The 56,719-nt window shown below is 65.3% G+C and carries 53 protein-coding genes and 2 pseudogenes; 21 read left to right on the top strand and 34 right to left on the bottom strand.

The window, feature by feature from the left end:
- Positions 1–496: 496 nt before the first annotated feature.
- Positions 497–961, top strand: a complete 465-nt coding sequence (locus RMCB_RS17870) for a hypothetical protein (protein WP_084388533.1) — start codon at positions 497–499, stop codon at positions 959–961.
- 25 nt (positions 962–986) lie between these two features.
- On the opposite strand, the gene RMCB_RS17865 is transcribed toward RMCB_RS17870, so the two are convergent.
- The 11 genes and pseudogenes from RMCB_RS17865 to RMCB_RS17810 form a co-directional block, all read right to left on the bottom strand.
- The gene (locus tag RMCB_RS17865) at positions 987–2,699 is read right to left on the bottom strand and encodes a sensor histidine kinase (RefSeq protein ID WP_234792162.1); all 1,713 of its coding nucleotides are present in this window, start codon (positions 2,697–2,699) and stop codon (positions 987–989) included.
- A gap of 121 nt (positions 2,700–2,820) precedes the next feature.
- Positions 2,821–3,117, bottom strand: a complete 297-nt coding sequence (locus tag RMCB_RS17860; protein ID WP_062829856.1) for a hypothetical protein — start codon at positions 3,115–3,117, stop codon at positions 2,821–2,823.
- A 535-nt stretch (positions 3,118–3,652) separates the two neighbouring features.
- Positions 3,653–4,282: pseudogene (locus RMCB_RS17850) on the bottom strand (dienelactone hydrolase family protein); the annotation flags it as partial.
- Between the two features lie 112 nt (positions 4,283–4,394).
- Positions 4,395–5,783: a wax ester/triacylglycerol synthase family O-acyltransferase gene (locus RMCB_RS17845; protein WP_062829854.1), complete on the bottom strand. Its 1,389-nt coding sequence runs from the start codon at positions 5,781–5,783 to the stop codon at positions 4,395–4,397.
- Between the two features lie 12 nt (positions 5,784–5,795).
- Positions 5,796–6,989 (bottom strand): alpha/beta hydrolase family protein, encoded by a 1,194-nt coding sequence (locus tag RMCB_RS17840; protein WP_062829864.1) that lies wholly within the window; start codon positions 6,987–6,989, stop codon positions 5,796–5,798.
- 85 nt (positions 6,990–7,074) lie between these two features.
- On the bottom strand, positions 7,075–7,323 hold the full coding sequence (locus RMCB_RS17835) for an acyl carrier protein (RefSeq protein ID WP_062829853.1): 249 nt from the start codon (positions 7,321–7,323) through the stop codon (positions 7,075–7,077).
- A gap of 7 nt (positions 7,324–7,330) precedes the next feature.
- Positions 7,331–8,467 carry a dihydrolipoamide acetyltransferase family protein gene (locus tag RMCB_RS17830; RefSeq protein WP_062829863.1) on the bottom strand — a complete coding sequence of 379 codons (1,137 nt, stop codon included), beginning with the start codon at positions 8,465–8,467 and terminating at the stop codon, positions 7,331–7,333.
- The gene (locus tag RMCB_RS17825) at positions 8,467–9,441 is read right to left on the bottom strand and encodes an alpha-ketoacid dehydrogenase subunit beta (protein WP_062829852.1); all 975 of its coding nucleotides are present in this window, start codon (positions 9,439–9,441) and stop codon (positions 8,467–8,469) included. Before RMCB_RS17825 ends, RMCB_RS17830 begins: the two co-directional genes overlap by 1 nt.
- Entirely contained in the window at positions 9,438–10,409 is a 972-nt protein-coding gene (pdhA, locus tag RMCB_RS17820) for a pyruvate dehydrogenase (acetyl-transferring) E1 component subunit alpha (RefSeq protein WP_062829851.1), read from the bottom strand. The genes RMCB_RS17825 and pdhA overlap by 4 nt, the downstream gene beginning before the upstream one ends.
- Positions 10,406–12,199 (bottom strand): acetate--CoA ligase, encoded by a 1,794-nt coding sequence (acsA, locus tag RMCB_RS17815; RefSeq protein ID WP_062829850.1) that lies wholly within the window; start codon positions 12,197–12,199, stop codon positions 10,406–10,408. The genes pdhA and acsA overlap by 4 nt, the downstream gene beginning before the upstream one ends.
- Positions 12,196–12,456, bottom strand: a complete 261-nt coding sequence (locus RMCB_RS17810; protein ID WP_063979639.1) for a hypothetical protein — start codon at positions 12,454–12,456, stop codon at positions 12,196–12,198. Before RMCB_RS17810 ends, acsA begins: the two co-directional genes overlap by 4 nt.
- 192 nt (positions 12,457–12,648) lie before the next feature.
- On the opposite strand from RMCB_RS17810, the gene RMCB_RS17805 reads away from it, so the two are divergent.
- The gene (locus tag RMCB_RS17805) at positions 12,649–13,065 is read left to right on the top strand and encodes a PNPOx family protein (protein WP_062829848.1); all 417 of its coding nucleotides are present in this window, start codon (positions 12,649–12,651) and stop codon (positions 13,063–13,065) included.
- Positions 13,066–13,075: 10 nt separating this feature from the next.
- Entirely contained in the window at positions 13,076–14,179 is a 1,104-nt protein-coding gene (locus RMCB_RS17800; RefSeq protein WP_062829847.1) for an Rv2629 family ribosome hibernation factor, read from the top strand.
- On the opposite strand, the gene RMCB_RS17795 is transcribed toward RMCB_RS17800, so the two are convergent.
- The gene (locus tag RMCB_RS17795) at positions 14,159–16,543 is read right to left on the bottom strand and encodes a heavy metal translocating P-type ATPase (protein WP_062829846.1); all 2,385 of its coding nucleotides are present in this window, start codon (positions 16,541–16,543) and stop codon (positions 14,159–14,161) included. The two genes, RMCB_RS17800 and RMCB_RS17795, sit on opposite strands and share 21 nt — an antisense overlap.
- A gap of 29 nt (positions 16,544–16,572) precedes the next feature.
- Here RMCB_RS17795 and RMCB_RS36845 point away from each other — a divergent pair, with 29 nt between their 5' ends.
- The 4 genes from RMCB_RS36845 to RMCB_RS17780 all read left to right on the top strand — a co-directional run bounded on the left by RMCB_RS36845 (position 16,573) and on the right by RMCB_RS17780 (position 19,352).
- The gene (locus RMCB_RS36845; RefSeq protein WP_264028578.1) at positions 16,573–16,704 is read left to right on the top strand and encodes a hypothetical protein; all 132 of its coding nucleotides are present in this window, start codon (positions 16,573–16,575) and stop codon (positions 16,702–16,704) included.
- Between the two features lie 309 nt (positions 16,705–17,013).
- Entirely contained in the window at positions 17,014–17,277 is a 264-nt protein-coding gene (locus RMCB_RS17790; protein WP_062829862.1) for an Rv2628 protein family, read from the top strand.
- Positions 17,278–17,296: 19 nt separating this feature from the next.
- On the top strand, positions 17,297–18,568 hold the full coding sequence (locus RMCB_RS17785; protein ID WP_062829845.1) for a wax ester/triacylglycerol synthase domain-containing protein: 1,272 nt from the start codon (positions 17,297–17,299) through the stop codon (positions 18,566–18,568).
- Positions 18,569–18,677: 109 nt separating this feature from the next.
- Positions 18,678–19,352, top strand: coding sequence for a hypothetical protein (locus RMCB_RS17780; RefSeq protein ID WP_062829844.1), 675 nt, complete (start codon positions 18,678–18,680; stop codon positions 19,350–19,352).
- On the opposite strand, the gene RMCB_RS17775 is transcribed toward RMCB_RS17780, so the two are convergent.
- From RMCB_RS17775 to RMCB_RS17755, 5 genes are read right to left on the bottom strand one after another with little or no spacing between them, the layout of a single operon-like run.
- Positions 19,336–19,791, bottom strand: a complete 456-nt coding sequence (locus RMCB_RS17775) for a hydrogenase maturation protease (RefSeq protein ID WP_062829843.1) — start codon at positions 19,789–19,791, stop codon at positions 19,336–19,338. The genes RMCB_RS17780 and RMCB_RS17775 overlap by 17 nt on opposite strands.
- Complete coding sequence (locus RMCB_RS17770; RefSeq protein WP_062829842.1) at positions 19,788–21,080, bottom strand: Ni/Fe hydrogenase subunit alpha; 1,293 nt, start codon at positions 21,078–21,080, stop codon at positions 19,788–19,790. The genes RMCB_RS17775 and RMCB_RS17770 overlap by 4 nt, the downstream gene beginning before the upstream one ends.
- Entirely contained in the window at positions 21,077–21,835 is a 759-nt protein-coding gene (locus tag RMCB_RS17765; RefSeq protein WP_062829841.1) for an NADH-quinone oxidoreductase subunit B family protein, read from the bottom strand. Before RMCB_RS17765 ends, RMCB_RS17770 begins: the two co-directional genes overlap by 4 nt.
- The gene (locus RMCB_RS17760) at positions 21,836–22,687 is read right to left on the bottom strand and encodes an FAD/NAD(P)-binding protein (protein WP_062829840.1); all 852 of its coding nucleotides are present in this window, start codon (positions 22,685–22,687) and stop codon (positions 21,836–21,838) included.
- Positions 22,668–23,765: a 4Fe-4S dicluster domain-containing protein gene (locus RMCB_RS17755; protein WP_062829839.1), complete on the bottom strand. Its 1,098-nt coding sequence runs from the start codon at positions 23,763–23,765 to the stop codon at positions 22,668–22,670. Before RMCB_RS17755 ends, RMCB_RS17760 begins: the two co-directional genes overlap by 20 nt.
- Positions 23,766–23,967: 202 nt before the next feature.
- Between RMCB_RS17755 and mgtA the strand changes: the two genes are divergently transcribed.
- Positions 23,968–26,574 carry a magnesium-translocating P-type ATPase gene (mgtA, locus tag RMCB_RS17750; protein ID WP_407662129.1) on the top strand — a complete coding sequence of 869 codons (2,607 nt, stop codon included), beginning with the start codon at positions 23,968–23,970 and terminating at the stop codon, positions 26,572–26,574.
- 4 nt (positions 26,575–26,578) lie between these two features.
- Here mgtA and RMCB_RS17745 read toward each other — a convergent pair.
- The 4 genes and pseudogenes from RMCB_RS17745 to RMCB_RS17730 form a co-directional block, all read right to left on the bottom strand.
- A pseudogene (locus RMCB_RS17745) lies at positions 26,579–26,986 on the bottom strand (arsenate reductase ArsC); the annotation flags it as partial.
- Between the two features lie 7 nt (positions 26,987–26,993).
- Positions 26,994–28,073, bottom strand: a complete 1,080-nt coding sequence (gene arsB / locus RMCB_RS17740) for an ACR3 family arsenite efflux transporter (protein ID WP_062829836.1) — start codon at positions 28,071–28,073, stop codon at positions 26,994–26,996.
- Complete coding sequence (locus tag RMCB_RS17735) at positions 28,070–28,432, bottom strand: ArsR/SmtB family transcription factor (RefSeq protein WP_062829835.1); 363 nt, start codon at positions 28,430–28,432, stop codon at positions 28,070–28,072. The genes arsB and RMCB_RS17735 overlap by 4 nt, the downstream gene beginning before the upstream one ends.
- Positions 28,433–28,478: 46 nt before the next feature.
- Complete coding sequence (locus RMCB_RS17730; RefSeq protein ID WP_062829834.1) at positions 28,479–28,949, bottom strand: ArsI/CadI family heavy metal resistance metalloenzyme; 471 nt, start codon at positions 28,947–28,949, stop codon at positions 28,479–28,481.
- A gap of 316 nt (positions 28,950–29,265) precedes the next feature.
- Between RMCB_RS17730 and RMCB_RS17725 the strand changes: the two genes are divergently transcribed.
- A complete protein-coding gene (locus tag RMCB_RS17725; protein ID WP_062829833.1) occupies positions 29,266–30,351 on the top strand; it encodes a cupin domain-containing protein in 1,086 nt (361 codons plus the stop codon).
- Positions 30,352–30,400: 49 nt separating this feature from the next.
- Here the strand turns inward: RMCB_RS17725 and RMCB_RS17720 are convergent, their stop codons facing one another.
- From RMCB_RS17720 to RMCB_RS17695, 6 genes are all read right to left on the bottom strand, one after another.
- Positions 30,401–30,766, bottom strand: coding sequence for a VOC family protein (locus tag RMCB_RS17720; RefSeq protein WP_234792159.1), 366 nt, complete (start codon positions 30,764–30,766; stop codon positions 30,401–30,403).
- Positions 30,767–30,936: 170 nt separating this feature from the next.
- Positions 30,937–31,140, bottom strand: coding sequence for a YbdD/YjiX family protein (locus tag RMCB_RS17715; RefSeq protein WP_072278496.1), 204 nt, complete (start codon positions 31,138–31,140; stop codon positions 30,937–30,939).
- On the bottom strand, positions 31,074–33,374 hold the full coding sequence (locus RMCB_RS17710) for a carbon starvation CstA family protein (RefSeq protein ID WP_062829832.1): 2,301 nt from the start codon (positions 33,372–33,374) through the stop codon (positions 31,074–31,076). Before RMCB_RS17710 ends, RMCB_RS17715 begins: the two co-directional genes overlap by 67 nt.
- A 46-nt stretch (positions 33,375–33,420) precedes the next feature.
- Positions 33,421–34,944 (bottom strand): ATP-dependent DNA ligase, encoded by a 1,524-nt coding sequence (locus tag RMCB_RS17705; RefSeq protein WP_062829831.1) that lies wholly within the window; start codon positions 34,942–34,944, stop codon positions 33,421–33,423.
- 21 nt (positions 34,945–34,965) lie between these two features.
- Positions 34,966–35,334 carry a hypothetical protein gene (locus tag RMCB_RS17700; RefSeq protein ID WP_062829830.1) on the bottom strand — a complete coding sequence of 123 codons (369 nt, stop codon included), beginning with the start codon at positions 35,332–35,334 and terminating at the stop codon, positions 34,966–34,968.
- Between the two features lie 143 nt (positions 35,335–35,477).
- On the bottom strand, positions 35,478–37,019 hold the full coding sequence (locus RMCB_RS17695) for a molybdopterin-dependent oxidoreductase (protein WP_062829829.1): 1,542 nt from the start codon (positions 37,017–37,019) through the stop codon (positions 35,478–35,480).
- Between the two features lie 149 nt (positions 37,020–37,168).
- On the opposite strand from RMCB_RS17695, the gene RMCB_RS17690 reads away from it, so the two are divergent.
- A complete protein-coding gene (locus RMCB_RS17690; RefSeq protein ID WP_062829828.1) occupies positions 37,169–37,936 on the top strand; it encodes an SDR family NAD(P)-dependent oxidoreductase in 768 nt (255 codons plus the stop codon).
- A gap of 71 nt (positions 37,937–38,007) precedes the next feature.
- Positions 38,008–39,744, top strand: coding sequence for a ubiquinone-dependent pyruvate dehydrogenase (gene poxB, locus RMCB_RS17685; protein ID WP_029367369.1), 1,737 nt, complete (start codon positions 38,008–38,010; stop codon positions 39,742–39,744).
- Positions 39,745–39,765: 21 nt separating this feature from the next.
- Here the strand turns inward: poxB and RMCB_RS17680 are convergent, their stop codons facing one another.
- Positions 39,766–40,440: a winged helix-turn-helix transcriptional regulator gene (locus tag RMCB_RS17680; protein WP_029367368.1), complete on the bottom strand. Its 675-nt coding sequence runs from the start codon at positions 40,438–40,440 to the stop codon at positions 39,766–39,768.
- A gap of 151 nt (positions 40,441–40,591) precedes the next feature.
- On the opposite strand from RMCB_RS17680, the gene RMCB_RS17675 reads away from it, so the two are divergent.
- On the top strand, positions 40,592–41,401 hold the full coding sequence (locus tag RMCB_RS17675; protein ID WP_062829827.1) for a class I SAM-dependent methyltransferase: 810 nt from the start codon (positions 40,592–40,594) through the stop codon (positions 41,399–41,401).
- Positions 41,402–41,423: 22 nt separating this feature from the next.
- Positions 41,424–42,488 (top strand): phosphotransferase family protein, encoded by a 1,065-nt coding sequence (locus tag RMCB_RS17670; RefSeq protein ID WP_062829826.1) that lies wholly within the window; start codon positions 41,424–41,426, stop codon positions 42,486–42,488.
- A gap of 70 nt (positions 42,489–42,558) precedes the next feature.
- On the opposite strand, the gene RMCB_RS17665 is transcribed toward RMCB_RS17670, so the two are convergent.
- Positions 42,559–43,320 carry a sulfite exporter TauE/SafE family protein gene (locus RMCB_RS17665; protein ID WP_062829825.1) on the bottom strand — a complete coding sequence of 254 codons (762 nt, stop codon included), beginning with the start codon at positions 43,318–43,320 and terminating at the stop codon, positions 42,559–42,561.
- Positions 43,321–43,511: 191 nt separating this feature from the next.
- Here RMCB_RS17665 and RMCB_RS17660 point away from each other — a divergent pair, with 191 nt between their 5' ends.
- Positions 43,512–43,997, top strand: coding sequence for a 2-isopropylmalate synthase (locus tag RMCB_RS17660; protein ID WP_029367364.1), 486 nt, complete (start codon positions 43,512–43,514; stop codon positions 43,995–43,997).
- 7 nt (positions 43,998–44,004) lie between these two features.
- Here the strand turns inward: RMCB_RS17660 and RMCB_RS17655 are convergent, their stop codons facing one another.
- Entirely contained in the window at positions 44,005–45,486 is a 1,482-nt protein-coding gene (locus RMCB_RS17655; RefSeq protein WP_062829824.1) for a cytochrome P450, read from the bottom strand.
- Between the two features lie 128 nt (positions 45,487–45,614).
- Here RMCB_RS17655 and RMCB_RS17650 point away from each other — a divergent pair, with 128 nt between their 5' ends.
- Positions 45,615–46,256, top strand: coding sequence for a TetR/AcrR family transcriptional regulator (locus RMCB_RS17650; protein WP_029367361.1), 642 nt, complete (start codon positions 45,615–45,617; stop codon positions 46,254–46,256).
- Between the two features lie 22 nt (positions 46,257–46,278).
- A complete protein-coding gene (locus tag RMCB_RS17645; RefSeq protein ID WP_029367360.1) occupies positions 46,279–47,133 on the top strand; it encodes an SDR family oxidoreductase in 855 nt (284 codons plus the stop codon).
- Here the strand turns inward: RMCB_RS17645 and phoA are convergent, their stop codons facing one another.
- The 4 genes from phoA to RMCB_RS17625 form a co-directional block, all read right to left on the bottom strand.
- Positions 47,134–48,663: an alkaline phosphatase gene (phoA, locus tag RMCB_RS17640; RefSeq protein WP_062829860.1), complete on the bottom strand. Its 1,530-nt coding sequence runs from the start codon at positions 48,661–48,663 to the stop codon at positions 47,134–47,136.
- A gap of 91 nt (positions 48,664–48,754) precedes the next feature.
- Positions 48,755–49,927: an AAA family ATPase gene (locus RMCB_RS17635; protein ID WP_062829823.1), complete on the bottom strand. Its 1,173-nt coding sequence runs from the start codon at positions 49,925–49,927 to the stop codon at positions 48,755–48,757.
- Between the two features lie 9 nt (positions 49,928–49,936).
- Positions 49,937–51,016 (bottom strand): DNA polymerase IV, encoded by a 1,080-nt coding sequence (locus tag RMCB_RS17630; protein WP_062829822.1) that lies wholly within the window; start codon positions 51,014–51,016, stop codon positions 49,937–49,939.
- 4 nt (positions 51,017–51,020) lie between these two features.
- Positions 51,021–51,629: a TetR/AcrR family transcriptional regulator gene (locus RMCB_RS17625; protein ID WP_062829821.1), complete on the bottom strand. Its 609-nt coding sequence runs from the start codon at positions 51,627–51,629 to the stop codon at positions 51,021–51,023.
- A 90-nt stretch (positions 51,630–51,719) separates the two neighbouring features.
- On the opposite strand from RMCB_RS17625, the gene RMCB_RS17620 reads away from it, so the two are divergent.
- The 5 genes from RMCB_RS17620 (at position 51,720) to RMCB_RS17600 (ending at position 56,284) form a co-directional block, all read left to right on the top strand.
- A complete protein-coding gene (locus RMCB_RS17620) occupies positions 51,720–52,262 on the top strand; it encodes an NAD(P)H-dependent oxidoreductase (RefSeq protein ID WP_029367355.1) in 543 nt (180 codons plus the stop codon).
- 604 nt (positions 52,263–52,866) lie between these two features.
- Positions 52,867–53,106, top strand: coding sequence for a redoxin NrdH (locus RMCB_RS17615; RefSeq protein ID WP_029367354.1), 240 nt, complete (start codon positions 52,867–52,869; stop codon positions 53,104–53,106).
- A 41-nt stretch (positions 53,107–53,147) separates the two neighbouring features.
- Positions 53,148–53,600 (top strand): class Ib ribonucleoside-diphosphate reductase assembly flavoprotein NrdI, encoded by a 453-nt coding sequence (gene nrdI, locus RMCB_RS17610; protein ID WP_029367353.1) that lies wholly within the window; start codon positions 53,148–53,150, stop codon positions 53,598–53,600.
- A complete protein-coding gene (nrdE, locus tag RMCB_RS17605; protein ID WP_062829820.1) occupies positions 53,567–55,735 on the top strand; it encodes a class 1b ribonucleoside-diphosphate reductase subunit alpha in 2,169 nt (722 codons plus the stop codon). Before nrdI ends, nrdE begins: the two co-directional genes overlap by 34 nt.
- Positions 55,736–55,879: 144 nt before the next feature.
- Positions 55,880–56,284 (top strand): hypothetical protein, encoded by a 405-nt coding sequence (locus tag RMCB_RS17600; protein ID WP_062829819.1) that lies wholly within the window; start codon positions 55,880–55,882, stop codon positions 56,282–56,284.
- Positions 56,285–56,719 lie beyond the last annotated feature (435 nt).

Here is a 56,719-nt window from a genome sequence, read left to right as displayed (position 1 = left end):
CAGGACCGCGACGCCAGATAGTGGGTCACAGGCCAAAACGCGCGTCAGTGGCCGAGTGCCACCTCACAGTAAAGTTTGCGATGCTGCGGATTGAAGAGGCTTTGGTCCCGACATGAGTGACCATTCGTCACAGTCGCAAATCCCGGCGTCGACAGGCCCGAATGTCTGGCGCCGTATGGATTTGGGCAAATGCAGAGTCGTCCAGAGCAAGGGGCCGCAGCTGAATGTACCAACTGACGACGGGGACAACGGGTTTCGAAGCCAAACGGTCAACGTAGCTTCGGTACCGCTGGGCCTTTGGCCGGATTTGCAGATCGCTGTGTGATGGTTCCACAGCACACCAAATCTGGCCAAAAGCCCCACCTTTCAAAGCCCCTTGGCCTCTGGGCGATGAGCGATGCCGGTGCTGAGATAGACCATGGGGTCTTAACGATCCCGCGACATGTTGACGTCACGCCGGCCGCAATACGGTTTGGCCCCGAACTGGAGGTAGATGATGAGCACAGTGACTCAATCGACCGCGACCCGCGCATTCGCCCGGGTACTCGGTCCGTTCTTCGCCATCGTGTCGGCAACGGTGGTTGCGCGCGCGGCCAACATGCGCGTGCTCTTGACGGAGTTTGGCGCGAGCGCTGTATGGCCCTGGGTAACAGGTGCTTTCGTGTTGATGGCGGGAATCACCGTCGTCGCGCTGCATCCGTACTGGCGAGGGCTCACTGCAATTATCGTGTCCATGCTGGGATGGATCATGGTGATACGGGGCATCCTGCTCATGGCATTTCCCGACTTCTTCATAGCCATCGCCAACCGGACCATCGGTGCAGAAAATCTTTGGCGCGTAGTATTCGCCGTCTTCATTGCGATAGGCGTCTACCTGACCTACGCCGGCTGGATCGCCCGCCCGAAGCCTACGATTTCACCGGCTGTCAGCTCAACACCTGATCTCCCGCGAGCAGCCTGACGCGAGTTAGTCGAAGGCCGATCGATTACGGGAGCGGGGCCGTCCACCGGAGCCGGGTGCCGCCGCCGGGCACAGCCTCCACGATGAATGATCCGCCGGCCTCCTCGGCACGGCGACGCAAATTCACCAACCCGCTGCCTGTGATGTTGTCACCGATTCCGCAACCGTTGTCCACCACTTCGATGCTCAGCTCGTCGGCTACCCCAACGTTGACTGACAGGGTGCTGGCCTGAGCGTGCCGTACAGCATTGCTCACCGCCTCCCGGACAACGGCTTCGGCATGGTCGGCCAAAACCGTATCGACCACGGACAATGGACCCGAATACTGGATGGTGGTGCGGATTCCCGAACCCGCGAACCCTCCGATGGCTTCGTCCAGCCGCTGACGCAGCCGGGTGATCCCGGAGTCAATTCCGTGCAAGTCGAAGATGGCGGTGCGAATCTCCTGGATCACGTCCTGGAGATCGTCGACGCACTCGGTGAGTCGTTGGCGTACTTCGGGAGCACGCGCTCGCGGGATCGTGCCTTGTAGCGCCATCCCGACCGCGAACAACCGCTGGATCACGTGGTCATGCAGGTCGCGTGCGATCCGGTCCCGGTCGGTCAAGATGTCCAGCTCCCGCATTTGTCGCTGCGTCGTCGCGAGTTGCCAGGCGAGGGCAGCCTGATCGGCAAAAGCTCCCATCATGTCGAGTTGCTCCGCGCTGAACGGTTCGGCACCCACCTGACGCAACGCCACCAGCACCCCTGCGATTGTCTCGGGTGCGTGCAACGGCAACACGAGTGCCGGACCGGTCGCCGGCTTGTCTCCGGGCAAGATGTCAATGCTGTCGAAGCGCCCCGCTTGTCGTCGAACGAAGGCGTCGCCGATGACCGATCCGGCGACCGGAATGACCGATGCCACGGATGCCGGACCAGCCCCCGAAGTGGCCGCCAAAACAAGTTCGTCCGCTTCATCGGGCGGCGCATCGGGATCGTCAGGGACGGCAACCAGTGTTAGTTCCGCACCGCTGAGCTTTCTGGCTTCGTCAGCCACGAGCCGGAAGACCGTCGCTGGATCAATGCCGGACAACAGCTCGGTCCCGATGTCGCGCGTTGCTTCGATCCAAGATTGCCGGGCCTTGGACTGCTCATAGAGGCGTGCGTTGTCGATGGCGATGCCGGCAGCGGCCGCCAACGCTTGGACGAGGACCTCGTCGTCCTCACTGAATGGTTGGCCACCGGCCTTCTCGGTCAGGTAGAGGTTGCCGAACACCTCGTCGCGGATACGGACCGGGACCCCCAAGAATGTCCGCATCGGCGGGTGGTTCGGTGGGAAGCCCACGGATGCAACGTGATCGGCGATATTGTCCAACCGGATGGGTTTGGGTTCGTCGATCAGCACCCCGAGCACACCACGTCCCTCCGGCAGATGCCCGATCCGTTCGCGCATTGCTTCGTCGATGCCCTCATAGATGAACTCGACCAGTTCATGATCCCGTCCGCGCACACCCAGAGCGCCGTAGCGAGCATCGACCAATTCGATCGCGGTGTGCACGATGGTGCGCAGAGTCGCGTCGAGCTCCAGACCCGACGTGACCACCAGCATGGCATCGAGTAGGCCGTCGAGGCGGTCACGGCCTTCGACGATCTGCTCGACGCGGTCCTGCACCTCCACGAGCAGTTCCCGCAATCTCAGTTGAGACAGCGTGTTCCTGAGCGGATGCACGGCGCTGTCGGCGCCCGACTCATCGGCCACTACATGATGGTCCCACTCAGTGATCGTGAAGGCGAGCAAAACTAGTTTTGATCGTTTCCAGTTAAACCGCACCCGTCGCCCGGAGTTCGCTGCGGCGACGGTTCTACTGGATCCAGGTGGGCTACTTCCCGCCATCTCCGTCATGGCCGGGGCGCGCCAGGGCCCGATCGGCGGTCTGGATCAGATTGCGGTGAAACTGGTACTGCGCGGCCGCCAGGGTGCTTGCCAGATCGATTGCCGCGTCGACGATCTTGGCCCGCAGCGGATGGACGGCTTCAGGGATCGCCTCATCCAGCGCATGGTTGAACTTGCGCAATGCATCCGTCGCTGCGTGCTGGCCCACCCGGGCTGATTCGCGAAGTTCTTCGAGCAGTTCGGTCCGCTGCGACGGCGACGTGGACTCGGTTGTCTGGGACATCTGCAACTCTCCTTGCCGGTTGTGAATGCGTGCGGTTTGACGGTATCGAGATTGGAACTGCCCCTTACAGCGGCGAAAGTCCCGACCTGGCATGGCCGATAGTCCCTGCGCAGGAGGATTGGGCGGTCGAGCCGGTCATGACTCTTCGTCTACGCGTTGAGGCGTGATCGACTCGACGGACTGCTCGACGCGATGCTGACGGTTACCTCGGGACTGGATCCGGAACGCAACCTTGAGCGCGAAAGGATCAGGTCTCTGCGCGAGGGGCGTGGGGTGTTGGGCAGGTGTGCGTTGGTGAGTCACATCGGGCCAAGTCTGCAGCGGATGTTGCTCACAACGGGTCTTGCGTGGCTTTCCGCGGTTGTGTGGGCGACGTGGTGGGTTCGGTTGTGCGCGGATCATCGCTGTCGCCAGCTCCTTGGCGTCTTCAAGCGGTTGCAAATCGTTGAGTGAGGTGGCCAGAGCGCGGCTGCCCTCGGATGCGAAAACCGCCACGCTGAGACCCCTTGGCGGGGCACGCGTCGACCGCGGGCGCTCACAAATATTCGGCGAACCACTCGCAAGCCAGTTTGGCTACCTGCTCCAAGGTGCCGGGCTCCTCGAAGACGTGGCCGGCCCCAGGGACAATCGCAAGTTCACATCGACCTGGAATCAATGCTCGCGCGCGCTGATTCAGCTCGATGACGGCATGGTCGCGCCCTCCGACGATCAGAAGTGTCGGCGCGAGGACTCTTGCCAGCGCGCGCCCGGCGAGATCGGCGCGACCACCACGCGACACGATCGCCTTGACGCGCACCCGGGGATCGGCTGCGGCTGTCAGCGCTGCTCCTGCCCCTGTGCTGGCACCGAAATAGCCGATAGGAAGAGCCGCGGTGTCGGGTTGGTCGGCAAGCCATCTGGTGACACCGACCAGGCGCGAGGCCAACAGCCCGATGTCGAAGACGTTAGCGCGGTTGCGTTCTTCGTCGACCGTGAGCAGGTCGAACAGGAGCGTGCCGAAACCGGCAGCGTTGAGGATCTCTGCGACGTAACGATTGCGCGGGCTGTGCCTGCTGCTCCCGCTGCCGTGAGCGAAGACCACAACACCCCTGGCATTCTCGGGGATCGTGAGGTGCCCGGCTACCGAAGCCTGCCCAGCGAGCACCTGTACTTCCTCGTCGTGCAGGTAACGGTGTCCTGACTGGTCCGCAGTATCGAGGTATTCCATATTTGAATGTTCGGCAGACACGTGGAGGATCGATATGGGATTTGGTCACCGGTCGTGCGGACAAGGGGCCTCACGTCACGCCGACGGCCGTCTCGAGTTCGGCGAGCGAGTGCTCGGTCAGGAGGCCCAGTTCGGTGATATCGGGCATGACGTCGCGGCCAGCGACAAAGCCGAACCCGACGCGATCGGCGTACGAGCAGGTCGTGACATTGAGCGCCTGTCCGTCATATACGGCGGAGATCGGATAGATCTCCTCGACATGTGCACCGTTCCAGTACATTTCGTCCCGTGGACCCGGAACGTGCGAGATCGGCAGGTTGTAACCTGCTCGGAGCCTCGGTGCGAACGGCAACATCGGCATCAGCACCGTCGGAGCGATGCTCGCCGCCAGCAGTAGCAAGGAAGCTGCTGCGCCGCGCGCAGCCACTTCGTGCTTGCCTTGCGACATGGACCGATGGATGCGATCCAGTCGCTCTGCGGGATCGACCAGATCGGTACCCAGCGGGCACAGCCACGCGCCGAACATGTTGCCCGGCTGGTCGGCTCGTCGGTGATCGTGAGGATGCACCGCGATCGGACAGATGGCGACCAACGACCGGTCGGGTAACTCGTCGTGATCTGTCAGCCAGCGGCGAAGCGCACCGGCGATCACGGCGGTGATCACGTCGTTGGCCGTCGCCCCTGCTTTTCGTGCTACTGCCTGGAAACGGCTGCTGGGCAGGCTGGCGGCGCTGACTGCGCGTTCGCGTCCGAGGCGGCCGTTGAAGCGAACATAGGGCGCGGTCAACGGTTGCAGCGCGGTATCGCCGGTCCTGCTTGCCGCAATCCTCGCTGCTTCGCCCGTGACCACCTGCGCAGCCAGCGTGACTGCTGATGATGCGGCTTTGGTTACGGCGCCGAGCAGCGCCAGTGGATGGGGTAACCGAGATCCGCGGTGTACCGCGGGGGCCTGTCGCTCGGCGTAGAACCCACTCGACGAACGACATCGCGGATCGGGACTCAGCACATCGGCGAGCGTCTGCAAACCGGTCACACCGTCCATCACGGTGTGATGCATCTTGATGTAGAAGGCGAAGCGGCCGTTGTCAAGGCCGTCGATCAGGTAGGACATCCACATCGGTCGCGATCGGGCGAGAGGCTGTGAGTGCAGTTGGCTGATCAACTTCCACAGGTTTTCATCTGGTGTCAGCGTGACTCTTTGGCAGTGCCTGCCGGCATCTACGACGTCGAGCTCCCGCCACACCCAGGCGCCCGCGGTGTCAATGCCGCGGTGGGGATACCTGCGTAGTCGCGGATCCCCGACTTTTCGACCGATCACACTGTGCGCGTAGACCTGGTCGACATAATCAGCCCCCGACGCGCCTGGCGGCGACAGGACCAGTACCGCACCGATGTTGAGGGGATTGGAAATCACGTCGGCGGTGATCATTGCCGCGTCCAGCGGGCCCATCCAGTTCACCGTGCGCCTCGCTCAGGCCGACCGGTGTGACTCGGGCTCGGTGGACGGCCCATTGACGAGCCCCGATTGCAGCAGGGCGCAGTCGACAAACTGCTGTACGGGCCGCGAAGCGAAGAACCCCGTGTGACCTCCGCGATACCAGACTATCTGTGGCTCACCCCAGTGTTCCCACAATCGAAGGACCTGCTCGCGCGGATGTACGAGCTGATCAGCGATGCCGGCGTAGATGAAGCGACCAGACATCGGTACACGCGGCTGCAGGGACAGTGGTGACAACATGTGTCCGATGGGCGCGGCCAATGAGACGATCCGGCGACGCGGATCTTCGTCACTCAGGCCGGCGTGCCGACCGAGCAGTACGACCAGATCGGCCACCGGTACCCCGAGAATCGCACAAGTCAGGCCGTCTTCGAGACTGGCGACCAGCGACGAGACGTATCCGCCGAGGGAGATGCTATACAAGCCGATCGACGAGTTGGGTTGCTGAATCCGGATCCAGGTCAGCAGCCGCCTGATGTCCCAAACCGCCTGAGCTGTCGCGTGTACGTTGTCCATCACGTCCTCGCCCGGAAATACGGCCCCTTTGGGTAGCCCGCGTGACCGGGGACCATGCATCGGAAGGACCGGCATGATCACATTCAAGCCGAGATCGTCGTGCAGGTGCCAGGCCCGAAACAGCGCGAGATCGAGTGCGGCGCGGCCCATCTCGGCGCCGTGTACACAGACCAGCCAGGGACGGTCATCGGCATGCCGCAGCAGCAAGGCGTATTCGCGGTTGTTGGCCGTATAGCTCAGCCATCGATTCCTGCCGGGTTCACCCACGCGAGGCCTGTAGCCGCTGTCAAAGGCGATTCGCTCGTAGTGTCGACCCGCCGCGTGCACCGATCGGATTGTGACCTCAGTCAACGCGGGCGGCCTCGCAAAGAACCGCGGCGGTTGCGCCAACCAGCCTTTTCGTGCGTAGAGACGCAGCGCCGCAGTGATTTCAGCCTCGATGCGGTCGAATTCACGCAGGTCGCCCACCGGCCGTCTCGCCCGCAATCCCAACAGCACGATCTCATCGCGGAGCGCGTGTGCGGCCAGTGCGATCGTGGGCCGCGCAACGGGCAGCTCGCGCGGTCCGCGGTCGAGGTATTCGCGCCAAGCTCTCACGTAGTAGTCGAAAGCCTGGGCGATCGGGCGAACCGCGGAGCTGGCCGCGCCCAGGCCGAACGCCTGAATGTGCGAAAGGCCGGTACGAGATGTACTCGTACTGTTACGGATTGCCGATATCTCCGCCGAGGTCGGGATGTCAGACTGCGTGGGTCTCGACATAACGAACCACATCCGCAAGCGTCCGCAAACCGGCGTAGTCTTTTTCGGGTATTGCAACGTGGAGCCGTCGATGTACGCCGACCAGGAAATTGAGCCAGTCCATCGAGTCCAGGTCCACCTGGTTGCGCAACAGGAGGTCGTCGGACAAATCGACCGGATCCACCTCTGGGGCGATGGTCGTCAAAACTGACAGTACTTCTTCACGGATGCGTTGAGCAGTCATCATTCTCGTGTCATTTCTCGAGTTCGTCGGGCAGCTGCAAGTGCTCGCTGATCGCGGCGAGAAACAGCGCGCCGCGGTGGCCGTCACTGGCGCGATGATCGGCGGATAGTGTTGCGTTCACCGTGGTCATGACTCGGATGCCACCGTCGACGACCCGGACCCTCTGTGCCGGCCGCCCGAACCCCACCAACGCAACCTGCGGCGGATAGATCACCCCGAAGACAGAATCGACTCCCTGATCGCCGAGGTTGGTCATTGTGATTGTCGGATCTGACACCTCCGAGCTGCGTAGACTTCCGGCGCGTGCACGAGCCACCAGATCGGTGAGATCGCGCATCAACTCATCGATCTTCTTGTCCGCCACATCATGTATGGCGGGCGCCACCAATCCGCCGCCGCGTAGGGAGATCGCGATGCCGACGTGGGTTCCTGAACCCGCCTGGAACTCGTCGTTCTGCCAGAAGCCGCTGAATTCGCCGTACCGCCGGGCCGCCAGGCCGACGGATTTCACGAGTAGGACGGCAGGCAATACGCGTTCTGTGATCGGCCGCCGACTGTTGTAGTCGGCAAGCCACGTCAGCGCGGTGTCCATCGGAATTTCTTCTGACAAATAATAGTGGGGGATCTCGTGCTTGGATCGGCTCATCGCGGCGGCGATCGATCTGCGCATCTGCGCTGTTCGATCGGTGGTGGCGGTGTGCGGGGGAGCCGTCGTAGCCGCTGCTGCCGCATGCTCGACGTCGGCAATGGTGACGGCTCCCTGCGGTCCGGTCCCGCTGACGGCACCGAGGTCGATGCCCAGCGATGCTGCAACGCGCCGAGCGGCCGGCGAAACCCACCGGCGCCGTGCCGACTGCGGGGTGGCAGTGATTTCGGCGGGCGCCCCAGACAGTTCGGTCGGGGCGGACTCGCCCGCAGCCAGCAGTGTGGCCAATGGCCTACCGGCATGGATGGTTTCGCCGACGGGAACCAGTAGTTCGTGCACCGTCCCGCTCTGCCAGCACTCCACCTCCACGGCTGCCTTGGTGGTTTCCACCACCGCCACGACTTGGCCTCGGGCAACGACATCACCGGGCTTGACGAGCCACTCGGTAAGCGTTCCTTCGTCCATATCCGACCCGAGCGCGGGCATCTTGAACTCGATCATCATGGCTTCCCGAGAGTGCGCTTCACCGCGTCGACAATCGCATCAACCTGGGGGAGGGCAGCCTCCTCAAGGTGCCTGGCATAGGGAATCGGAACCTCTGCGCTGCATACCCTGGCGATGGGCGCATCCAGGTCGTAGAACGCGTTCTCTACCAGCCGGGCGCTTATCTCCGCGGCCAGGCTGCCTGTGCGCCAGGCTTCGTCGACGATGACAGCCCGATGCGTCTTGCGCACGGACTCGGTGATGGTCGCGTCATCCAACGGGCGCAGCACGCGAAGATCGATTACCTCGCAAGCGATTCCGTCAACAGCAAGTCTATTCGCCGCGTCGATGGCTTTCGGCACGCACCCGCCGTATGCGATCACGGTGATGTCGGATCCCGGTCGCCGTACCGCGGCTCGGGAGATGTCGGTCGCAGCGAGAGCATCGACGTCCGTCGTCGCGTTGTACAGCTGCACGTGTTCGAAGATCACCACCGGATCGGGGTCTGCGAGAGCCGTCCGCAGCATCCCGTAGGCGTCCTCGACGGTGGCCGGGGCAAGCACCTTGATGCCGGGGATGTGGGCATACCAGCATTCCAGACTGTGGGAATGCTGCGCGGCGAGTTGTCTACCCGCTCCGGTCGCCATCCTCACCACGAGCGGTACGGAGAACTGTCCGCCGGACATGTGCCTCAGTGCAGCGGCGGTATTGACGATCTGGTCGAGCGCCAACAGACTGAAGTTCACGGTCATGACTTCGACGATCGGGCGTAATCCGCCCAACGCCGCGCCGATGCCTACCCCGACGAAACCCAGCTCGGACAACGGGGTATCGCGGATCCGGTCGGGGCCAAACTCATCGAGTAGCCCTTTGGACACCGCGTACGTTCCGCCGTATCGGCCGATGTCTTCGCCCATCAGGACGACCCGGGAGTCGTTCTGCAGTGCATCGCGGAGTGCGTCGTGCGCGGCGGTTCGATAGCTGATCTTCATGCGACACCCTCCGATGTGAGAACGTCACGTCCCAACTGCTCGACAGGCTCGAAGGTCCCGGCCTCGGCGAACGCGACAGCTTCGGCCACCTCGCGGTCGGCGGCGGCCTCGATACCAATTGCGTCGTCGGAGGTGAGCACCCCGTCACGGAGGCACTGCGTGCGGAACAGCTCGATCGGATCCCGTTCGCGCCACTGGGCAACCTCGGTCTTGTCGCGATAGAGCTCCGGATCGAACATCGAATGGGCGCGGAAGCGGTAGGTACGGAACTCGAGGAAGAACGGTCCGCTCTTTGTCCGGATGTGCGCGGCAGCCTGTTCGGTTGCGTGCAGGCAAGCCAACACGTCCATCCCGTCAACGGCGAGCGTGGGTACCCGGTAGGACGCTGCTTTGGCTGTCAGGTCGGTCTGGGACTGTGCCCGGTCCAGTCTGGTGCCCATCGCGTAGAGGTTGTTCTCACAGCAGAACAACACGGGAAGCTGCCACAGGGCAGCCATGTTCAGTGACTCGTGGAATGCCCCCTCGGCAACGGCTCCATCGCCGAAATAACAGACGGTGACGCGGTTGCGACCGAGAGTCTTGTCAGCGAGGGCCAGTCCCACGGCGATCGGCAGACCGCCCGCCACGATGGCGTTACCACCGTAGAAACGGGTGGCGGCGTCGAACAGATGCATCGATCCGCCTCTGCCGCCAGAACATCCTTCCTGCTTACCGAACATCTCGGCCATGATCGAGTTCATCGCGACACCCCACAGCAATGCATGTGCGTGTTCGCGGTACGTTGCGACGACGGCATCCCCTGTGGTCAGTGCCCGCAGCGATCCGGCAGCGACCGCCTCCTCGCCGACGTATAGGTGCAGGAACCCGCGAATCTTGGCTTCCCCGTACAGTTCCGCGCACTTCTCTTCCATCCGGCGTACGCGGATCATGTCCGACAACAGCGTGCGGGCGAGTTCTTCTCCGCTCATGGGGCCGACTCCTGTAGGTCGGCACCGGTTTCTACGGTCGACACGTCGCCCTGCGGTAAGCCAAGCTCTCGGGCCTTGAGCAGGCGGCGCATGACCTTGCCGCTCCGGGTGTGGGGCAACGTGTCGACGAACTGGATTTCCTTCGGCGCCACTGCGGCACCAAGCCGCTTGCGTGCGTGGCCGAGGATCTCCAGCTCCAGGTCATCGGTTGCGGCGAACCCGTCTTTGAGGGTCACAAACGCCTTGACCACTTCGCCCACGGTCGGATCGGGCTTGCCGATCACTCCGGCTTCGGCGACCGCGGGATGTTCCGTCAGCGCGTTCTCCACCTCGAATGGCCCGATCAGATGGCCGGCCGATTTGATGACGTCGTCGGTGCGTGCGACGAACCAGAAGTAGCCGTCGGAATCCCGCTTGACGAGATCGCCCGTCAGATAAAGGTCATCGCGGAAGCACTTCCGATAGCGGTCGTCTTCGTGCAAGTACCCGCGGAACATCGATGGCCACCCTGGTTTGAGGGCCAGCTCACCTTCTACATCGGGCTTGTCGATGACGGTCACGTGGCCGTCTGTCTCGGTGTGCACCACGTATGCGGCCACGCCGGGCAACGGCCGTCCCATCGAGCCCGGCTTGATGTCGAACGCCGGTGTGTTGGCGATCATGATGCCGCCGGTCTCGGTCTGCCACCAGTTGTCATGTACCGGGAGTCCGAGTACGCGCTCGCCCCACAACACTGCCTCGGGGTTGAGGGGTTCTCCGACGCTGGCGATGAATCGCAATCGCGGGTACCGGAAACTGTGTGCGACTTCAGGGCCTGCCTTTATCAGCATGCGAATCGCCGTCGGCGCGGTGTACCACACGCTGACGTCCAGCGATTGCAGGATCCGGTACCACCGTTCGGCGTCGAAGTCACCCTCGTCCACGACCGATGTGATTCCGTGCAGGAGTGGCGCGATGACGCCGTAGGACGTTCCGGTGACCCAACCCGGGTCCGCCGTGCACCAGTAGACGTCGTCGGGATGCAAATCCAGTGCGTACAGCCCGGTGGCGTAGTGCATCGCCACAGCGCCGTGAACATGGATGGCGCCTTTGGGCGTGCCCGTCGTGCCGCTGGTGAAATGCAGCAGCGCCTCGTCGTCGGCGGTCGTGGGGTGGACCGGAGCATCCGGCTCCGCTGCCGCCATCCAGTGCCAGAAGTTCAGTGTCCCTGGCAGCTCGCCGCTTTCGCCGCCGTCGTCGACCACCAGTACGTGCTCAACAGACCTAAGCCGTGCGCGGATCGGGGCGATCTTGCGTCGGTAAATGCTCTTCGTTGTGACCAGTACGACGGGCTCACCGATCGCAACCCGGGTGGCTATGGGCTCTGGCCCGAATGCCGAAAAGAGCGGCGACACGACGCTTCCGTTACGCAGCGCCCCGAGAATCGCGATATAGAGCTCGGGGATGCGGCCCATGACTGTGAATACGCGATCGCCATTTTCGACGCCCAGTGACCGAAGAACGTTGGTGAAACGGCAGGTAAGCCGGCTGAGCTCGGCGTAGGTCAGGTCGCGCGTCGCGACGGCGCCGTCCCACCCCGCGGCGGTAACAAAGCGTAACGCGGTAGCGTTCGCACTCGGCCCACCCAAGTGACGGTCCACTGCGGCATACCCGATGTTGCACAGGCCTTTACCCATGCCCTCACATAAGTTCGGCACGTCGGCCCAATCGAACGACGCGCAAGTCTCGTCGTAGTCGCTCAGGTTCGGCCGAACCGCCATCGCGGCAGGTGCTTTGTGGATGACGGTCACGACTGATCCTTCGGCAATCCCAAGAGGCCACTGCGCAGCGCACGGCCCAGGTTCGCCATCACCCGTTCGGTCAACCGGTCGAAGGCCGAGCCGTCGTCGATGATCTGATCGAGGCCCTGGTGGTGCAGATATGCACTGATTCGTCGGTCCATCGGCCAGCCGGCGTAGATCTGCTGGGTGAATTCCGACCGCAGAAAACCCCAGGCAACGGCTTCCATCTGCGATCCGGTCAACTTGGCGCACTCGGCTGTGGTCATCACGATTCCCTTCTCGGGAGCACCTACCGGACACATCGTGTCCGCACTGCCGTCGTGGCGATAGAGACCAAAGTCCCCGCGAAAGCCCCCGGTGGTACCGGGCTCCTGAGATGCCGTCCGAGTGCCCTAAGTCCTCTGCTCTGGATCCGGACGGCCCTGTCGCACGGCCGGCCCGGGAGCGAGCATCGTGGAATGTCCACCGACATGCAGGCACCGTTCCGAGATGCGGTGCGTCGCTTCAACAAACACGTACTCAATCCCGCGATGTTGCATCTGGCCGGCCGAAAACACTGGTATGCGTCGGTGATCAGACACACCGGCCGTGTCTCGGGCAGGCAGTACGCCACACCCGTGGTCGCCGAAAAAGCGGTCGACGGGTACATCATCCCGCTGCCGTACGGCACCAGGGTCGACTGGTTGCGCAATGTGCTCGCAGCGGGTCGGGCGACGATCACGTCCGGCGGTGAGACGCGCGAGGTTACCGAACCGAGCATCGTCGACCTGGCACAGGTAGCGCCACAGCTGTCACGGCGACGGCGCCGCACGTTCGAGCGACTCGGCATCGCCAAGGCCGTAAAAGTCAAGACCCCACAAAAGATTTCGAGCTAGGACACAAGAGATGAACACTGAAGAGTTCCGTCGCCTCGTCGACATTCCGGGGCCGTTCGTGTCCGCTTATCTCGACGATTCGCGGTCTGATGCAGCGAAGCGGCCGAACGTGGAATGGCGCAGTCTCAGCAGCAAACTGGAGCACATGGGAGCCGATCCTTCGGCGCTCGATCACATGGAGCACGCCATATTGCACAGCCGACCGGCGGTCGGTAGGCAGGGCCGGGCCGTTGTGGTGACGCGTGAACGGGTACTGATCAACGAACATGTGTCCCGTCCGCCGGCGGCGCCGGTGCTCCGCGTATCGGACTACCCGTTCCTGGTGCCGTTGGTGGAGTTTGGCTACGCGCACCCACCGTATGTGTTTGTCGCCGTCGACCGTTCGGGTGCCGAGATCACCGTGCACAGTGACGGTGACCTGCGCACAGAGGTCGTTGAAGGCGAAGGCTATCCGGTGCACAAGGCGGCAACTTCAGGATTCAGCGGATACGTGGACTTCCGGTCGACGACAGACGAGGCCATTCGCGTGAATGTGCGCGCGGTCGCCGAACGGATCACCGAGATCGTCGATCAAATGAGTCCAGACGTCGTGTTCGTCAGCGGGGAGGTTCGCTCCCGGAACGATGTCATTTCCGAACTGCCACCCCGTGTCGCGCAAAAGGTTTCGCAGCTGCACGCGGGATCTCGTGGACAGCGAGCCAATGAAACCGAACTCGGTGAGCTAGTCAAGGGCGTTCTGCAGCGCCTGGGATGTGTCGAGATCGCCGAGACCGTCCGGAAGTACCTCGCTGAGATGGAATCGAAGTCGGGGATGGCGGTGGAGGGTATCTCGGCTGTGTGCACCGCATTGCGCGCGCGCAATGTAGCGGCATTGATCATCGGACTGGTAGGCGACGCCACGGTGGTCACCGGAGCTGATCGCGCTGTGGTGGCTCCCGACGCGGACACGCTGTCATTGATGGGAGAGCCCGTCAGCCGTGTCGCCCGGGCCGACGAGGCGTTGCCGTTCGCCGCGATTGCCGTGGACGCGGCCCTTGTGGCAGTGGATGATTCGTTGACCCTGACCGACGGAATCGGTGCACTGCTGCGTTTCTCAGCGGGCGATGGGATGTGATTCGTCCCCGGCATTGCTTTCGGGCGCATCGTCGGCCAGCGTGAAGTAGCTTTCTTCTTCCTGAACGAAGTGCAGGCGAAGCAGCGCGTAGAGGCCGTAGAGGGACGCGAGCAGGTCGTCGATCTGGTCAGGCTGGATTGCTCCGGCCGCTTCGGCAAGGCCCGCATGTGCACCGATACGATCGGCGAGCCGCTGAATCTCGGCGTGGGTGCGGCTCATGGTGGCGGTTGCCTCACCGCCACCGAGCGGGCGTGCCAGCGCGGGGTACAAGAGGGTTTCCTCCGCCTGTTCGTGGGGCAGAATCCGATCGACGAGCAGACGGTGCGCAGTGAGCAGCGATTGGAGCGCCGTGCTGTCGGGGGCGGCGGCCAGCAAGTCGGCGCTGTCCCGCAGGACCCCGAGCGTGTCCCGCAACTCGTCGTGTTCGGCGGAGAAGCGGCGCAGCATCTTCTCGGTATCGGCGGGCACCTCGACGTCGGTGGTATTCGCACGCAAGGCACGCAGCGCGTTGAGAATCACAGTGACATCGATACCTTCTTGCAGTAGCGCACCAGCCGCGGGAGGTAACCAGCCCAACGCGGCAACCACCATCGCCAGCAGCGACAAGCTCATGCCCGCGACGGCGCTTTGTACGGCGATGTGCCGCGACCAGCGGGCGATATCCATGGCGTCGGCGAGCCGGTCGAGGCGGTCGGTGGTCAATACGATATCGGCGGCTTCGGACGACGCTGTGGCGCCGCGTGCCCCCATCGCCACGCCGACGGTCGCGGCTGCCAGTGCAGGCGCGTCGTTGATTCCGTCACCGACCATCACCGTCACCGCACGTTCGCGTTCGCAACGCACGGCAGCGACTTTGTCCGCCGGAGTCTGCTCGGCGTACACCTCGTCCAGTCCTAACACGGTGGCGACTTCGCGCGCTGGTTCGGCGCGATCACCGGTCAACATGACCAGGCGGTTCATGCCGGCGTCGCGCAACCGCCGCATGGTGCGAGGCGCATGGCGACGCAACGGATCCCGCAGCAGCACGGCACCGCTTGGCGTGTCGTCGAGGCATACCCACGCGACGGCTGCGCCGTCGAGGCGCGCCCGGTTGATGACGGCGCGAGCCCAGTCACCAGACACTGCGCCGACAGGTATTTTCCCGACAAAAATCCGCCGGCCCTCGATCGTGGCGGTGACCCCTCGGCCGGACTCTTCTACGACGTCCTCGGGCAGCGACAGATCAATTCCGCGGGTCACGGCCTCGGTGACTATCGCCTCAGCCAGCACGTGAGGGGAGTACTGATCCACGGACGCGGCCAACCGCAACAATTCGGTCGTGGTATGGCCTGGCGCGCCGACGACGTCAATGACCGCCGGACGTCCCATCGTCAATGTGCCGGTCTTGTCCATCACCAAAGTCGTTGCCTGTCCCAGATTCTCCAACGCGCCGCCGCCCCGCACGATCACGCCGGCCCGGGATGCCCGTGACAAGCCCGACACGATCGCCACCGGCGCCGCCAACAACAGCGGACACGGGGTCGCCACCACCAGCACCGCCACCGCCCGCACCGGCGAGCCGCTGGCCAGCCACGCAATGCCCGCGAGCAACAACGCCAGAGGCAGGAACCACGTCGCGTACCTGTCGGCCAACCGCACCAGAGGGGCACTCTCCGCGCCGGCCTGCTGTGCCAGCCGCACAATTCCGGCATAGGTGCTGTCCTCGGCTGTGGCAGTGGCACGCAATTCGAATGCGCCGCCGGCGTTGACGACACCGCTACGGACCGGGTCGCCGACACCGCGTTCCACCTGAACCGATTCGCCCGTCAGTGCCGACTCGTCAAGAACCGCAACCACGTCGGCCACTCGACCGTCGACCGGGACCACTTCGCCTGACCCCACGACCAGCAGGTCATCGACGACCACTTCGGCCAGCGGGATCGTCTCGACCGTCGTGCCGGCCCGGCGCCGGGCAAACTTTGGCGCCCGCTCCATCAACGCCCGCAGATCGTGAGATGCCCGCCGCGCTGCCGCGGAGTCGAGGGCACGTCCACCGGCTAGCATCACCGCGACCAGGGCGCCGGCCAGATACTCACCCACCAGCAGCGTGCCAACCAACGACAGCACGGCTATCACGTCCACGCCGAACTGGCCCCGACGTAGTCCCGCGACCACCCACGCCACGGCAGGTATCACCGCCAGTACAGTGCCGGCAATCCAGAAGCTGTCGGCCAGCTCTCGGGATGCCGTCAGCCATGCTATTGCGCCACCGCCCAGGGCGGCGACGGTTGTGACGACGAGCGCGGGTTCGATCAGCGGACGGATCCGACGGAGCTGCAGGGCGACCCAGGAATCGCGCCGGTTGGGATGCGAGCGCACGGCCATCGGTTCAGCGGTGCTCGTGCAACAGTGTCATGCGCCGGGGCAAATCGCCCTCGTCGGTGAGCGGGCTCATCACGATCCAGCCGCGCCGGCCTCCGCCGTACCACATCATGTTCGTCGACCTTCCCTTCGAGCAGATTCCCGCGTTCTGGGTACTGCGGTGACAATGCGTGCAACCAGGATCGACAAGGTAGGGCCGAAAGACTCCTTTCACGTCATCTCGGGATAGCGGGTCACGTCATCTCGGGATAGCGGGCCGCCTGTAGGTGAACGACGCGCCGCCGCAGGGGTCGGAAAGTGCCCGAAGGTCACGGCCGGGCAGGGCCGTAGGTCCCGGGGACCGACGGCATAACGACCGGCCGATGGCGTATCGGGCTTGGGACTCAAGGTGCTGCAGCATCATGGCTTTCGGCTCTGGGGCCCAGCCGGCGGCAGCAGTGTGATGGGTAGGCAGGAGCTGACGAGGAGTAATGATGAAAACGTTGGATAGCCTGGTGTGGCACCACCACAAATCAGCACCCGTCGTCTGTTATCTGCTGACCGATCGACTGCACGAAGGTCGCAAAGTCCAGGTGCGTGCCGACCAACTTCCTCGTACCGTTGCGGCGTGGCTCGCTGAACTCGGAGCGCACAGCCCCCTTGTCGACGAACTCGCGAGAGCGGTGTGCGCGGGCGACTGGCCGGCAGTGCACGCGGTTGCCGACCGGCTGTCCGTCGACGTCGCAGTCGCGGCGTGATCGCGCGGTGCGCTCTCCGATGTGCGAATACCTCAGTGGCGCTGATGCATTCATGTGGTCACTCGGCGATGATCCGGTGTTGCGCTCGACGATCGTCACGCTCATCGTGTTGGAGCGGCCTCCTGATTGGCAACTGGTTGCCGATCGTTTCGATCAGATCAGCCGGTGCGTGCCCCGCTTCCGGCAACGGGTCGTTCGCTCGATTCCGCCCCTGCCTCCGCGCTGGGAGCATGATCCTGACTTCGATCTCGAATTCCACCTGCACAGATTGACCCGGCCGGGACTCCGTCAGAGCGACCTCCTCGCTCTCGCCGGCACGGCGCTCATGACCGGCTATGACCATCGCCGGCCTCTTTGGCAGGCAACGTTTGTGGACGGACTGTCCGACGGAAGCGGCGCGCTGCTGTGCAAGTTCGATCATGCGCTGACCGACGGTGTCGGTGCGGTACAGATCGCGTCGATCCTGTTTGACAACCTGGGAAAGCCGCCCGAAGGCGGTCAGGTGCCGTCGCGTTCACTCGGCCTCGCGTCGCGTGCGCTAACGGCCCTGCGGCACCCTGTCGACGCCGCGTTGGCGACAATACCGACTGCGCTGTCGATCTTTCGGGCCGCGCGTCCGATCGCCGGCCCTCGATCGCCCATCATGCGTAACCGCACCGCAACTCGCCATCTCGACATCCTGGAGGTGAGCAAGTCGGCCTTGCAGTTCGCCGGGCGAGCAGCCGGGGGTTCGCTGAACGACGCCTTCATCGCGGCGGTGGCCGGCGGGCTTCGTCGCTATCACGAGTGCCACGGTGTCGCACTCGATGACCTGGTGATGGCCATGCCGATCAGTATCCGACGCCACGACGACGCCGCCGGCGGCAACCGGGCGACCCTCATGCGCGTGGCGGTGCCCGTCGGTGTGACGGATCCTGCGCGCAGGATTTGCGCGATCCACGAACGTACCGGCAAGGCAAGAGCCGAGCGGTCCCTCGCCTACACGCAGCTCATCGCTTCAGGCCTCAACGCCATGCCGCGCAGCTATGTCGGTGCCGAGCTGCGTCGGGTCGACTTCGTCGCCAGCGACGTCCCTGGCTTCGCAGTCGCGCTGCGGCTGGGCGGCGCCCCCGTGCGGATGCAGTACGCATTCTCTCCGACGCTGGGCGCGAGCGTGAACACCACCATGCTCACGTATGTCGACACGTGTGCGATCGGAATCAACGCGGATACCGGTGCGATTCCCGACCCCAATGTGTTGCATGACTGTCTCGCTGCAGGATTCGACGAGACGGTATCGATCGTGCCGTGATCCTCTGACCTGCGGACACTGATACCGAGGACCTTCGACCCTTCTGCACATGTGGCGGTGCTCCTAGCCTCTGGATATGGGAAAGCAACGCCCTTGCCTCGCAGGATTGATGGCCGTAGCCGGCGTACTGGTGACGTATCGAGGCGCGTTTCGCCCCTGGATGTACACCTGGGGCGCAGGCAAATCCGAAGTGGCCGCGGAGCTTCCCGGTGACGAACTGGCCGAGGCCGACGCGCCGAGGACGACGCGGGCGGTGACGATCGACGCCCCGGTTCGGGCGATATGGCCCTGGTTGGTCCAGATCGGTGAAGACCGCGGCGGCTTCTACAGTTACGCGCTGTTGGAGCAGGCTGTGGGAGCGCGCATTCACAACGCGCACGCGATCCATCCCGAGTGGCAGGACCTTCATGTCGGCGACACCATCTGGCTGGCGCGGCGCTACGGCGACAATGCTCGTCAGGTGGTGGCGCTGCTGGAGCCGGAATCTGACCTGGTACTGATGTCACCGGCTGATTTCGCACGGGTCCAGCAGGGGGAGAAGGCTTCTGGTGTGTGGAGTTTCCATCTGCGGCGCAGCAATGGTTGGACTCGACTGATCGTGCGCGGTAGCGGTGGCTTTGTCGGACGTCCCTGGTTCGACATCGTGCACTTCATCATGGAGCGCGCGATGATGCGCGGTCTGCGTGCGCGGGCTGAACGCACGGCGCGCGCAGAGTATGAGCACTACGGCGAGGTGGACCCGGCACAGTCACCCGGCATGGCCACCGTCACGCCGATTCCGTAGAACGAAGCTCGGCCTCCACGGCGTCGACCACGGAGGACACCGCGTCCGCGACGACGGGTGTCAGCGCGTTTCCGTGACCGACGTCCATGACGTCAACGGTGAAGACCACCAACCGGCGCGGCAACCGCGCGAGTGCCTCGCCGAGCGAGTACGCCTGTGCCAAACCCAACATGTGCGAGCTCACGACCGGAGGCCCGCCGCCGTCTGCGGGGGTCCAGCGGCGGATCCTGCCGGGTGTTCCATCGCGGCTGAGTGCAGCGTCCACGACGATTGCGAACTCGACACCGGTCCAGGCGTCGAGGATCGAGCCCGGGTCTCCGATATCGGTCATCACCTGTATCCCCGGAATGTGCCGTCGGGCGATCGCGGCCGCCACTGCGGGCCCGATACCGTCGTCACACCGAAAAGGGTTCCCGATCCCGATGACCAGAACACTCATGTGCGGTCCACGGTCAGTGTCAGAAAGTGTGCCGAACACGAGATACACGGATCGTGGTTGCGAATCGACTTCTCGCACAACGAGGTCAAGGAGGCATCGTCGATGGTCAGGTTGGCCGCGACCAGCTCGGCCATCTCGTGTTCGATGGCTGCCTGGTTCTGCGCGGTGGGCGGCACGATCGTCGCGGCCCGGATCAGGCCGTCGTCGCCGATGTCGTAACGGTGATAGAGCAATCCCCGCGGTGCCTCACTGGCCCCGTGTCCAACAGCAGCATGGGCCGCCACATCGACGAAGGGCCGCGCTGGGCGCCGGTACTCGGCGATGATGTTCAGGGCCTCGTCGATGGCGTAGACGACCTCGACCAGTCGGACAGCGATGCTGCGGAACGGATTTCGGCACTGTGCCGCCAACCCGGCGGCGGCTGCTGCCTCTCGGGCGACCGGTGACAGCGTGGCATGGTTGAGTGAGTAACGGGCCAACGGGCCGGTCAGGTACCGCGCGCCGTCGAGGGTGGCATGTAATGCCGTCGAACGTCGGACCTGGGTCTCGATCACGTGGTCGGTGAACGAGGCGAGGGGGAATGCCGGCCCCTCGCTGCGAGCGATCGCGCCGTCCTCGATCGGATAACGTCCAGGCTGGGTCAGCGCCAAGAACTCGTGATCGAATTCGACCTCCGGATAGTCGAATTCAGCCACCTCGTGCAGGGTCGTCAGGGCATCGTCGAGTGCGTGGCGTAATTGCTCGGCGACGGGTTTGAGGTCGCCAGGCTCGGGGACGGAGTAGAACCCGCCGAGCCGGACGTTGATCGGATGGATGGCCCGCCCACCTATGTGCTCCATCAACCGATTGCCGGCCTTCTTCAGGGCCAGGCCGCGTTCGATCAAGTCGGGCCGGTCCTTGGCCAGGCTGATACCGTCCGGATAGCCCAGGAAGTCCGGCAGGTGCAGCAGGAAGATGTGCAGCGCGTGGCTGTGGATCCATTCGCCGCAGTAGAGCAGGCGGCGCAGCTGCACCAGCTCAGGATCGACAACCACCCCGCACGCGTCTTCGATGGCGTTGCATGCGCTCACCTGATAGGCGACCGGACAGATACCGCATACGCGTGCGGTGATGTCGGGAGGTTCGGTGTAGGCGCGACCCCGCAGGAACGCCTCGAAGAATCGCGGCGGCTCATAGATGTTCAGCTCGACGCTCTCCACCGCACGGTCCTTGAGGGTGACATGCAGGGCGCCCTCGCCCTCGACCCGGGTCAGCGCACCGACCGACAGGGTCCTGATCTCGGGCTTCACCGGTCATTCCGCTCGGTAGAGAAGTGCGCGACGTTGAACGTCGAAAACACCCTCTCGACGTCGTCGTTCGACAATCCGTCGCGACGCAACACGGGAACCAGGGCTGAGGTGTTGGGTGTGGCAGCCGGTCCGAAACAGCCATAGCAGCCGCGATGGTATGTGGGACACAAGGCTCCACAGCCGGCATGGGTGACCGGTCCGAGACACGGGATGCCCTCGGCGACAACGACACACGTGACTCCGCGCAGTTTGCATTCGGTGCACACGGTTTTGGCGGGTAGGCGGGGTTTGCGCCCGATCAGCAGCGCGGCCAGCGTGTCGAGCAACTGGCCGCGGTCGATCGGGCAGCCTTGCAGCTGGTAGTCGACCGTGACGTGCTCGGCCGGCGCAGTGGATGTGGCCAGGGTGTCGATGTAGTCGGGGTGGGCGTAGACCACCGACGTGAACTCGGCGACGTCGCCGAAATTGCGCAGGGCCTGGATCCCGCCGGCCGTGGCACAGGCACCGATCGTCACCAAGGTTGCCGACTGCTCGCGGATCTCTCTGATCCGTCGCTCGTCGGCGGGGGTAGTGATGGACCCCTCGACCAGCGACACGTCGTACGGTCCGCTCATCACCGCACTGGAAGCCTCCAGGAAGGTGGTGATCTGGACCTGCCCGGCGAGGGTGAGCAGTTCGTCCTCACAGTCGAGCAGGGTGAGCTGGCAGCCGTCGCACGAGGCGAACTTCCATACGGCCAACGTGGGTGTGCCCATCTACAGCTCCTTCACCGAGAGCAGGGGTTCTGCGATGTCGTAGCCGACGACGGGGCCGTCCCGGCACAGCAGCAGCGGGCCCAGCTGGCAGTGCCCACACCAGCCGATGCCGCACTGCATATTGCGTTCCAGGGACACGCGGATATCCGTGGCCTCCAAGCCTTTTCGGATGAGCTCGATAGCCGCCCCGCGCATCATGGGTTCCGGCCCGCACAGCAGGGCGGTGGTCTGCTCGGGCCGCAGCGGCAGCCGCCGCAGCGGTTCGGTGACCAGGCCGACCTCACCCGGCCACCCCTGTACCGGAACGTCGACGGTCAGATGCACGTCAAGGGTTTCGTCGTGCGTCCACTGCTGTATCTCAGTGGCGAACAGGAAGTCGTCGCGGGAGCGTGCGCCCGCGATCACGGTCACCTTCCCGTAGGCGGTACGGTCGGCGAGCACTCCGTGCACAACCGGACGCAGCGGCGCGAGCCCCACGCCACCGGCGACGATCACCAGGTCACGGCCGACGGCCTCGGTCAGACCCCAGCTGGTGCCGAATGGGCCGCGCATGCCGATGACCGTCCCCGGGCCGGAGCCCCGCAGTGCTCGGCTGACGGCGCCGACCGAGCGGACGGTGTGGGAGATGGTGGGATCTGACGCGGTGGGGACAGCACTCACGGAGATGGCGATTTCGCCGATCCCGAACGCGTACATCATCATGAACTCGCCGGGCTGCGGTGCGCTCAGGGCGTTGCGGACCGGTTGCAGCTGCAGCGTCGACGAGTCGCGGTTTTCGTTGACGACGCGGTGCACCCGGTAGGGCACGGGAGCCATGGCCGATGTCGATGCGTCAATCATCGCGCTGCTCATCGAGACCGGCGAGGACGTTCATCTCCTCGGTGATGTCAATTCCGGTGGGGCACCAGGCGATACAGCGCCCGCAGCCCACGCATCCGGTGCTGCCGAACTGATCGTGCCAGGTTCCGAGCTTGTGGGTGATCCAGTGCCGGTATCGCGACGGTGTGGACTGCCGGACGTTGCCCTCGTGGATGAACGTGAAGTCGGGCTCGAAGCACGAGGACCAGTGCGTCCACCGTTCGGCGTGTTCGCCGGTCAGGTCGGTGACGTCCTCGACGCTTGTACAAAAACACGTCGGACATACCATCGTGCAGTTGCCGCACGTCAGACACCGGCTCGCGACCTCGTCCCAGCGTGGTGACTCGCGGGAGCGGATCAGCAGTTCCCGCAGGTCGCCACCGGGCATGTGCCGACCCATATGGTGTTCTGCCTGGGCGACTTGGTGTCTGGCTGAATCGATTTCCGACTGTTGGGCAGCGCGGTGATCCAGCGCGGCCAGCACCTCGGCGCCCTCGTCGGTGCCGATGTCGACGACGTAAAGCAGTGTGCCTCCGTCGGACAACTCGGTGAGCGCCAGGTCATAGCCCGGCCCCACCTGCGGCCCGGTGCCCATCGATACGCAGAAACACAACGCCCCGGGTTCCGTGCAATTGACCGCCACCACGAAGCTACGCCGGTGCCGCCCAACGAAACCCTGATCGGGGTGGGTGTTCTCGCCGAGCACATCGTTCAGCTTCGCGATCGCCGCCAGATCGCACGCCCGCACACCGACAAACGCGTACGGCGTTGGTTGTTCGGGCGGCGACTCGTCCGATGACCACAGCCGCTGCCGTGGCGGGTGGAGGAACTGTTTCCACGATTGCGGACCGGCGGAATGGCCGAACAGCGCGTCGTCGTCGCGTCGGCGCAGCCGATAGTGCCCAGGCCCCACATCGACACCCCAGCCGCTGGGCAGATCGTCGGCCGACGACAGTTCGGCAAGCACGATCGCGTCGTCCGACCGAGTGGGCCCGACCACCCGATAGCCGCGATCGACCAGCGCGCAAATCAGCTGATGTATCCCCGCGGAGTCGATCACCGCACTGCTCATGGACTCCGATCGTCCTCCGCGATGCGGCAACATGCACCGTCCATCTGCCCTCTGGATGGGGGTCAAAGGTCCTCGCGGCCGGGGGAGCGCCGCGATGGGGTCTTTGTGCCCTATAGGCCGCCCGACGAGCGGTCGAGACTATGGCCATGGACATGGATCGGCCCAGAGCTGGTTGCGGTCGCGGGACAGGGCTGCAATCGCGATGACACCAGCGGTCACCGAAGAACCAGCGCTTGATGTGCTCACCGCGAGACAGGCGGCAGCGGCGTCCGTCGCCGAGGTGCTGGCAGCCCTGAACAGTTCGACAGCGGGACTGTCGAGCGCCGAGGCGTCGACGCGACTGGCGCGGCTGGGCCCCAATGCAGTACGCACCCATCAGGTCAAAGCGCTTGCGGTACTGGGACGTCAGTTGCGCAATGCGGTGCTGATCCTGCTTGCCGCGACCGCGATCGTGTCGTACTTCCTCGGCGACAGCATGCAAGCCACCATCATCGGCATCATCCTCACTGCGAGCATCGGCCTGGGGTTCTTCAACGAGTACCGCGCCGAGCAGGCTGCCGCGGCCCTGCACTCGCGTATGCGGCACAGTGCAGTGGTGCGGCGCGACGATCAGTTCGTCTCCGTCGACGTCGCCACGCTGGTGCCGGGTGACGTCATCCGCTTGACGCTGGGGGAGGCTGTGCCTGCCGATGTGCGGCTGATCGAGACCGCCGGACTGGAGTGCAACGAGAGCATCCTGACCGGTGAGTCGATGGGGTCGGAGAAATCTCCGAATCCCGTCGCCGACGCTGATCTCGCCGACTGCGCGGATCTGGCCTTCATGGGCACCATCGTCAATGCCGGGGAGGGGCTCGGCGTCGTCTACGCCACCGGGAAGAACGCTGAATTCGGCCGTATCGCAGCAGGGTTGGGAGAGCGACAGCCCGAGACCGATTTTCAGGTCGGGTTGCGCCGCTTCTCGTATCTGCTGCTGCAGGTGGCGATTGCGCTGACGCTGCTGATCCTGGTCAGCAATCTGCTGCTGCGCAAACCGGTCATCGATTCGGTGCTGTTCTCGCTGGCGATCGCCGTGGGCATCACCCCGCAACTGTTGCCCGCCGTGGTCAGTGCCAGCCTGGCCACGGGATCGCGGCAACTGGCCAAAGCAAAAGTGTTGGTCAAGCGCCTGGTGTGCATCGAAGATCTCGGCGACATCGACATCTTGATCACCGATAAGACGGGGACCTTGACCGAAGGGCGAATCAGCCTCGTCGACACCGTCAACCCCGCAGGTACCCATAGTGATTCGGTCCTTCGCTTGGGTCTCTTCGCGTCCGACGTGGACCTGCAGGCCGGCGGCGTCAGCGCCAACCCGCTCGATGCCGCCCTGTGCGACGCGCCGAACGCACTGGCCGCCGTCGCTGCGGCGCGCCGTGTCGCGTTGCTGCCGTTCGATCACCTGCGGCGCTCGACGTCAGCCCTGATCGATGACAACGGTAAACGAATCCTTGTCGTGAAGGGCGCTCCCGAGCAGATACTGGCGCGGTGCTCGATGACCGACCCAGCCGCGCAGGGAACACTGGACGATTTGTTCGCCGCAGGCCGGCGGGTGGTGGCGGTGGCAGTCAAGCCTGCACCCAACCTGTCTGCCATCACAGCCGCCGACGAAGCCGAGTTGATGCTGGCAGGCTTCCTGGTGTTCGCCGACGAGCCGAAGGCTGCGGCCCGGCACTCGCTGACAGAACTGGCCGCTCTGGGGATCGAGCTCAAGATCGCGACGGGTGACAACGCCCAGGTGGCCGAAAAGGTGTGTGGCGAACTGGGACTGGCGTCGAAGGGAACGATCACCGGTAGCCAGCTCGACGGGCTCGACGATGACAGCTTCGCCCGGGCCGCCGCTGACCACACCATCTTTGCGCGCATCTCGCCAGAACAGAAGGCGCGGTTGGTCACTGCGGCGCGGCATACGGGCCGTTCGATCGGATTCCTCGGTGACGGGGTCAACGACGCCCTGGCATTGCATGCCGCCGACGTCGGCATCTCCGTGGACACTGCCACCGACGTCGCCAAGGATGCGGCTGATGTCGTGCTGCTCGAAAAAGACCTCGGTGTGCTGGCCACCGGCGTCGCCGAGGGTCGCAGGATCTTCGCCAACACTATCAAGTACGTCCTCATGGGGACGTCGAGCAACTTCGGCAACATGTTCTCCGCTGCGGCGGCATCGGCGTTGCTGCCGTTTCTGCCGATGCTGCCGAGTCAGATCCTGCTCAACAACTTGCTCTACGACAGTTCGCAGTTGGCGATTCCGACCGATCGGGTCGACACCGAACAGCTGCACGCACCGTCGCATTGGAACGTCGCCTTCATCCGGCGGTTCATGCTCATCTTCGGACCGATCAGCTCGCTGTTCGACTTCATGACCTTCGGGCTCATGCTCGGCGTTCTGCACGCCGGAGCCGTCGAATTCCGCACGGGCTGGTTCGTGGAATCGCTTGCCACGCAAACACTGATCATCTTCGCCATCCGCACCCGTAAGGTGCCCTTCTTCCGGAGTCGGCCTAGCGGATTGCTGACCGGCACGAGCCTTGCCGTCGTAGCGATCGGCGTGGTGCTGACGGTGTCACCGATCTCGGCGACGCTCGGGTTCACCCCGTTGCCGTGGCAGTTCTTCGGCGCGCTCGGCGCATTCGTCGTCACCTACCTCGTCCTCGTCGAGTTGGCGAAGAAGGTGTTCTACTCCGAGCCCATGCGTGTGTTCGGTCAGCCCCATCGGACCCGCGGCTACCAACACCGTGTCCACCGCCGCGCGGCCCGGTTCTCCCACGCGTGAGCCGCTATCGGCTCGCGACGCGCACGCCCAGCTCGATCAAGAGTTGGCGGACGCGTTGGTCGATCTGGTCACGGATCGGCCGCACAGCATCGATGCCTTGACCGGCCGGATCGGGGAGTTCCCAGTTCTCGTAACGCTTTCCGGGAAGGATCGGACATGTGTCACCGCATCCCATGGTGATGACGACGTCGGCCGTGCGAACCATGTCATCAGTCCACGGTTTCGGGTATTCGCCGGTGATGTCGATGCCGACTTCGGCCATCACGGCGACGGCTGCGGGGTTGATCTCGTCACCGGGCTCGGAGCCTCCCGACCACGCGACCGCGCTGTTGCCGGCGTAGTGGGTGAAATATCCGAGTGCCATCTGAGAGCGTCCGGCGTTGTGGGTGCAGAGGAACAGTACGGCCGGTGCGGCTGCGTCAGTCATGGGTTTCTCCGTTCGCAGAGTTGAACCGCCACAACGCCAGTGAGACGTACACCAGGGCGACCAGCACCGGGACCTCGATCAGCGGTCCGACGACCCCGGCGAGGGCTTGGCCCGAGGTGGCGCCGTAGGTCGCGATCGCAACGGCGATGGCGAGTTCGAAGTTGTTGCCGGCAGCCGTGAACGCCAGGGTGGTGGTGCGTTCGTAGCCCAGGCCCAGTGCGGTGCCGAGTAGATTGCCCCCGGACCACATGATGGCGAAATAGGCCAACAGCGGCAGGGCGATGCGGGCGACGTCCCAGGGCCGGTTGGTGATCTGATCACCTTGCAGGGCAAAGAGAATCACGATCGTGAACAGCAGGCCGTAGAGTGCCCACGGTCCGATCCGGGGGAGGAACTGCGTCTCGTACCAGTGCCGACCCCTGGTGTTTTCGCCGACGCGGCGGGACAGGTAACCGGCAAGCAGCGGAATGCCGAGGAAGATGAGCACCGATCGGGCGATCTGCCACGGTGAGGCGGTGATGTTGGTCTGCGGCAAGTGCAGCCAGCCGGGCAGCACCGACAGATAGAACCAGCCGAGTACCGCGAACATGATCACCTGGAAGATCGAGTTGAGCGCCACCAGGACCGCGGCGGCCTCGCGGTCCCCGCAGGCCAGGTCGTTCCAGATGATGACCATCGCGATGCAGCGCGCAAGCCCGACGATGATCAGCCCGGTGCGGTAGTCGGGCAGGTCGGGCAGCAGGAGCCAGGCGAGCACGAACATCAACGCAGGGCCGACGAGCCAGTTCAGCAGGAGGGAGGACAGCATGAGCTTGCGGTCACCGGTGACGCTGTCGAGCCGGTCATAGCGTACTTTTGCCAGAACCGGATACATCATGATCAACAGACCCAACGCGATGGGCAGCGAAATGCCGTCGACCTGAACCTTTTCCAGCGCATGATTCAGCCCGGGAACCCACCGGCCAAGCAGTAACCCGGCCGCCATTGCCGCACCGACCCAGACCGGCAGGAACCGATCCAGGGTGGAGAGCTTGCCGACCACCGGTGTGGCGGCCGGCACGGTGTCGGTCATGCCGGCAGGTGCGCCGACGAGGCGCCCAGGAGCACCGCCAGACTGTCCAGCGCATCGGGCACCACCGCGTAATAGACCCACGACGCGCGACGCTCGGAGGTCAGCAACCCGGCATCGCGCAGCACCCTGAGGTGATGGCTGATGGTGGGTTGCGAGACCTCCACTCCTGCCGAGATATCGCAGACACACGCCTCACCGCCGACGTGGCTGGCGATCGAGGAGAACAACTGCAAGCGCACGGGATCGGCGAGAGCCTTGAGCTTGGTCGCCATGTCCGTGGCCTGCGCGGCCGAGAGGGGTGCACGAAGCAGGGCCCCCGGTGGACAGCACGCGTCGTCAGATGACGGTGGTTTCGACATGCATCGATATTGATGCCTATCGAAGTCGTGGTCAAGTGAGCGGTGGCTAGGCCGGCGCGGCTGTGGCACCGCCGCAGCATGCGTCACCCGGGCCTGGGTCACCCTGGCCGGCATCGACCGCGTCGCGGAACTCGGGGCTGGTGCCGAAGGTGTCGGAGTCTGCCAGCACCGTGTAAACCTCCCACTTCTCACCGGCGGGGCCGGTTACCCAGACCTTGTCCTGTGTGGCGAAGCAGCACGTGGTGCCGATCTCCTCGTCGGTGAACAATCCCTCGGCGGTCAACCTGGCGATGTGAGCGTGGACCTGCTCGCTGGTGGCGACCTCGACCCCGAGGTGGTTGATGGTGCCGCCCTGGCCGGGGTTTTCCAGCAGGACCAGCTTCATCGGTGGCTCGGTCACTGCGAAGTTGGCGTAGCCCGGCTTCACTTTCGCCGGCCCGACGCCAAAGAGCTTGCTGTAGAACGTGATTGCCTCATCAAGATCATCGACGTTGAGAGCCAGCTGAACGCGGGACATGAGAACCTCCGGATCCGATGAGACCTATATCGAACTAGTGCGACGAGGGTCAGCTTGCCATCTTTGGCCAGCGGAGAGCTGGTGACGGTGCTATTTGAGTGAATCCACCGAGGGCCACGCCGGAAACCTGGAGCGCTGCAGGCGCTATGCATGGTGCTCGGCTCGGACTGCTGCCAACAGTGCCTCTCCGACCTGCCGGGGTGGAGCTGTCAATGCCTGCTGGCAGGGGTGCAGCTATCCGGTTAGCGGTGACGACACCGCGCCCTCGGTGGACCAAGGTTCTAGGCAGAACACCGGAGCACGAAGGAGGCGCGAGATGACCATCTCCCTGACCCGATCAACCACCCGGAGCGCACATGCCACGTCGCTGCTCGACGGAGAAATAGTCGAGGAGAACGACTACGGCTCGATCCGGCGCGTGACCGCCGACAACTTCCCGATCCTGCAAGGCATGTCGATCAAGCGACTGGTGATCAACCCCGGAGCGATGCGTACACCGCACTGGCACGCCAACGCCAACGAATTGACCTACTGTGTCTCGGGCACCGCGCTGGTGTCGGTGCTGGACACCGGAAACAAATTCGCGGCCTTCACGGTCAGCGCGGGCGAAATGTTCCACGCCGACTCAGGTTCACTGCATCACATCGAGAACATCGGCACCGAGCCCGCCGAATTCATCATCACCTTCCGCCATGAGCGGCCAGAGGACTTCGCGCTGGGCGCGGCGTTCGGGGCCATGACCGACGCCGTGCTGGGCAATACCTACGATCTGGACGCGTCGGACTTCGCGAAACTGCGCCGTGACACGGTGGACCGCAGACTGGCCCGCCGGACGGGCGACCCGGTGATCCCCGATACTGCCGGTTACCCCGACCCGCACAAGTTCGCCGTGGAAGCGATGACGCCACCGGTGGCCTCGGCCGTCGGCTCGGCCCGCACGGCGCGGGTGCAGTTCTGGCCGGCGCTGAAAGATCTGTCGATGTACTCGCTGCGGGTGCGCGAAGACGGCATGCGCGAACCGCACTGGCATCCCGTGACCGCTGAAATGGGTTATGTGCAAAGCGGTTCGGCCCGGATGACCGTGATGGATCCGGATGGGACGCTCGATACCTGGCTGCTGCAGCGCGGCGATGTGTACTTCGTCCCGCGGGCGTACCCGCACCACATCGAGGTCTTCGACTCACCTGCGGACGCGGGGAGCAATTCAGGCAGTGGTCTGCACTTCCTGATCTTCTTCGACCAGCCCACCCCGGCCGACATCGGCTACCGCACCTCGGCCAGTGCGTATTCACGCGCAGTGTTGGCCGCGGTGTTCGACACGCACATCGAGGATCTGCCCGAATTCCCGTTCACCGCGACCGATCCGCTCATCGTCGGACGACGCAACCCGCAGGACCGCTGAGGGCTCGCGGGCGTCCAGCTTGGCGGCTGGTGCGCTGCACCGGGTGGATTCACCCGGTGCGGCGGTGGGCGATCTGAAGCACGTTGCCGTGTGGGTCGGCAACCATGGCCCGTCTGTCGCCGTACGGTGTGTCGAGCGGTGCTTCCACGCTCGTGGCGCCTGCGGCGATCGCGCGGTGGTAGGCGCGGTCGGCGTCGTCGACGTAGATGTACAGAAACGCCGGGAACAGCTCGCGCTCGCCTGCCGCGCTGATCATGACCAACGAGTCACCGATACGCATTTCAGCCGGGCGGTCGGGGTACACCTCACCGGTGGCTCCGAACACCGTTCGCAGGAACTCCACGGCAGCAACGACATCCGCCACCACCATGCGCGGTGTCACGGTGTGGTATCCCGCGGGCGGTTGGATGTTCACGGTCACACTCCACGCGCGACGTCGGACGGCGTCGCACTCACCCCGCGCGGCCTGTGATCGGCGTCATAGGCATCAGCCTACGACGTGGGGCGAACAGTTCGCCGAGATGACGGATTATTGCGAAATATGGCCGTTTTCACGCCACAACCCGTCGTCTCGCCGCAACCGGGTCAGCAGCAGCGTGCGCCGGGGTTGGCCTCGGTGTGCCGATGGCGCATCTTCCAGTAGTCGCGCTCGGTGAGCACCGGCTCGCCGGGGTGGGTGCGGGCCCGATGCTCGACGTAGCGCCGGTAGTGATTGTCGCCCATCAATGTGGCGATGTACCAACCGATTTGGCGTGCGGCCCGGCGTGTGCGCCCGGCAAGGCGTCCCATTGTTTCTGCACCTCCTTCTCGACCTGAGTCGGGATCAGGCCCGATGGCGCGAAGATGCGCGACGGCACCGGGTCGTCCTCGGCCAGCGGCCTGCCGGTGCCGCGCAGCGCCCGCAGTGCCATCACCACACCGGCGACGAACACGATCAGTACGAGCACCGCGAAGATCACCGAGAGCGTGCCCTGGATGAACGTGTTGCGGATGACGGCGTCGATCTGGTCCGGGTTCTTGGCGGCACCGAATGTCGACTTGCCGGCTTCCTTGGCCGCGACGTACTGCGAATGCTGCTTCCAGTAACCGACCTTGGGGTCGCCGGAGAAGATCTTCTGCCAGGACGCCGTCATGGTGACGACGAGATCCCACATCAGCGGAACCCCGGGAATCCAGGCCCATTTCACCAGTCCGCGCTTGATCACCACGACGGTGACCACGGTCAGCGCGATTGCGGCCAGCAACTGGTTGGCGATGCCGAACAGCGGAAACAGCGTGTTGATGCCGCCCAGCGGATCGGTCACGCCCATCAACAGGATCGATCCCCATGCCGCCACCACGATGATGCTGCAGGCCCACGCGCCCACCCGCCAGCTCGGGTTGCGGAACTTCTTCATGGGGCCGCCGAGGTTGCTCAGACCATCGGAGAGCATGAACCGCGCCACCCGCGTGCCCGCATCGACGGTCGTGAGGATGAACAGCGCCTCGAACATGATCGCGAAGTGGTACCAGAACGCCTTGAGGCCGGCCCCGCCGAACACCTGATGCAGCACCTCGGACATGCCGAACGCCAGGGTCGGCGCGCCGCCGGTGCGCGACACGACGGTCTCCTCTCCGACACCCTCGGCCGCCGCGGTGATCTGCTCCGGCGTGATGGGGGAACCGGACAGGCCGAGGCCGTTGACGTAGGTGGCCGCGGTCTGCGCGGTGGTCCCGGTCTGCGCCGATGGCGCGTTGATGGCGAAGTACAGATGTTGGTTGATGATCGCCGCGGTGATCAACGCCATGATCGCGACGAACGACTCGGTGAGCATGCCGCCGTACCCGATGAGTCTCATCTGGCTTTCCTTCTCCAGCAGCTTCGGGGTCGTGCCCGAGGAGATCAGGGAGTGGAAGCCCGACAGAGCACCGCAGGCGATGGTGATGAACAGGAACGGGAACAGCGAGCCCGCGAAGACCGGGCCGGTGCCGCTGGTGGCGAACTGCGAGATGGCGGGCGCCTCCATCACCGGCCGGGCGATGAGGATGCCGAGGGCCAGCAGCGCGATGGTGCCGACCTTCATGAACGTCGAGAGATAGTCGCGGGGCGCCAGCAGGAGCCATACCGGCAGTACTGAGGCGGCCAGGCCGTAGATGATGATGCACCATGACAGCGTCACCTTCGACAAGGTGAACCAGTCGGCGCCCCAGTCGGTTTCGGCAACCCACCCGCCGGAGACCACCGCGAGCAGCAGAAGCACAACGCCGATGAGCGACACCTCCGACACCCGGCCGGGGCGCAGGAATCGCAGATACAGCCCCATGAAGATGGCGATCGGAATGGTCATCGCGATGGAGAACACGCCCCACGGGCTTTCGGCCAGGGCGTTGACCACCACCAGGGCCAGGACCGCCAGCAGGATCACCATGATGACCAGCACGCCGACGATAGCGGACACGCCGCCGATGGCGCCGAGCTCGTCACGTGCCATCTGGCCCAGTGACCGGCCGCGGCGGCGGACCGAGATGGCGAGCACCAGATAGTCCTGGACGCAGCCGGCCACCACCGCGCCGACGATGATCCAGATGGTCCCCGGCAGGTAGCCCATCTGCATGGCCAGCACCGGGCCGACCAGCGGGCCGGCTCCGGCGATGGCTGCGAAGTGGTGACCGAACAGCACACGCCGGTCGGTGGGCACGTAGTCGGTGGCGTTCTCGAAAAGTTCTGCCGGAGTGGCATTGTCGTCGCGCGGTTTGACGATCTTCATCTCGATCAGCCGGGCGTAGAACCGGAAACCGATGACGTAGGTGCAGATCGCGGCGATCACGAACCAGACCGCGTTGACGGTCTCCCCGCGGAAGAACGCGATCACCGCCCAGGCGATGGCGCCGACGAGCGCGATGATCGCGAAGACGATTTTGTGCCGCGTGGTGATGGGGGACCGGTCGATGATCGCCACCGGCGGCAGATCCTTGTCGGTGCGGATGTAGGTGACGTCGCCGTCGGTCTCCTCGATCCGGTCGGACGCGGTGGGTGTGGCCATGGGCCGATCTTTTCATCGCCGCCGCGGTCGCGTGGCGGAACCCTCCTCAGCGTTCGTACAGGGCGCGAACAGTCTCGATGGTGTCGGCCTCTTCAGGCGATTTGTCGTCGCGGTAACGCAGCACACGGGCAAACCGCAGCGCCATGCCACCGGGATACCGTGACGAGCCCTGCACACCGTCGAACGCGATCTCGACGACCTGCTCGGGCCGCAGTTTCACCACGTACCCGTCGGTGGGGCCGTCGGCGAGTTCGGTGAAGCGTTCGGTCTGCCAGGCAAGCATCGCGTCGGTCATGCCCTTGAACGTCTTGCCCAGCATCACGAATCCGCCGGTTGCCGGATCGCGTGCGCCCAGATGGATGTTCGAGAGCTTGCCGGTGCGTCGCCCCGAGCCCCATTCCACGGCGAGCACCACCAGATCCAAGGTGAGCACCGGCTTGACCTTGAGCCATCCCGCACCGCGGCGCCCTGCCTCGTACGGCGCTTGTGGGGACTTCGCCATCACGCCTTCGTGCCCGGCGGCCAGCGTCGCGGCCACGAACCCGCGGGCCTGCTCGGGGTCGGCAGTCACGATGTGGTCGACGCGACGGGAAGGCGGGACGATCGCATCGAGTGCGGCCCGGCGTTCGAGGGTCGGCAGGTCGAGGAGGTCACGCCCGTCGACGTGCAGCAGGTCGAAGAAGAACACCGACAGCGGCACCTCGTCGGTTGGATTCCGGCGGCCGAAACGCGAGGCGGTGACCTGGAACCGGTGGGGCCTGCCGTCGGGACGCAGGGCGATGGCCTCGGCGTCGGCGATCAGGTCGGTGACCGGAAGCGCCAGGGTCGCCGCGACCACCTCCGGCAAGCGCGAGGTGACGTCGTCGAGGCTGCGGGTGTAGATGGACACGTCGGACCCGGCGCGGTGGATCTGCACCCGTGCGCCGTCCAGCTTGGTCTCCAGAACGGCTGTACCGCCGAGCCTTTCGAGGGCGTCGTCGATATCGCGTGCGGTCTGCGCCAGCATCGGCCCCACCGGGCGACCCACCTGCAGGCCGAAGGCCTGCACCGCGGTGATGCCGCCGGTGAGCGCTGCGGATGCGACGGCAGGCAGGTCGCCGGCCAACATGGCCGCGCGGCGCACCTCGGCAGCGGGGATTCCCGACGAGCGCGCGATGGCATCGGCCATCACCCCGGCCAGCGCGCCCTGCCGCAACTCACCGCCGAGCAGCCGGCGCAGGAAGGTCTGTTCACCGGGGGTGGCAGCGCCGAACAGCTCGTGAACCAGGCGGGCCCGGTGGGCCTGGGAACCTTTGCCGGTGACCGCGCCGATCGCGGTGAGCCGGCTGTCCACGTCGGTGATGGTCAAGATCGGGGCGACTGCGGGCGTCGGCAGGTCACGCAACCCCGCCCAGCCCACGCCGATCTGGCGTTGCGGCAGCTCGCCCGAGAGCCAGGCGACCACGACCTCGACGGGGTCCCCTGCGGCGGCAACCGCCGTCAGCAGCGCGGCGATGCGCTCGGTTTTGGCCAGCCGTCCCGAGCTCGCCGCCACGTCGGCGGATGCGGCGACAACCTCGGCAAGCAGCATGCGTTCAGGGTGCCACGACGGTCAGACATTTCTCAGCGCCTGGACCAGCACCGCGGCCTGCGAGCGCAGCTCGGCCGCCCGGACGTGATAGCCCGCGGCCACGAATTCATCTGCGGCCGACAGGCGTTCGTCGACCTCGGATTCGATGAGGCGACGAATCTCGGCGTCGGAGAGCTCGAGCCGGGCGACCTCGGTGGCACCCAGGCCCGGCACCGACGCGGCGAAGGGGCCTGCGGAATATGCCGCAACGGCGGCGACCTGGGGGGCTTCGGCGTTGTCGATCGCGCTGAGCGCCGACCGCAACGCGACGACGCGCGGGGTGCCGCGGGCCTTGCGTGCCGACATCAGCCCGCGGCGCAGCGTGTCGCGCCAATGTTGTGCTGGTGTCATGTCACGACAATGTATTCGACCGGGGCGGAGACGTCGAAGCATTTTTGGCGCGGTCGACTGTGCTGAGTGTGCGCGAAATGCCTACTGAACACGGCGTGTCGGGCGACAGACGCGCACGCTCGCGGTGCAGGGGGTGGGCAGGATCACGTCACGTCGAAGGTCACGCGGTGCCAGCCGGTGGCACCGTCCGGCACCGGATCGGCCAACTCGGGTGTCTGAACCGTGCCGGTGTTGTCGGTGGCCCGCACGATGATGGTGTACCGGCCGGGGTCGGTGGCCGTCCAGTCGAAGCTCCACAACCGCCAGGTGTCGTCGGAGTACGCGGCGCCCAGCTGAGCCTGCTGCCAATCACCTTGGTGCCCAGGCCCGTCGATGCGCACCTCGACCGCGCGCACCCCACGGTGCTGGGCCCACGCGACCCCGCCGAACCGCACCGGGCCGCGGTCGACCCGTTGCCCGTCGCGCGGGACGTCGATGCGTGACTCCGTCTTGATCGGGCCGCGCGCCGACCAGCCGAGCCTGGTCCAGTACGCCTCGGCGCGGTCGAAGCGGGTCAGTTCCAGATCGGTCACCCACTTGGTGGCGGACACGTAACCGTAGAGTCCGGGCACTACGAGGCGGGCCGGGTAGCCGTGCTCGGTGGGCAGCGGCTCACCGTTCATCCCGATCGCCAGCAGCGCGTCGCGTCCGTCGGTGAGTGCATCGACCGGCGTGCCCGCGGTGAAACCGTCCACCGACGTCGAGAGCACCATGTCGGCGTCGGGGTGAATACCGGCCGCCGCCAGCAGATCCCGCACCCGGTAACCCGTCCAGGTGGCGTTGGAGATCAGGTTGCCGCCGACCGGATTGGACACGCATGTCAGCGTCACGACCTTCTCGACGACCTCGAAGCGCTCCAGATCGGCCCAGCGCAAAGTGATTTCGCGGTCGGTCATCCCGTGGATGCGCATCCGCCAGTCGTCGCGGCTGAGCTGCGGCACGGTCAGCGCGGTGTCGATCCGGTAGAAGCGTGCCGACGGCGTGATGAACGACGGCACGGCAACACCCTCGGGCTGAACCGCGGGCGGCACGGGCGGTGCCGGATGGAGTGGTCGCGGCAATGCGAAGGCGTTGCGGTCGTCGGTGACCGAGGATGCCAACCGGGACAACACCACGCCGGCCACGCCGCTGACCACACCGGCGGCCAGCAGGCCCAGGGTCACCAGTGACCGGCGGCGGCCGGGATCCACACCGTCGTCGGCGACGGGCTTGTCGCGCAACCCTTTTGAGACCAACAGGCGCAATGCGGCGATCCCGCACAGTGTGCCGATGATCGTCGGAATCACGGCCGACCAGCTCGCCCCGGCTCGTGACAGCACCGCCGCGCAGCCGGCGACGCCGCCGAGCCCGATGGCGATGCTGCCCACCGGCACTCTGCTTGTTTCCCAGGTGGCGGCCACCGCGGCGATCGTGGCGATGACGACAAGCACCGCAACGGTCAGCATCGGCTTGTCGGCGGTACCGAAAGTCGTGATGGCCCACTCCCGTACCGGCCCGGGGGTCAGATCGATGACCGCAGATCCGACCGCCGTGCGGGCATCGGAGGCGGGCCCGAACAGCACCGCCAGCAATCCGGTGACGCCAACGGCCACTGCTGCCGCTGCGACACCGGCCAGCGCAGGCGCGGGAGCTGTCCGATCGGCCATATTCACAAGCTACCTGCGGACGGCCGCTGCAGAGCTGACGAAACCATGACGGCCTGCCCGTCACACCGACCGCACCGGAATGGCTTACCGAAAGGCATCCATCGGATAGGTTGCTTTACAAATGTCGTCATTTTTGGAAAGGGAGCGGGATGGAGATCGAAGGCAAGAAGGCCATCGTCGTCGGTGGCGCATCAGGCTTCGGCAAGGCGACTGCGGAGGCGCTGGCCAAGCGGGGTGCCACCGTCGCGGTGCTGGACCGGCCGCAGTCCAAGGGCAAGGACGTCGCCGACGAGATCGGTGGCTCGTTCTTCGAGGTGGACGTCACCGACTTCACGGGCACCGAGGAGACCCTGGAGCGGGCCGTGGCCGGTCTCGGCGGCCTGCACATCGCGGTCACCACCGCCGGCGGCGGTATCGGCGAGCGAACCATCAGCAAGAATGGCCCACACAGCCTGGACTCGTTTCGCGCCAGCGTCGACCTCAACCTGATCGGGACATTCAACGTCAGCCGGCTCGCGGCCTGGCAGATGAGCAAGAACCAGCCGGTCGACGCCGAGGCCGAGGAACGCGGCGTCATCATCAACACCGCCTCGATCGCGGCCTTCGAGGGGCAGATCGGCCAGGTCGCCTACACCGCATCAAAGGCCGCGATCGCGGGCATGTCCCTGACCATGGCCCGTGACCTGGGCAGCATGGGTATCCGGGTGCTCGCCATCGCGCCCAGCCTCTTCGCGACCGGGTTGACCCAGGGCATCCCAGACGAGTTCGCCACGCAACTGACCAAAGACGCCGCATTCCCGAAGCGGCTAGGCCGCCCCGAGGAGTACGCCAAGCTCGCCCTCGCGATCGTCGAGAACCCCATGCTCAACGGCCAGTGCATCCGGTTGGACGCCGGCCAGCGCTTCGCTCCCAAGTAGAGTGATGCGGGCGTGACCGGCCATGCTCCGCATGCGACCGGTGACGCCCACATCGCATACCGGGAGGCGTCATGGCAACCGTTGCAGACCAGGTGATCTCGGCGTTGAGTGCCAGTGGGGTTCGGCGGGTGTATGGCCTGCCCGGCGATAGCCTCAACGGGTTCACCGATGCCATCCGGCGCTCTGAGTCCATCACGTGGGAACACGTCCGGCATGAGGAAACGGCAGGGTTCGCCGCCGCGGCAGACGCGGCACTGACCGGTCAGTTGGCCGTCTGCGCGGGTAGCTGCGGGCCCGGCAATCTGCATCTCATCAACGGTCTGTTCGACGCGCAGCGCAGCCGGGTTCCGGTACTGGCCATCGCCGCGCACATCCCACGCACCGAGATCGGCTCGGAGTACTTCCAGGAGACCCACCCGCAGCAGCTGTTCGGCGAGTGCAGCGTCTACTGCGAATTGGTGAGCACCCCGGAGATGGCGCCGCGCATCCTCGAGATGGCGATGCGCGCCGCGGTCGAGGAGAAGGGGGTAGCGGTCGTCGTCGTGCCCGGGGAGATTTTCCTGGCGCGCACCGGAGGTTCAGGGTGGACCTCGCGCCCGGTGCTTCCGACGCATTCGATCATGCGCCCCGACGACGAATCGGTACGCCGTGCCGCGGATCTGCTCAATGCCGCCGAGCGGGTCACCATCCTCGGTGGTGCGGGGGTGGCAGGCGCGCACGATGAGCTGATCGAGCTGGCCGCGACACTGCAGGCGCCGATCGTGCATGCGTTGCGTGGCAAGGAATTCATCGAATACGACAACCCGTTCGACGTTGGGATGACCGGGCTGCTCGGATTCGCATCGGGATACAAGGCCATCAAAGAGGCCGACACCCTGTTGATGCTCGGCACCGATTTTCCGTATCAACAGTTCTATCCCGAAGGTGCGACGATCATCCAGGTCGACACTCGCGGCCGAAACCTGGGCCGGCGCACGCCGATCGACCTCGGCCTGCGGGGCACCGTCAAGGACACCCTCGCCGCACTGCAACCCCAGCTGCGTGCCAAGACCGATCGCGAACACCTGAACCGGGCGCTGCGGCACTACGCGAAAACCCGTGCATCCCTGGACGCTCTGGCCGTCAACGACCGGGGCAAAACCCCGATCCGGCCCGAATACGTTGCCGCGCTTGCCAACCGGCTCGCCAGCGATGACGCCGTGTTCACCTGTGACGTCGGGTCACCGGTCGTGTGGGCCGCGCGCTACCTCACCATGAACGGCAGGCGCAGGCTGATCGGGTCGTTCAACCACGGCACCATGGCCAACGCGCTGCCTCATGCGATCGGCGCGCAGACCGCCTATCCCGGCAGGCAAGTGGTTGCCTTCGCCGGTGACGGTGGGCTGACCATGCTCTTCGGCGAACTGGTGACGCTGATCCAGAACCGGTTGCCCGTCAAGCTGATCGTGTTCAACAACTCGTCGCTCAACTTTGTCGAGCTGGAGATGAAAGCGGCGGGCATCGTCACCTTCGGCACCGACCTGGTCAATCCCGACTTCGCTGCCGTCGCCCAGTCGATGGGTGTGTTCGGTCGCCGCGTGACCGAGCCGGCCGCCCTGGAACGGGCATTGGCAGACGCCTTCGCCCACGACGGGCCCGCCGTCGTCGACGTCGTCACCGCGCGCCAGGAACTGTCGATCCCGCCGGCCATCACCGTCGAACAGGCCAAGGGCTTCTCGCTGTACGCGATCCGGACCATCCTGGCCGGACGCGCCGACGAGCTGCTCGACCTGGTTTCCACCAACGTGGCTCGCCGCATCCTGGACTGAGTCGTTATCTCACAACGATGTTCAGGCCGGCCTGGGCACCGCGGCCGACGCGCTCTGCCCGAGCCACTTGGGGATCGCGCGGCGCACGTCGGCCGGACCTGACAACGCGACGCTGCCGTCGAGCACAGCGTGCGTCCAGCCCTGGTCGCCACGCCAGATCCGGGTCAGGGTGCGCAGGCTGGTCTCGACCGTGCCTGTCACGTCATAGCCCGGGTCGACATCGCACACATCGGCCTGGCCGTCGGACACCACCAGCCACCACCGCGATGCCTTGACCGCGACGCCGTCGAGAATGAAGGCGATCGTGGTGCGCGACCGCGGCCAGTTCTCGATCGGGATGGTGCGGCGCATGTCCCAGAACAGCAGGTGAGGATCGAGGTCGGCCTCGCCGAGCTCACCGATCCAGCGAACTCCCCACGCGCCGAGTGCGGTGACGATGCCGGCCAGCTCTTGACCGCATTCTGTGAGGGAATACGTTGTGCGCCCGTCGATTTCGGTGCGCTCGACGACCCCGGCGCGGGTGAGCGTCTTGAGCCGCTTGGACAGCAGCGCAGGGGACATCTTCGGCACGCCACGACGTAGGTCGTTGAAATGGGTGCTGCCGAGCAGAAGCTCCCGCACCACCAGCATCGTCCAGCGTTCATCGAGCAATTCCATGGCCTTGGCCATCGGGCAGAACTGGCCGTATCCCGACATATCCGCACCTTTCGTGGATCGCCGCCGAATCTATGGTCTCGCAGCCGGCGTGCCCAGTACAGATTCAGTATCGGGGCCGGTACAGAACTGGAACTGGATGTGCGCGCGGCCGGGCCTGACCATGGTTTCACCCATCCGAGAGGAGTCACCGATGAGTGCCGTAGTGGACGATCTGGCAGCCAAACACCGTGCGCTGTGGGCGTTGGGCGATTACGCCGCCATCGCCGCCGACGTGGTGGCGCCGCTGGGTCCTGAACTCGTGGCGGCCTGTGGCATCGCGTCCGGCGACCGGGTGCTCGATGTCGCGGCCGGCACCGGCAACGCGGCGATCCCGGCCGCGATGACCGGCGCCCACGTCGTCGCCAGCGATCTGTGTCCGGAGTTGGTGCAGCGGGGCCGGGAGTTGGCCACCCAGCGCGGCGTCGAGCTGCAGTGGCGCGAAGCCAACGCCGAGGCTCTGCCGTTCGAGGACGCCGAATTCGACGTGGTGATGTCGTGCATCGGCGTGATGTTCGCCCCGCATCATCAGCAGGCCGCCGACGAGTTGGTCCGGGTCTGCCGCCCGGGTGGCCGGATCGGCCTGATCAGTTGGACGCCTGAGGGTTTCATCGGCCAGTTGTTCGCGACCATGAAGCCGTACGTGCCCGCAGCGCCGGCAGGGGTGTCCGCGCCGCCGCTGTGGGGCGGTGAGGCCTACGTCAATGCGCTGCTGGGCGACGCGGTCGTCGACATCACGACGCACCGCCGAGACCTGTCGGTCGACACCTTCCCCGACGGGGCAGCGTTCCGTGACTATTTCAAGGCCAACTACGGGCCGACGATCGCGGCGTACCGCGGCATCGCCGACGACCCGGCACGGGTGGCGGCGCTGGACGCCGACATCGCCGCTCTGGGGGACCGCAACATCAACGACGGCTCGATGGACTGGCAGTACCTTCTGCTGACCGCGCGCAAGCGTTGAGCGCGGCTGGCACGATGGCTGCATGCCGGACGACGCGGATCAGCTGCCGACGCTCAGTGACGCCGACCTGGCGGCGTTGACGCCCTGGCTGCAGAGCCAGGGAATCGGTTCGGCCATCACCGATGTCGCACCGCTGACCGGCGGAACGCAGAACATCGTGGTCGGGCTGCGGGTCGACGGCAGACCGATGGTGCTGCGCCGTCCTCCACTGCACCCCCGGCCGACCAGTGACAAGACGATGCTGCGGGAGATCGCCGTGCTGCGCACGCTGGCCGGCTCCGCGGTACCCCATCCCGGATTCATCGCCGGCTGCACCGATCTCGACGTGCTCGGTGTCGTGTTCTATCTCATGGAGCAGGTGGACGGATTCAATCCGGGCACCGAGGTCGCCGAGGCCTACCGCACCGATCCGGACCTGCGCTACCGGGTCGGACTGTCCTATGCCGCGAGCCTGGCCGAACTCGGCAACGCCACCTGGCAAGGCAGTCCCCTCGCCGAGATCCGGCCGCCGGGTTCCTTTCTGGCCCGCCAGGTTCCGCAATTCCTGCGACTGCTGGAGAGCTATCGCCACGAGCACTATGCGCCGGAATCACTGCCCGCAGTGGGGGAGTTGGCGCAGTGGCTGGAATCGAACCGGCCGCCCGACACCGAGCCCGGGATCATGCATGGCGACGCCCACCTGAACAACGTGCTGCTGCGCCGCGAGAGCCCGCAGTTGGCCGCGTTCATCGACTGGGAGATGTGCACCATCGGCGACCCGCTGCTGGATCTCGGCTGGATGTTGGTGTGCTGGCCCGATCAACCCAACCCGATCAACGCCGGTTCGGCGCTCGCCGCTCTCGGCGGGCTCGCCTGCCGGCGCGACCTGCTCGACGCCTACCGCGACGCCGGTGGCCGCACGACCTCGGCGTTGGACTGGTATGTGGCACTGGCCTGTTTCAAGCTGGGCATCGTGATCGAGGGCACATGGTCGCGCTACCTGGCCGGCCGCGCCAGCCGGGAAGCCGGTGAACAGCTGCACGCGTCGGCGGCCAACCTGATCGACCTCGGAACCCGTGTCGCCAAGGGGGACAACCCGTTCGTTTGACCGGCGAGCAGACACGCGGGTGCGGCAAAGGCGGCGTGTCGCGTACCGCGGCGTCTGTTCGCGAGAGAGGTCAGTAGGCGTCGACGGCGAGTTTGATGGCCAGCGCGAGGCCGGCCAAGCCGATCAGCACCCGCAGCGGCGTGGCCGGAGCGTGCCGCACCACGATCGGTCCCAGCGCTGAACCGACGAAACAGCCCAACCCCAGCGGCAGCACCGCAGGCCAGTACACGGGCGCCAAGAACACGAAGGCAAGGGCCGCCACCGAATTGGCGACGCCGAGGATGACGTTCTTGCCCGCGTTGGCATGAGCCAGCGTGGCACCCCCGGCGCGGAGCAACAGAGCCAACAACAGCACGCCCGCCGCGGCGCCGAAATAGCCACCGTAGATCGTGATGAGAAAGATCGCTGCGGCTTCCACGGTGACGCGCGCGATGTGCGCGCGGTGACCACCCTTGCGTGCTTCCCGATGTTCCTTGGGCGGCAACAGGATTGCCAACGACGCGCCGCCGATGAGTAAGGGCACCGCTTTCTCGAAACCTGCGGCAGGGGTGCACAGCAGCAGTGCCGCGCCCACCGCGCCACCGACCACGGCGACCGGCATGATCCGCTTGATCCACGCACCCTGCCCGGCCAACTCGGGACGTGAACCCCACACCGACCCGATGCCGTTGAACACGAGGGCGACGGTGTTGGTCACGTTCGCCGCCACCGGTGGCAGACCGATCAGCAGTAGGGCTGGGTAGGTGGCGATCGATGCGAGGCCGGCGATGCTGCCGGACAGCCCACCGATGATCCCGGCGGCGATGAGCAATGCGACGTCCCACAAGCTCATGAGGCGTCCACGGCGCTGACGTTACCCAGTGAAAGTGATTGCGCGACCGCCGGGGGAGCGTCTAGCATCGCCAACGTGCCAAGGCGACTTGTAGTAGCAACCCGCAGCGGGGTCTGATCTCGACCGACCCCTCGCTGTGGGTCATTGCTACGTCGTCGGTCACTTCCTCTGGACAAAGAGAAGGCCGGCACATGTACCCCTCATCGGCAACACCAGTTATGCACCCAGCGTTCGCGGCGAGCTTCGCCGCGCCTTTGCCGCGCGGTGTGCGGGCCGCTGCGGAGTCTGCGTCCTGGGATGACTTCCTGGCCGAATACGCCCCCAGTGGCGGGCCGCTGCGCATGCGGCAGTGGAGTTGCACCGACGCCCGCCCGGGATACCGGCTGGGACCGCAGAGCCGCCGCTACCAGGCCACGATTGCCGTCGGTGATACCGTCAGCACCTCACGTGCCGCCGCCAGCGGGCCGATCGCCGCGCTGACCGCGATGCTGTACGACCGCGGTATCGCCCTGGAGACGACGTCGTTTCACCAGCTGCCGACCGGCGGGCGCACCGCCACCTTCCTGCAGGGCAGCGACGGAACCCGCAGCATGTGGGCGATGGGACTCGACGACGACCCGGAGCTGTCGGCGCTGCGGGCCGTCATCGCGTGTGTGAACCGGCTGATGACCGCCTGACACCGCCTCAGTGGATCGGGCGCAGCACGATCGGCATGCCGTCGACCGGTACGGCCATGCCGCCGTAGTCGTACCACGGCTGGTAGCCCGGGTGCGCCAACTCCAACTGGTACCGGCGCATGAGCCGGTGCATGACGGTCTTGATCTCCAGCTGACCGAACACCATGCCGATGCACTTGTGCGCACCACCGCCGAACGGAGCAAACGCGTAACGGTGCTTCTTGTGCTCGCTGCGCGGTTCGGCGAAACGGTCGGGGTCGAAACGCTCTGGGTCCGTCCACAATTCGGGTAAGCGGTGGTTGATTGCCGGCCAGGTGACCACGTCGGTGCCTGCGGGAATGTAGTAGCCGAGTATTTCGGTGTCACGCACCGCGCGCCGGAAGTTGAAGCCCAGCGGCGTCTGCATCCGCAGCGCTTCGTTGATCACCAGGTCGTAGGTCTCCAACTTCTCCAGCGCCTCGATGTCCAGCGGCGCATCACCGATGCGCTCGGACTCCTCGCGCAGCTTGTCCTGCCACTGCGGGTTGGCCGCCAGGTGATACGCCATGGTGGTCAGAGTCGACGTCGTGGTGTCGTGCGCGGCCATCATCAGGAAGATCATGTGCGCGACGATCTGGTCGTCGGTGAAGCTCTGGCCGTCCTCGTCCTGAGCGTGACAGAGCACGCTGAACATGTCGGAGCCCTCCGACCGGCGCTTCTCTGCGATCCGGCCGGCGAAGTAGTCCTCCAGGGTTTTGCGGGCCTGGATGCCGCGCCACCACGACAGCGGAGGAACGGGGGTGCGCACAATCGCATTGCCGGCCCGGGTGGTGGTGGTGAACGCCTGGTTGATGGTGGTCACGAGCTTGTGATCGGTGCCCGCCGGGTGGCCCATGAAGACCTCGGAGGCGATGTCGAGGGTCAGCTTCTTGGCTGCCGGGTGGAACAGGAACCGCGGGTCGTTGGCCACCCAGTCGTTGGCCAGCACCTGCGTCGCCACCGAATCGATGTGCGATACGTAGCCCGTCAGCCTGGTGCGCGTGAAGGCTTCCTGCATGATCCGGCGGTGGAACATGTGTTCGTCGAAATCGAGCAGCATCAGGCCGCCCTCGAAGAACGGCCCGATGACGGGGTCCCAGGCGCGCTGAGAGAAATCTTTGTTGCGGTTGGAGAACACGGTCTGGGTGGCATCCGGGCCCAGCGCCATCACCTGTGACAAGGCAGGCGTGTGCGCGTAGTAGACCGGCCCGTGCTTGCGGTACAGCTCGAGGATGAAGTCCGGACCGCCACGGAAGATCTCGATCATGTGGCCGATGATCGGCAGCCCGGAGTCGCCCAGGACAGGCTTGAGGTCGCTGCCTGCCGGTGGCTCGGCGAAGACGAACTGGTCCCAGTCCTTGTTCTTCAGGCGCTTCTCCACGGCGGCCATGCCCGGCAGCGTGTTCGGAGTCGGAGTGAAGCGCCGCTTTGCCTGATCAAGGAGATAGTGCGGAGTGCTGATCGTTGCCATGAACCGCTCCTGAGGCCGCTGAAACTGACAATGTGTGGTCGATGTCACCACCTGAGGCCATCCTGGCTGTCAGACTTGACGCATGTCAAGTTTTGTTCTGGCCTGTCGCAATGCGAAGGTCTAGTGCCATGACCGCCGAACAGATCCCGGAGGACGGCAACGAAGGCTCGGTGCGGCGCAGCCGTGGTGACCGGCAGCGCGAGGCCATCGTCAAGGCTGTTCGGGAATTGCTCGAGGAACAGTCGTTCGCCGACCTGTCCGTCAGCGCGATCAGTGAACGCGCCGGGGTGGCCCGCTCGGGTTTCTACTTCTACTTCGACAGCAAGTACGCGGTCCTCGCGGTGATCGTGGCCGAGGCCATGGAGCAGCTCGACCAACTCACGCACAACTACGCGCCGCGCGAGCCCGACGAGGAACCCGCCGCGTTCGCGAAGCGGATGGTCGGCAATGCCGCCCTGGTCTTCGCCACCAACGACCCGATCATGTCGGCCTGCACCATCGCGCAGAACACCGATGCGCAGATCCGCGAGTTGATGAACGACTTCGAGGACGGGGTGATCGCCAAGATCGTCGGCCTGATCGAGCAGGACAGCGGGGCTCGCCCGATCTCCGACGACATCTCCGGGCTGGTGCGCATGCTGGTTGCTACCACCGCGATGACGCTGTCCCACGATCCCGCGTTCATCGGCCGCGGCGAGGATCCGCAGCGCGCGATCGACGTGCTGGAACGCCTGTGGCTCAATGCCCTGTGGGGCGGTCGGCCCCGCTAGCCGTCCCGGTATGGTCACCGCTATGGCGCAGGGGAGCGATTTTCGGGGGAAACGCTGCTTCATCACGGGGGCGGCGAGTGGGATCGGGCGAGCGACGGCGCTCGCTCTGGCGGCGCAGGGCGCCGAACTGTACCTGACCGACCGCGACGCTGACGGTCTGGCGCAGACGGTGGCGGACGCACAGGCGCTCGGCGCCCAGGTGCCCGCACACCGCGCACTGGACATCTCGGACTACGACCAGGTCGCCGCGTTCGCGGCCGACATCCACACTGCGCACTCCGCGATGGACGTGGTGATGAACATCGCGGGCATCTCCGCGTGGGGCACGGTCGATCAGCTCACCCATCAGCATTGGCGCTCGATGATCGACGTCAACCTCATGGGTCCGATCCACGTGATCGAGACGTTCGTGCCGCCGATGGTCGCCGCCCGCAGGGGTGGTCAACTGGTGAACGTGTCGTCGGCCGCCGGCATCGTGGCCCTGCCCTGGCACAGTGCCTACAGTGCCAGCAAGTACGGGCTGCGTGGGCTCAGCGAGGTGCTCCGGTTCGACCTGGCTCGGCACCGCATCGGGGTGTCGGTGGTGGTGCCGGGGGCGGTGAAAACCGGTCTGGTGCAGACGGTTCAGATCGCCGGCGTCGACCGCGACGATCCCGACGTGCAGAAGTGGGTGGACCGGTTCGCCGGGCACGCCGTGTCCCCGGAGAAGGCGGCCGCCAAGATCCTGGCCGGCGTGCGGCGCAACCGGTTCCTGATCTACACCTCGTCCGACATCCGAGCCCTGTATGCCTTCAAACGCCTCGCGTGGTGGCCCTACAGCGTGGCGATGCGCCAGGTGAACGTGCTGTTCACCCGCGCGCTTCGGCCACGCCGCTGATCATTTCGCCTGCCGGTCCAGGCCCAGGGCATCGGCCATGGTGAAGAACAGGTCGGTCTGGTCGGTGAGTCCCACCACGTTGGCCGCCCGCGGGCCGAACGCCGCGACCCGGACCTGCGTTCCGGTGTGCGTCTCGTCTTCGACCCCGGTATCAGCCGACGTGCCGTAGCTGATGGTCATGGCGGCGCCGTCGGCCGTCATCAGCTTGCGGGTCAGGCCCGGATACATCACGTCGCGCACGCGCTCGATGGGCTGCTTGGTGTCCTCGGCGATGCCACGCAGGTCGTCCTCGGTCAGCTCCTCGACGATCTGGCTGCTGTGGCCGTGGTCGGCGGTGACGATCACCAGGGTGTTGCCGTCGGCGCGCGCGAAGTCGAGTGCCTTCTGTACCGCTTCGTCGAAATCCACGGTCTCACCGATCTGCCCGCACGGGTCCGCGGCGTGATCGCGCTTGTCGATCGACGCGCCTTCCACCTGCAGGAAGAACCCCTTGTCGTTGTCGGCGCGACCACCCTTGAGCAGATCGATGGCCTTGCCGGTCATGTCGGCGAGCGTGGGTACCCCCGTGGTGTGCGCGGGGTTGTCCGAGCACCTCGCGGCCAGCTGGAGGTAACCCTGCCGGACTGCGGGCGGCCCCGCCCAGCGGACCGGCATGTTGCCCTCGGCGAACAGCCCGAGCACCGGCTCGTCCTGGCTCGCTGAGGTGAGGGCGCCCATTTCGGTTGCGGTGCGGACGATCTGGAAGCCGCCCTCCTTCGCCTGCACCTCCAGGGTCTTGCCCTTGTGCGGGCCACCCGTCGAGGTCTGGGCGAACGTCTTGGCGCCGCCGCCGAAGGTCAGGTCAGGATGGCCGGCCAGCAGTTGCTCGGTCACCGAACCCGCTCCGCCGTTTTCCAGTGCCTCCGACGCGCAGTCGGCGGTGGTTTCCTTGGGGCCATAGCACCGTCGTTTGGTGATGTGCGCGTACTGGGCCGCGGGTGTGGCGTCCTGGATCTCCGCGGTGGTGACGTTTCCGGTCGCGAAGCCCTGCGCCTTGGCGAGCTCGAGGATGGTGGTGTGCGGTGCGCCCTTGATGTCCACGCCCAGTGCGCCGTTGAAGGTCTTGGTGCCGGTGGTCCAGCCCGTCGCGCTCGCCGCCGAATCGGTGACGTAATCCGGCTTTCCGTCTTTGTGCAGCGCGTAGGTGGTGTACTGCCCGGTCAGGGGCAGCGCATCGAGGCCGTCGAAGCTGCCGCCCGCACCCTTGAGGTAGTTGCGCGCGATGGTGACCTCCGAATCGCCCATGCCGTCGCCGATGAGCAGGATGACGTTGTGCGCCTTGGCGTCGTTGACCGTCGCACCCACGGCACCGGTCTGATCGCCGTCGAACCGCCTGGCGCCGCCGGGCGCACTCAAGTCGCCCTGGGCGGAGCGGTGCAGAGTGTTGCCGTTCGAAGACTTCTCATCGTCGCTGCCGCACGCCGCCAGCGGTAGCGCGACCGCGGCGGCAAGTACGGCCGTGGCCTTGAGGCAGGTATCTCGGACCGGCACGATGTTCTCCTCGAGTCGTGGGCGCACAACGGCATCAGGTAAACCCACTCAGGTGAACCGTCGGTGTCCAGTGGACGAACGGCCCTCGGGCTCAGCGATTTCCCCAGTGCCATGGCGGTGTGGTCAACAGGCCCAGTCCGGCGACTTTCGTTTCACCCCACTGCTTGTAGAGCTCCACCTCGATGGCCCGGCCGCGTTCCTCCTCGGCGACCGGTGTGGTGTCGAGGAATTCCAGCAGGGCCCGAGAGTGCGTGACCACCACCACCTGCGTCTGGTTCGCGGCCGTGGCGATCAGGGTTGCCAAGGGCCGCACCAGGTCTGGGTGCAGCGATGTTTCCGGTTCGTTGAGCACCATGAGGGAAGGCGGTCGTGGACTCAGCAATGCTGCCGCCCACAGCAGGAAACGTAATGTGCCATCGGATAATTCAGCGGCCCGCAGCGGCCGCAACATACCGCGCTGGTGTAGCTGCAGATCGAAGAGCCCGTCGTTGACGGCGACCGAGACGGTGGCGCCGTCGAATGCGTCGGCGACCGCGCGGGCCAGGTCGTCCAACCCGGCCTCGATGATGGTCTGGGTGGCCGCGGCGAGATCGGCACCGTCGTCGGCGAGCACCGGGGTGCGAGTGCCCACCTGCGGCCGGCGCGCGGGTGCATCTGCGTCGACCCGAAAGCCGTCGTAGAACCGCCAGTCGCGCAACCGTTCGGAGACCGCCGACAGCTCCGGCAGGGCGTGGGGATGGGCATATTCCGCGAGCACGCTGCGGTAGGAGGGCAGCGACCGGCTCAGTTCGTCAAAGCCCCGGCCCGATTCGGCTGCCGCCTCGGCATATTCACGGGTTCGACGCACCAGTGCCGAGCTGGGCCGCAACACCGGGCCGGCGAAGACCATCTCGCGTTTGATCTCGGGATCCAGTGCGAACGCCGTCGGCCCGGTGCCCGCCATCTGCGGTAGGCCGAGGTCGACCAGGTACCCGAAATCATCTGAAGCGAACCCGAGTTCGAGCGAGACCGGGCGGGTACGGGTGGTGCCCTGCGCCGCCTCGGCCGGCTGCTCCGGCCCGGCCCAGAGCACCGATAGCAAGCCGCCCTCCCGGGCCAGCGATCCGATCACCTGGCCGCGTCCGCAATCGGCCAGCAGCCGCAGCGCACGGTAGAGCGACGACTTGCCGGTGCCGTTGGCGCCCGTGACGACGGTGAGGTCGGTCAGCGGCAGCGTCACGTCGCGCAGTGACCGGTAGCCCCGGATGGCGACGGTTCGCAGCATGCGTCCAGATTATTGACCGGGTCCGACACCGGCGTCGGACGGCATGGCCAGCTCGAGCCGCACACCGAGCAACCGGATCGGCCGGTCGAGTTCGAAAAGGTCCAGCACGGCCAGGGCGGTATCGACGATGACCGCGGCGTCGGTGCCCGGTTGCGGCAGCTTCCGGATCTTGGTGCGCGTATAGAACGTGTTGGTGCGCACCGTCACCGCGACCCGCGTCGCGACGCGGTCCTGTTCGACCACCTCGGTCAGAGTGCGCAGGCTCAGGTCACGTACCGCCGCGTCGATCTCCGTGCGGTCGGTGAGATCGTGGGCGAAGGTGATGACGTGGCTACGCGACCGCGGCACCCACGGTTCTGCGCTCACCTCGGTGTCACCACCGCCCTTGGCGAGCAACAGGATCCACAGACCGGTCGTCGGACCGAAAGTCGACGTGAGCACCTCGGCGTCGGTGGCGGCCAGCTGCGCGACCGTCGTGATGCCAAGCGTGGCAAGCTTTTTGGTGGTCTTCGGGCCGATGCCCCAGAGGGCGTCGGGTGGGCGGTCGCCCATCACGTCCATCCAATTGTCCGCGGTGAGCCGGTACACGCCTGGGGACTGATCTGCTCCTCGCGTCGGCTTGGCCAGTCCGGTTGCGATCTTGGCCCGCTGTTTGTTGTCGCTGATGCCCACCGAGCACGACAGCCCGGTCTCGGCGGCCACCACCGTGCGGATGCGTTCGGCCAGCTCAACGGGATCGACCGTGTCGTCGGTGGCCAGGTACGCCTCGTCCCATCCCCAGACCTCCAGCGGGTGGCCGAGATCGCGCAGCAGGCCCATCACCTGTTCGGACGCCTCGTCGTACGCGGCGGGGTCAGACGGCAGGAAGGTGGCGTCGGGACACTTGCGCGCCGCGGTTCGCAGTGGCATACCGGCATGCACGCCGAACTCCCGGGCTTGATACGACGCACAGGTGACGACTTTGCGGGGTTCGGTGGGGTCGCCGTTGCCTCCGACGATGACCGGAAGGCCGACCAGCTCGGGGTGGCGCCGCAACTCCACCGACGCCAGGAACTGGTCGAGGTCGACGTGAAGAATCCAGCCGCTCATCGGGCTAGCAACCGCAGAGTTTGCGTGCCGTCGCCTCCCATGCCGCGCCGAGCTCGTCGAGGGTCCGGCCACGGTCGTTGAGCTGGTGTGCCACATAGTCGGCGTCCAGCAGAGCGATTAGCGCATCGGCCTGTGCATCGAGATCGCCTGTGGTGTTTGCGCTTTCGAGCAGCATCCGGACATGCGCGCGGTGCAGCATCGCCGGGCCTGCGTAGCGGGTCTGCGGGTCGCGGGCTGCGTCGGACAACAGCGCGTGGTGGCGGTGCACGAACCGCAGCCGGTCGCGGCCGTAGGCGAGCAGCCGGTCGAGGGGCGGCGCGCCGGGGCCGAGTGGGGGCGGTCCGAACATGAACGCTTCCTGTTCGACCTTTTCGTCCTCGTCGAGCAGGACCATCATCAGCCCGGCGCGGCTGCCGAACCGGCGGAACAAAGTTCCCTTGCCCACGCCGGCGGCGACCGCGATATCGTCGGTACTCACCGCATCGGGTCCGCGTTCTGCGATGAGGCGGCGCGCGGCGTCGAGCAGGAGTTCGCGGTTGCGGGCGGCATCGCCGCGTTCGGCCGGCGTCGCATCGGTGACCGCGAGCCTGGCTCGCCGGTCAGAAGCAGTCACCTTTGAACTTTAACTCAGGCGGAATTAATCGGACCACAGTCCGGTTACTCTGGGCGAAGATCGGGTCAGACGACACAGGGAGTAATGAACATGGCCGATATCAAGGTTCTGGTACTGGTGGGCAGCCTGCGGGCGGCGTCGACCAACCGGCAGCTCGCCGAGCTCGCCGTCGAGGCCGCGCCGGAGGGCGTGGACCTGCGGATCTTCGATCAGCTGGGGGAGCTGCCGTTCTATAACGAGGACATCGACGGTGCCGATGTGGCCGAGTCCGTGACGGCGCTGCGCAGCGCCGCTGCCGAGGCCGACGCCGCACTCGTCGTCACGCCCGAATACAACGGAAGCATCCCCGGTGTGCTCAAGAACGCCATCGACTGGCTGTCACGGCCGTACGGCAACGGTGCGCTCAAGGACAAGCCGCTGGCCGTGGTCGGCACGGCGCTGGGCCAGTACGGCGGGGTGTGGGCGCACGACGAGACCCGCAAGTCCTTCGGTATCGCCGGGCCCCGGGTGGTCGAAGACCTCAAACTGTCCCTGCCCGCCAAGGCGCTCGACGGGCGCCACCCCCGGGAGAACGCAGAGGTCGCCGCGACCGTGCGCGACATCGTCGGCAAGCTCGCCGCCGAGGTGAACTGAGGCAGCGAATCCGAGGCGGCTCCGCTGAGCGGGCACGTTCAATACCAGGGCTGGGCCGACAATGTCGGCCCAGCCCTGTCGTCTCGGAATCTTCGCCAGATCTGCACGCCGCAGTACCGGAGCGGTTCACCCGTCTCACGCACCTCGCCGGGCGGGCGCGTACAGCCGCAGATCGCCCGCAGCGGGTTTGCTACCGGCGATCTTGATGTGCTAGGCGAGGCGTACTTGTCGGTGGCTGGTGGTACACCCATAGATATAGCGCGACACGCGCCCTGCGGTCGCTCGCGACACGCCGGGCGGGGGGCTTGCGGCGAGCTTACGACCTGGGAATTTCAGAAATGTTATTCAGAACATCTTGTATGGCTTCGGATGGTCGGCCACTAGGTGTAGTGTCTGTGACACCGACAGGCCACCACGGTTCGGGAGCCCGCCGGAGCGCAGCGAATCCGGCGGAATCGGTCTCAGGACCGACCGGAGGGCGGCTTCTGGCGCCAGGAATTTTGGAGGGCTGGAGGTCGCTGAAGTTTAGCGAACGCAGTGATCCAACCAAGTTGCCAGTCCGGGTTTAGATCTTTCACTTACCGCAAGAGGAGCCGTACCGAAGATGACCGTCACCGTGTACACCAAGCCCGCATGCGTGCAGTGCAACGCCACCTACAAGGCGCTGGACAAGCAGGGCATCGCTTACGAGAAGGTGGACATCACGCTCGACAGTGAGGCCCGCGACTTCGTGATGGCGCTGGGTTACCTGCAGGCTCCGGTTGTCGTGGCCGGCAACGAGCACTGGTCGGGCTTCCGTCCGGACCGGATCAAGGCGCTCAGCGGCGCAGCGGTCAGCGCGTAACGGAGGCAGCAGTAACCACGGGGAGAGGAACGGAGAACACGATGAGCCATCTCGTCTACTTCTCCAGCGTCTCGGAAAACACCCACCGCTTCGTCATGAAGCTGCAGTGGCCCGAAGACCGCGTCACTCGGATCCCGCTGCACGGCCGCATCGAGGTGAACGAGCCGTTCGTTTTGATCCTGCCCACGTACGGCGGAGGCCGTGCTACGCCGGACATCAACAACGGTGGCTATGTGCCCAAGCAGGTCATCGCATTTCTCAACAATGAACACAACCGGTCGTTGATCCGCGGCGTCATCGCCGCGGGCAACAACAACTTCGGTGCGGAGTTCGCCTACGCGGGCAATGTGGTCTCGCGCAAGTGTGGCGTGCCGTACTTGTATCGCTTCGAACTCATGGGTACCCCTGACGACGTAGAGGCCGTCCGTTCCGGTCTCGTCGACTTCTGGAAGGAACAGACGTGCCACCGACCGTCACAGCTGCAGAGCCTGTAACCGACAGCACGCACGCGCTTCCGGGGGAGACGGATTACCACGCCCTCAACGCGATGCTGAATCTGTACGACAAAGACGGCAAGATTCAGTTCGACAAGGACAAGCAGGCGGCGCGCGAATACTTCCTGCAGCACGTCAACCAGAACACGGTCTTCTTCCACAGCCAGGACGAGAAGCTCGACTACCTGATCGAGAAGAACTACTACGAGCGCGAGGTGCTCGACCAGTACAGCCGCAACTTCGTGAAGTCGCTGCTGGACCGGGCCTACGCCAAGAAGTTCCGGTTCCCGACCTTCCTGGGCGCGTTCAAGTACTACACGAGCTACACGCTCAAGACCTTCGACGGCAAGCGTTACCTGGAGCGGTTCGAGGACCGTGTGGTCATGGTTGCGCTGACCTTGGCGGCAGGTGACACCGACCTCGCCGAGAAGCTGGTCGACGAGATCATCGACGGTCGGTTCCAGCCGGCCACCCCGACGTTCCTCAACTCGGGCAAGAAGCAGCGCGGCGAGCCGGTGAGCTGCTTCCTGCTGCGCATCGAGGACAACATGGAGTCCATCGGGCGCTCCATCAACTCCGCACTGCAGCTGTCCAAGCGCGGTGGCGGAGTTGCGTTGCTGCTGTCCAACATTCGTGAGCACGGCGCCCCGATCAAGAACATCGAGAATCAGTCCTCGGGCGTCATACCGATCATGAAGCTGCTGGAGGACTCGTTCTCCTACGCCAACCAGCTCGGAGCCCGCCAGGGCGCGGGTGCGGTGTACCTGCACGCCCACCACCCGGATATCTACCGCTTCCTCGACACCAAGCGCGAGAACGCCGACGAGAAGATCCGGATCAAGACGCTGAGCCTCGGCGTGGTCATCCCGGACATCACGTTCGAGCTGGCCAAGAAGAACGAGGACATGTACCTGTTCTCGCCGTACGACGTCGAGCGCGTGTACGGCCTGCCGTTCGCCGACATCAACGTCACCGAGAAGTACTACGAGATGGTCGACAACGCGCAGATCCGCAAGACCAAGATCAAGGCGCGCGAGTTCTTCCAGACCCTGGCTGAGCTGCAGTTCGAATCCGGCTACCCCTACATCATGTTCGAGGACACGGTGAACAGGGCCAACCCGATCGACGGCAAGATCACCCACAGCAACCTGTGCTCGGAGATCCTGCAGGTGTCGACGCCGTCGGTGTTCAACGACGATCTGTCCTACGCGCAGGTGGGCAAGGACATCTCGTGCAACCTCGGCTCGCTCAACATCGCCAAGACCATGGATTCGCCCGACTTCGCGCAGACCATCGAGGTGGCCATCCGCGCGCTGACAGCCGTGAGCGATCAGACTCACATCTGGTCGGTGCCGTCGATCGAGCAGGGCAACAACAGCTCGCACGCGATCGGCCTGGGCCAGATGAACCTGCACGGGTATCTGGCCCGCGAGCGGATCTTCTACGGCTCTGAAGAGGGCATCGACTTCACCAACATCTACTTCTACACAGTGCTGTTCCACGCACTGCGGGCCTCGAACCTCATCGCGATCGAACGCGGGACGCGGTTCGGCGGTTTCGAGAAGTCGAAGTACGCCTCGGGTGAGTTCTTCGACAAATACACCGAGCAGGTGTGGGAGCCCAAGACCGACAAGGTGCGGCAGATCTTCGCTGACGCCGGCATTCACGTTCCGACACAGGATGATTGGCGCTCGCTGAAAGAGTCCGTGCAGACGCACGGTATCTACAACCAGAATCTGCAGGCCGTCCCGCCGACGGGGTCGATCTCCTACATCAACCACTCGACGTCGTCGATCCACCCCGTGGCCAGCAAGATCGAGATCCGCAAGGAAGGCAAGATCGGTCGGGTCTACTACCCGGCGCCGTACCTCACCAACGACAACCTGGAGTATTACCAGGACGCGTATGAGATCGGCTACGAAAAGATCATCGACACCTACGCCGCGGCCACTCAGCACGTTGACCAGGGACTCAGCCTGACGCTGTTCTTCAAGGACACCGCCAACACGCGCGATGTCAACAAGGCGCAGATCTACGCCTGGCGCAAGGGCATCAAGACGCTGTATTACATCCGACTGCGTCAGATGGCCCTGGAGGGCACCGAGGTCGAAGGCTGCGTCAGCTGCATGCTCTAGCGCTGCGCTGAGCTACGTCGCAGGCCAGGGGTGACATACCCCTGGCCTGCATTTTTGTTGCGCCGACGTCCGCGTGCGACGCGCGATCTCGACGTCGAAGCCGACCGCTGCTCATCCTTGCGGTATCGGTGATTCAATTCGCGCATGACCGGTAGTTCGCCGTGGTGGATCTCGATCTCGTCCGAGGAGCTGGCGGCGACGATCCTGCCTCTGTTCTCCTACCCTCAGATGTCGCCGCACGTGCACGAAGGCTTCGCCATCTACAACATCGCAGGATGGTGCAGGACGGGTAAGTGGGCCGAACCGACGTTCACCTACCGGCTAGGCAACCCATACACCGATCCCGACCTGCGTCCGGTCGCGGAAGCCATTCAAGTCTTGGAACAGTCCCGCTTGCTCATGCGGTTCGTCGCGGGAGACTCCACCACAGTCACTGTTCCCGTACTCGGACTGACCCGGCGAGGTATGCAAGCGCTGAAGTCCGACACCGTGTGGCGGTACCTCGGGCTCGACGAGCCGCGTACCGAGAACTCCATTCCGCCGGGCTGATCGAGGACTGGCCGAGTGTGCTATTCGCCGCGCATTATGCGGTTGACGAATCAAAACCCGGACGTGCCAGGGAAATGCCCACAATGAATCCGGTGTAAGCCGCGACGAACGGCGCGACCGCCAGCCGCCGGGAAGAGCACCGGTAGGCCGGCTGTTGAATCTGTGAACAGCGGCGATACCGCGGTGACCTGGCGATTTGACTCGGTGTTAGCCCTCGCGTAACTTATTGCAGGTCAGAGCGACACGGCCGAGGCCGGGGAGCGAAGACGAAGTCCAGGAGCCTCCCACTTGGGTGGGGGCTTCTTACTGTCCGCACTGCGACCGCGGCTTTTGGCCGTGGGTTTGTGGTGTGGTGGGTGTGTTGTTTGAGAACTCAATAGTGTGTTTGGTGGTTTTTGTTTGTTGTTTTTGGTTGCATTCTTTTTCCCGTTTAGG

Source organism: Mycolicibacterium brisbanense, assembly GCF_001570425.1.
Classification (GTDB): domain Bacteria; phylum Actinomycetota; class Actinomycetes; order Mycobacteriales; family Mycobacteriaceae; genus Mycobacterium; species Mycobacterium brisbanense.
The sequence above is the reverse complement of the archived record's forward strand: the minus strand, read 5'-3'. Positions and strand labels throughout refer to the sequence as shown.

Excerpts from the sequence above, each read along its gene's own strand:
- RMCB_RS17870 (WP_084388533.1), top strand. The coding sequence starts at position 497 with ATGAGCACAGTGACTCAATCGACCGCGACCCGCGCATTCGCCCGGGTA.
- RMCB_RS17860 (WP_062829856.1), bottom strand. The coding sequence starts at position 3,117 with ATGTCCCAGACAACCGAGTCCACGTCGCCGTCGCAGCGGACCGAACTG.
- RMCB_RS17835 (WP_062829853.1), bottom strand. The coding sequence starts at position 7,323 with ATGATGACTGCTCAACGCATCCGTGAAGAAGTACTGTCAGTTTTGACG.
- RMCB_RS17830 (WP_062829863.1), bottom strand. The coding sequence starts at position 8,467 with ATGATCGAGTTCAAGATGCCCGCGCTCGGGTCGGATATGGACGAAGGA.
- RMCB_RS17825 (WP_062829852.1), bottom strand. The coding sequence starts at position 9,441 with ATGAAGATCAGCTATCGAACCGCCGCGCACGACGCACTCCGCGATGCA.
- pdhA (WP_062829851.1), bottom strand. The coding sequence starts at position 10,409 with ATGAGCGGAGAAGAACTCGCCCGCACGCTGTTGTCGGACATGATCCGC.
- RMCB_RS17810 (WP_063979639.1), bottom strand. The coding sequence starts at position 12,456 with ATGACCACAGCCGAGTGCGCCAAGTTGACCGGATCGCAGATGGAAGCC.
- RMCB_RS17805 (WP_062829848.1), top strand. The coding sequence starts at position 12,649 with ATGTCCACCGACATGCAGGCACCGTTCCGAGATGCGGTGCGTCGCTTC.
- RMCB_RS17800 (WP_062829847.1), top strand. The coding sequence starts at position 13,076 with ATGAACACTGAAGAGTTCCGTCGCCTCGTCGACATTCCGGGGCCGTTC.
- RMCB_RS17795 (WP_062829846.1), bottom strand. The coding sequence starts at position 16,543 with ATGGCCGTGCGCTCGCATCCCAACCGGCGCGATTCCTGGGTCGCCCTG.
- RMCB_RS36845 (WP_264028578.1), top strand. The coding sequence starts at position 16,573 with ATGCGCCGGGGCAAATCGCCCTCGTCGGTGAGCGGGCTCATCACGATC.
- RMCB_RS17790 (WP_062829862.1), top strand. The coding sequence starts at position 17,014 with ATGAAAACGTTGGATAGCCTGGTGTGGCACCACCACAAATCAGCACCC.
- RMCB_RS17785 (WP_062829845.1), top strand. The coding sequence starts at position 17,297 with ATGTGCGAATACCTCAGTGGCGCTGATGCATTCATGTGGTCACTCGGC.
- RMCB_RS17780 (WP_062829844.1), top strand. The coding sequence starts at position 18,678 with ATGGCCGTAGCCGGCGTACTGGTGACGTATCGAGGCGCGTTTCGCCCC.
- RMCB_RS17775 (WP_062829843.1), bottom strand. The coding sequence starts at position 19,791 with ATGAGTGTTCTGGTCATCGGGATCGGGAACCCTTTTCGGTGTGACGAC.
- RMCB_RS17765 (WP_062829841.1), bottom strand. The coding sequence starts at position 21,835 with ATGGGCACACCCACGTTGGCCGTATGGAAGTTCGCCTCGTGCGACGGC.
- RMCB_RS17760 (WP_062829840.1), bottom strand. The coding sequence starts at position 22,687 with ATGAGCAGCGCGATGATTGACGCATCGACATCGGCCATGGCTCCCGTG.
- RMCB_RS17755 (WP_062829839.1), bottom strand. The coding sequence starts at position 23,765 with ATGAGCAGTGCGGTGATCGACTCCGCGGGGATACATCAGCTGATTTGC.
- mgtA (WP_407662129.1), top strand. The coding sequence starts at position 23,968 with ATGACACCAGCGGTCACCGAAGAACCAGCGCTTGATGTGCTCACCGCG.
- arsB (WP_062829836.1), bottom strand. The coding sequence starts at position 28,073 with ATGACCGACACCGTGCCGGCCGCCACACCGGTGGTCGGCAAGCTCTCC.
- RMCB_RS17735 (WP_062829835.1), bottom strand. The coding sequence starts at position 28,432 with ATGTCGAAACCACCGTCATCTGACGACGCGTGCTGTCCACCGGGGGCC.
- RMCB_RS17730 (WP_062829834.1), bottom strand. The coding sequence starts at position 28,949 with ATGTCCCGCGTTCAGCTGGCTCTCAACGTCGATGATCTTGATGAGGCA.
- RMCB_RS17725 (WP_062829833.1), top strand. The coding sequence starts at position 29,266 with ATGACCATCTCCCTGACCCGATCAACCACCCGGAGCGCACATGCCACG.
- RMCB_RS17715 (WP_072278496.1), bottom strand. The coding sequence starts at position 31,140 with ATGGGACGCCTTGCCGGGCGCACACGCCGGGCCGCACGCCAAATCGGT.
- RMCB_RS17710 (WP_062829832.1), bottom strand. The coding sequence starts at position 33,374 with ATGGCCACACCCACCGCGTCCGACCGGATCGAGGAGACCGACGGCGAC.
- RMCB_RS17705 (WP_062829831.1), bottom strand. The coding sequence starts at position 34,944 with ATGCTGCTTGCCGAGGTTGTCGCCGCATCCGCCGACGTGGCGGCGAGC.
- RMCB_RS17700 (WP_062829830.1), bottom strand. The coding sequence starts at position 35,334 with ATGACACCAGCACAACATTGGCGCGACACGCTGCGCCGCGGGCTGATG.
- RMCB_RS17695 (WP_062829829.1), bottom strand. The coding sequence starts at position 37,019 with ATGGCCGATCGGACAGCTCCCGCGCCTGCGCTGGCCGGTGTCGCAGCG.
- RMCB_RS17690 (WP_062829828.1), top strand. The coding sequence starts at position 37,169 with ATGGAGATCGAAGGCAAGAAGGCCATCGTCGTCGGTGGCGCATCAGGC.
- poxB (WP_029367369.1), top strand. The coding sequence starts at position 38,008 with ATGGCAACCGTTGCAGACCAGGTGATCTCGGCGTTGAGTGCCAGTGGG.
- RMCB_RS17680 (WP_029367368.1), bottom strand. The coding sequence starts at position 40,440 with ATGTCGGGATACGGCCAGTTCTGCCCGATGGCCAAGGCCATGGAATTG.
- RMCB_RS17675 (WP_062829827.1), top strand. The coding sequence starts at position 40,592 with ATGAGTGCCGTAGTGGACGATCTGGCAGCCAAACACCGTGCGCTGTGG.
- RMCB_RS17670 (WP_062829826.1), top strand. The coding sequence starts at position 41,424 with ATGCCGGACGACGCGGATCAGCTGCCGACGCTCAGTGACGCCGACCTG.
- RMCB_RS17665 (WP_062829825.1), bottom strand. The coding sequence starts at position 43,320 with ATGAGCTTGTGGGACGTCGCATTGCTCATCGCCGCCGGGATCATCGGT.
- RMCB_RS17660 (WP_029367364.1), top strand. The coding sequence starts at position 43,512 with ATGTACCCCTCATCGGCAACACCAGTTATGCACCCAGCGTTCGCGGCG.
- RMCB_RS17655 (WP_062829824.1), bottom strand. The coding sequence starts at position 45,486 with ATGGCAACGATCAGCACTCCGCACTATCTCCTTGATCAGGCAAAGCGG.
- RMCB_RS17650 (WP_029367361.1), top strand. The coding sequence starts at position 45,615 with ATGACCGCCGAACAGATCCCGGAGGACGGCAACGAAGGCTCGGTGCGG.
- RMCB_RS17645 (WP_029367360.1), top strand. The coding sequence starts at position 46,279 with ATGGCGCAGGGGAGCGATTTTCGGGGGAAACGCTGCTTCATCACGGGG.
- RMCB_RS17635 (WP_062829823.1), bottom strand. The coding sequence starts at position 49,927 with ATGCTGCGAACCGTCGCCATCCGGGGCTACCGGTCACTGCGCGACGTG.
- RMCB_RS17630 (WP_062829822.1), bottom strand. The coding sequence starts at position 51,016 with ATGAGCGGCTGGATTCTTCACGTCGACCTCGACCAGTTCCTGGCGTCG.
- RMCB_RS17620 (WP_029367355.1), top strand. The coding sequence starts at position 51,720 with ATGGCCGATATCAAGGTTCTGGTACTGGTGGGCAGCCTGCGGGCGGCG.
- RMCB_RS17615 (WP_029367354.1), top strand. The coding sequence starts at position 52,867 with ATGACCGTCACCGTGTACACCAAGCCCGCATGCGTGCAGTGCAACGCC.
- nrdI (WP_029367353.1), top strand. The coding sequence starts at position 53,148 with ATGAGCCATCTCGTCTACTTCTCCAGCGTCTCGGAAAACACCCACCGC.
- RMCB_RS17600 (WP_062829819.1), top strand. The coding sequence starts at position 55,880 with ATGACCGGTAGTTCGCCGTGGTGGATCTCGATCTCGTCCGAGGAGCTG.